General features: G+C 38.3%; 52 protein-coding genes (1 of these 52 running past the window's edge). 18 read left to right on the top strand and 34 right to left on the bottom strand.

Going from position 1 to position 57671, the window contains the following annotated elements; all coding sequences use genetic code 11:
- The 5 genes from ABXG98_RS08970 to ABXG98_RS08950 all read left to right on the top strand — a co-directional run.
- A protein-coding gene (locus tag ABXG98_RS08970) for a DUF2726 domain-containing protein (RefSeq protein ID WP_353538330.1) crosses the window boundary here: on the top strand, positions 1–455 show its 3' portion. It extends 196 nt beyond the left edge of the window; 455 of the gene's 651 nt are visible here — the last part of the coding sequence; its start codon lies beyond the left edge, outside the window; its stop codon occupies positions 453–455.
- Positions 456–627: 172 nt separating this feature from the next.
- Entirely contained in the window at positions 628–1338 is a 711-nt protein-coding gene (gene mtnN / locus ABXG98_RS08965) for a 5'-methylthioadenosine/S-adenosylhomocysteine nucleosidase (protein ID WP_353538329.1), read from the top strand.
- Between the two features lie 34 nt (positions 1339–1372).
- The gene (locus tag ABXG98_RS08960) at positions 1373–2350 is read left to right on the top strand and encodes a cobalamin biosynthesis protein CobD/CbiB (protein WP_353538328.1); all 978 of its coding nucleotides are present in this window, start codon (positions 1373–1375) and stop codon (positions 2348–2350) included.
- Positions 2351–2438: 88 nt separating this feature from the next.
- Positions 2439–2843 carry a rhodanese-like domain-containing protein gene (locus ABXG98_RS08955; RefSeq protein ID WP_353538327.1) on the top strand — a complete coding sequence of 135 codons (405 nt, stop codon included), beginning with the start codon at positions 2439–2441 and terminating at the stop codon, positions 2841–2843.
- A gap of 21 nt (positions 2844–2864) precedes the next feature.
- Positions 2865–3491, top strand: a complete 627-nt coding sequence (locus ABXG98_RS08950) for a trimeric intracellular cation channel family protein (protein ID WP_353538326.1) — start codon at positions 2865–2867, stop codon at positions 3489–3491.
- 24 nt (positions 3492–3515) lie between these two features.
- On the opposite strand, the gene ABXG98_RS08945 is transcribed toward ABXG98_RS08950, so the two are convergent.
- Positions 3516–4058 (bottom strand): helix-turn-helix domain-containing protein, encoded by a 543-nt coding sequence (locus ABXG98_RS08945; RefSeq protein WP_353538325.1) that lies wholly within the window; start codon positions 4056–4058, stop codon positions 3516–3518.
- 209 nt (positions 4059–4267) lie between these two features.
- Here ABXG98_RS08945 and ABXG98_RS08940 point away from each other — a divergent pair, with 209 nt between their 5' ends.
- Both ABXG98_RS08940 and ABXG98_RS08935 read left to right on the top strand, forming a co-directional pair.
- Positions 4268–5032 carry a hypothetical protein gene (locus ABXG98_RS08940; RefSeq protein WP_353538324.1) on the top strand — a complete coding sequence of 255 codons (765 nt, stop codon included), beginning with the start codon at positions 4268–4270 and terminating at the stop codon, positions 5030–5032.
- Positions 5033–5073: 41 nt separating this feature from the next.
- Entirely contained in the window at positions 5074–5919 is an 846-nt protein-coding gene (locus ABXG98_RS08935; RefSeq protein WP_353538323.1) for a tetratricopeptide repeat protein, read from the top strand.
- Between the two features lie 148 nt (positions 5920–6067).
- Here ABXG98_RS08935 and ABXG98_RS08930 read toward each other — a convergent pair whose 3' ends face one another.
- The 10 genes from ABXG98_RS08930 to tyrS form a co-directional block, all read right to left on the bottom strand.
- Positions 6068–6727, bottom strand: a complete 660-nt coding sequence (locus tag ABXG98_RS08930) for a lysophospholipid acyltransferase family protein (protein ID WP_353538322.1) — start codon at positions 6725–6727, stop codon at positions 6068–6070.
- Between the two features lie 30 nt (positions 6728–6757).
- Positions 6758–7081: a ribonuclease E inhibitor RraB gene (locus ABXG98_RS08925; protein ID WP_353538321.1), complete on the bottom strand. Its 324-nt coding sequence runs from the start codon at positions 7079–7081 to the stop codon at positions 6758–6760.
- Positions 7082–7373: 292 nt separating this feature from the next.
- Positions 7374–7940 carry a DUF4136 domain-containing protein gene (locus ABXG98_RS08920; RefSeq protein WP_353538320.1) on the bottom strand — a complete coding sequence of 189 codons (567 nt, stop codon included), beginning with the start codon at positions 7938–7940 and terminating at the stop codon, positions 7374–7376.
- 93 nt (positions 7941–8033) lie between these two features.
- Entirely contained in the window at positions 8034–8543 is a 510-nt protein-coding gene (locus tag ABXG98_RS08915; protein ID WP_353538319.1) for a nitrous oxide reductase accessory protein NosL, read from the bottom strand.
- A 24-nt stretch (positions 8544–8567) separates the two neighbouring features.
- Entirely contained in the window at positions 8568–9386 is an 819-nt protein-coding gene (locus ABXG98_RS08910; protein ID WP_353538318.1) for an ABC transporter permease, read from the bottom strand.
- Positions 9386–10324: an ABC transporter ATP-binding protein gene (locus tag ABXG98_RS08905; RefSeq protein WP_353538317.1), complete on the bottom strand. Its 939-nt coding sequence runs from the start codon at positions 10322–10324 to the stop codon at positions 9386–9388. The genes ABXG98_RS08910 and ABXG98_RS08905 overlap by 1 nt, the downstream gene beginning before the upstream one ends.
- Positions 10321–11703 carry a nitrous oxide reductase family maturation protein NosD gene (locus ABXG98_RS08900; RefSeq protein WP_353538316.1) on the bottom strand — a complete coding sequence of 461 codons (1383 nt, stop codon included), beginning with the start codon at positions 11701–11703 and terminating at the stop codon, positions 10321–10323. Before ABXG98_RS08900 ends, ABXG98_RS08905 begins: the two co-directional genes overlap by 4 nt.
- A gap of 384 nt (positions 11704–12087) precedes the next feature.
- On the bottom strand, positions 12088–13986 hold the full coding sequence (nosZ, locus tag ABXG98_RS08895) for a TAT-dependent nitrous-oxide reductase (protein ID WP_353538315.1): 1899 nt from the start codon (positions 13984–13986) through the stop codon (positions 12088–12090).
- Between the two features lie 78 nt (positions 13987–14064).
- Complete coding sequence (nosR, locus tag ABXG98_RS08890) at positions 14065–16188, bottom strand: transcriptional regulator NosR (RefSeq protein ID WP_353538314.1); 2124 nt, start codon at positions 16186–16188, stop codon at positions 14065–14067.
- 339 nt (positions 16189–16527) lie between these two features.
- Positions 16528–17727 (bottom strand): tyrosine--tRNA ligase, encoded by a 1200-nt coding sequence (gene tyrS / locus ABXG98_RS08885; protein ID WP_353538313.1) that lies wholly within the window; start codon positions 17725–17727, stop codon positions 16528–16530.
- Positions 17728–17938: 211 nt separating this feature from the next.
- Between tyrS and ABXG98_RS08880 the strand changes: the two genes are divergently transcribed.
- The 3 genes from ABXG98_RS08880 to ABXG98_RS08870 all read left to right on the top strand — a co-directional run bounded on the left by ABXG98_RS08880 (position 17939) and on the right by ABXG98_RS08870 (position 21008).
- Complete coding sequence (locus ABXG98_RS08880; protein WP_353538312.1) at positions 17939–19408, top strand: peptidoglycan DD-metalloendopeptidase family protein; 1470 nt, start codon at positions 17939–17941, stop codon at positions 19406–19408.
- Positions 19401–20630 carry an anhydro-N-acetylmuramic acid kinase gene (locus tag ABXG98_RS08875; RefSeq protein ID WP_353538573.1) on the top strand — a complete coding sequence of 410 codons (1230 nt, stop codon included), beginning with the start codon at positions 19401–19403 and terminating at the stop codon, positions 20628–20630. The genes ABXG98_RS08880 and ABXG98_RS08875 overlap by 8 nt, the downstream gene beginning before the upstream one ends.
- Before the next feature lie 186 nt (positions 20631–20816).
- On the top strand, positions 20817–21008 hold the full coding sequence (locus ABXG98_RS08870) for a hypothetical protein (RefSeq protein ID WP_353538311.1): 192 nt from the start codon (positions 20817–20819) through the stop codon (positions 21006–21008).
- Between the two features lie 125 nt (positions 21009–21133).
- On the opposite strand, the gene ABXG98_RS08865 is transcribed toward ABXG98_RS08870, so the two are convergent.
- From ABXG98_RS08865 to ABXG98_RS08835, 7 genes are all read right to left on the bottom strand, one after another.
- On the bottom strand, positions 21134–21532 hold the full coding sequence (locus ABXG98_RS08865) for a DUF1801 domain-containing protein (RefSeq protein ID WP_353538310.1): 399 nt from the start codon (positions 21530–21532) through the stop codon (positions 21134–21136).
- Between the two features lie 90 nt (positions 21533–21622).
- Complete coding sequence (locus ABXG98_RS08860; protein WP_353538309.1) at positions 21623–22162, bottom strand: hydrolase; 540 nt, start codon at positions 22160–22162, stop codon at positions 21623–21625.
- A gap of 70 nt (positions 22163–22232) precedes the next feature.
- Positions 22233–22583, bottom strand: a complete 351-nt coding sequence (locus ABXG98_RS08855; RefSeq protein WP_353538308.1) for a hypothetical protein — start codon at positions 22581–22583, stop codon at positions 22233–22235.
- Positions 22584–22638: 55 nt separating this feature from the next.
- Entirely contained in the window at positions 22639–24498 is a 1860-nt protein-coding gene (locus ABXG98_RS08850) for a glycoside hydrolase family 3 protein (protein ID WP_353538307.1), read from the bottom strand.
- Positions 24499–24635: 137 nt separating this feature from the next.
- Positions 24636–25292 carry an isoprenoid biosynthesis glyoxalase ElbB gene (gene elbB, locus ABXG98_RS08845; RefSeq protein ID WP_353538306.1) on the bottom strand — a complete coding sequence of 219 codons (657 nt, stop codon included), beginning with the start codon at positions 25290–25292 and terminating at the stop codon, positions 24636–24638.
- The gene (locus tag ABXG98_RS08840; protein WP_353538305.1) at positions 25289–26509 is read right to left on the bottom strand and encodes a multidrug effflux MFS transporter; all 1221 of its coding nucleotides are present in this window, start codon (positions 26507–26509) and stop codon (positions 25289–25291) included. Before ABXG98_RS08840 ends, elbB begins: the two co-directional genes overlap by 4 nt.
- A 6-nt stretch (positions 26510–26515) precedes the next feature.
- Positions 26516–27985, bottom strand: coding sequence for an aminotransferase-like domain-containing protein (locus ABXG98_RS08835; protein ID WP_353538304.1), 1470 nt, complete (start codon positions 27983–27985; stop codon positions 26516–26518).
- A 177-nt stretch (positions 27986–28162) separates the two neighbouring features.
- Between ABXG98_RS08835 and ABXG98_RS08830 the strand changes: the two genes are divergently transcribed.
- Entirely contained in the window at positions 28163–29080 is a 918-nt protein-coding gene (locus ABXG98_RS08830; protein WP_353538303.1) for a DMT family transporter, read from the top strand.
- Between the two features lie 110 nt (positions 29081–29190).
- On the opposite strand, the gene ABXG98_RS08825 is transcribed toward ABXG98_RS08830, so the two are convergent.
- Entirely contained in the window at positions 29191–31701 is a 2511-nt protein-coding gene (locus tag ABXG98_RS08825) for a zinc-dependent metalloprotease (protein WP_353538302.1), read from the bottom strand.
- 222 nt (positions 31702–31923) lie between these two features.
- On the opposite strand from ABXG98_RS08825, the gene ABXG98_RS08820 reads away from it, so the two are divergent.
- On the top strand, positions 31924–32892 hold the full coding sequence (locus ABXG98_RS08820; RefSeq protein ID WP_353538301.1) for a class 1 fructose-bisphosphatase: 969 nt from the start codon (positions 31924–31926) through the stop codon (positions 32890–32892).
- Positions 32893–33034: 142 nt separating this feature from the next.
- A complete protein-coding gene (locus ABXG98_RS08815) occupies positions 33035–33955 on the top strand; it encodes a manganese-dependent inorganic pyrophosphatase (protein WP_353538300.1) in 921 nt (306 codons plus the stop codon).
- Between the two features lie 368 nt (positions 33956–34323).
- Here the strand turns inward: ABXG98_RS08815 and fadA are convergent, their stop codons facing one another.
- Positions 34324–35484, bottom strand: a complete 1161-nt coding sequence (gene fadA, locus ABXG98_RS08810; protein ID WP_353538299.1) for an acetyl-CoA C-acyltransferase FadA — start codon at positions 35482–35484, stop codon at positions 34324–34326.
- A 16-nt stretch (positions 35485–35500) separates the two neighbouring features.
- A complete protein-coding gene (fadB, locus tag ABXG98_RS08805; protein ID WP_353538298.1) occupies positions 35501–37669 on the bottom strand; it encodes a fatty acid oxidation complex subunit alpha FadB in 2169 nt (722 codons plus the stop codon).
- A gap of 401 nt (positions 37670–38070) precedes the next feature.
- On the opposite strand from fadB, the gene ABXG98_RS08800 reads away from it, so the two are divergent.
- Positions 38071–39252, top strand: coding sequence for an MFS transporter (locus ABXG98_RS08800; RefSeq protein WP_353538572.1), 1182 nt, complete (start codon positions 38071–38073; stop codon positions 39250–39252).
- A gap of 47 nt (positions 39253–39299) precedes the next feature.
- Here the strand turns inward: ABXG98_RS08800 and ABXG98_RS08795 are convergent, their stop codons facing one another.
- Complete coding sequence (locus ABXG98_RS08795; protein ID WP_353538297.1) at positions 39300–41525, bottom strand: bifunctional diguanylate cyclase/phosphodiesterase; 2226 nt, start codon at positions 41523–41525, stop codon at positions 39300–39302.
- A 253-nt stretch (positions 41526–41778) separates the two neighbouring features.
- Here ABXG98_RS08795 and ABXG98_RS08790 point away from each other — a divergent pair, with 253 nt between their 5' ends.
- Positions 41779–42672 (top strand): TIGR03899 family protein, encoded by an 894-nt coding sequence (locus ABXG98_RS08790; protein ID WP_353538296.1) that lies wholly within the window; start codon positions 41779–41781, stop codon positions 42670–42672.
- Between the two features lie 66 nt (positions 42673–42738).
- On the opposite strand, the gene ABXG98_RS08785 is transcribed toward ABXG98_RS08790, so the two are convergent.
- The 4 genes from ABXG98_RS08785 to ABXG98_RS08770 all read right to left on the bottom strand — a co-directional run bounded on the left by ABXG98_RS08785 (position 42739) and on the right by ABXG98_RS08770 (position 48187).
- Positions 42739–43551, bottom strand: a complete 813-nt coding sequence (locus ABXG98_RS08785) for a phosphoadenylyl-sulfate reductase (RefSeq protein ID WP_502901550.1) — start codon at positions 43549–43551, stop codon at positions 42739–42741.
- Entirely contained in the window at positions 43544–45289 is a 1746-nt protein-coding gene (gene cysI / locus ABXG98_RS08780) for an assimilatory sulfite reductase (NADPH) hemoprotein subunit (protein WP_353538294.1), read from the bottom strand. Before cysI ends, ABXG98_RS08785 begins: the two co-directional genes overlap by 8 nt.
- Positions 45289–47115, bottom strand: a complete 1827-nt coding sequence (locus tag ABXG98_RS08775; protein WP_353538293.1) for an assimilatory sulfite reductase (NADPH) flavoprotein subunit — start codon at positions 47113–47115, stop codon at positions 45289–45291. Before ABXG98_RS08775 ends, cysI begins: the two co-directional genes overlap by 1 nt.
- Positions 47116–47284: 169 nt before the next feature.
- Complete coding sequence (locus ABXG98_RS08770; protein ID WP_353538292.1) at positions 47285–48187, bottom strand: LysR family transcriptional regulator; 903 nt, start codon at positions 48185–48187, stop codon at positions 47285–47287.
- 119 nt (positions 48188–48306) lie between these two features.
- Here ABXG98_RS08770 and ABXG98_RS08765 point away from each other — a divergent pair, with 119 nt between their 5' ends.
- Together ABXG98_RS08765 and ABXG98_RS08760 are read left to right on the top strand one after the other, a co-directional pair.
- Positions 48307–48774: an OsmC family protein gene (locus ABXG98_RS08765; protein WP_353538291.1), complete on the top strand. Its 468-nt coding sequence runs from the start codon at positions 48307–48309 to the stop codon at positions 48772–48774.
- A 318-nt stretch (positions 48775–49092) separates the two neighbouring features.
- Positions 49093–49749, top strand: a complete 657-nt coding sequence (locus ABXG98_RS08760; RefSeq protein WP_353538290.1) for a lytic transglycosylase domain-containing protein — start codon at positions 49093–49095, stop codon at positions 49747–49749.
- A gap of 24 nt (positions 49750–49773) precedes the next feature.
- On the opposite strand, the gene ABXG98_RS08755 is transcribed toward ABXG98_RS08760, so the two are convergent.
- From ABXG98_RS08755 to dusA, 8 genes are all read right to left on the bottom strand, one after another.
- Positions 49774–50523, bottom strand: coding sequence for a TIGR04219 family outer membrane beta-barrel protein (locus ABXG98_RS08755; protein ID WP_353538289.1), 750 nt, complete (start codon positions 50521–50523; stop codon positions 49774–49776).
- 4 nt (positions 50524–50527) lie between these two features.
- Positions 50528–51529 (bottom strand): DUF2333 family protein, encoded by a 1002-nt coding sequence (locus ABXG98_RS08750; RefSeq protein WP_353538288.1) that lies wholly within the window; start codon positions 51527–51529, stop codon positions 50528–50530.
- A 9-nt stretch (positions 51530–51538) separates the two neighbouring features.
- Positions 51539–52045 (bottom strand): copper chaperone PCu(A)C, encoded by a 507-nt coding sequence (locus tag ABXG98_RS08745; RefSeq protein WP_353538287.1) that lies wholly within the window; start codon positions 52043–52045, stop codon positions 51539–51541.
- A gap of 371 nt (positions 52046–52416) precedes the next feature.
- Positions 52417–52782 carry a hypothetical protein gene (locus ABXG98_RS08740; RefSeq protein ID WP_353538286.1) on the bottom strand — a complete coding sequence of 122 codons (366 nt, stop codon included), beginning with the start codon at positions 52780–52782 and terminating at the stop codon, positions 52417–52419.
- 33 nt (positions 52783–52815) lie between these two features.
- Positions 52816–53046, bottom strand: a complete 231-nt coding sequence (locus tag ABXG98_RS08735) for a PspC domain-containing protein (RefSeq protein ID WP_353538285.1) — start codon at positions 53044–53046, stop codon at positions 52816–52818.
- 99 nt (positions 53047–53145) lie between these two features.
- Positions 53146–53820, bottom strand: a complete 675-nt coding sequence (pspA, locus tag ABXG98_RS08730) for a phage shock protein PspA (protein ID WP_353538284.1) — start codon at positions 53818–53820, stop codon at positions 53146–53148.
- A 46-nt stretch (positions 53821–53866) separates the two neighbouring features.
- Positions 53867–54184, bottom strand: a complete 318-nt coding sequence (locus ABXG98_RS08725; protein WP_353538283.1) for a hypothetical protein — start codon at positions 54182–54184, stop codon at positions 53867–53869.
- A 1070-nt stretch (positions 54185–55254) separates the two neighbouring features.
- Entirely contained in the window at positions 55255–56247 is a 993-nt protein-coding gene (dusA, locus tag ABXG98_RS08720; protein WP_353538282.1) for a tRNA dihydrouridine(20/20a) synthase DusA, read from the bottom strand.
- A 207-nt stretch (positions 56248–56454) separates the two neighbouring features.
- On the opposite strand from dusA, the gene ABXG98_RS08715 reads away from it, so the two are divergent.
- Positions 56455–57666, top strand: a complete 1212-nt coding sequence (locus ABXG98_RS08715) for a tyrosine-type recombinase/integrase (protein ID WP_353538281.1) — start codon at positions 56455–56457, stop codon at positions 57664–57666.
- Positions 57667–57671: the final 5 nt, after the last annotated feature.

The following is a 57671-nucleotide window of genomic DNA, read 5'->3' as shown; positions in this document are numbered from 1 at the left end:
CTGATATTGTGACAATTCGTCAGGGAGTTTCTAATAGAGCTAGTCAAAATGCAGCCAATAATGCTGAAGGCAAATATCTAGACTTTGTTATTTGTGAGCGAAGTTCAATGAAACTACTCGGTGCTATTGATCTGGTTGATACTCAAGGTAAAGGCTACAAAATCAAGAAAGATTGGTTTGTCAGTGGCGCGCTTGAAGCCGCTTCAATTCCTCACCTTAGAATTAAAATCAAAGCAAACTATACCCTAGATGAGATAAGAGCCTGCATTAACTCTAGGTTATTAGGTAATAGCTCACCTTTACCTAAAGTCAAAGGAAAAGTTATTCCTGCACCTATGGTTAAAGCTCGTCCAAGAAATACAGGAGTATTAAGTCCAACAGCTGCACAAGCACAACTTTCACCCCAGCTATCTGGACAATTGGCAGGACAAAACACTGCGGCCTTGCCTCATTAATAACATAAAGTAGATTGATATTAATCCGTTAGGTTTTCGCTAAGCTGAACAAAGCATAGAATAACTCGCCATCAATATTAGCCTTTAGCGAGTTGCCCTATGCTTTCCTGCTTTATAATCTAGGCTTACTTGCGTTATAATCGTCCTAATTCAATCTATTAAAGAGAAAGTAATGAAAGCAAGTATTATTGGCGCAATGGAGCCAGAAGTTGCAATTTTAAAAGCTAAACTTACCCATGCTGAAACTAGCACTCATGCTGGTTACACCTTTTATCAAGGACAACTAGAGGGCAATGAGGTGGTTATTGTCCAATCAGGTATTGGTAAAGTTGCCGCGGCTTTAGCAACAGCAATACTTATTGATAAGTTTAAACCTGATTATGTGGTTAACACCGGATCTGCCGGTGGTTTCGACCCAACCTTAAGTGTTGGCGATATTGTGGTGAGTTCAGAAGTTCGTTATCACGATGTAGATGTGACGGCTTTTGGCTATGAAATAGGTCAACTTCCTGCTAATCCAGCAGCTTATATTCCTCACCCAACCTTAGTTTTAGCCGCACAACAAGGTATTGAAACGTTAGCAAACATTAACACCATGGTGGGTTTAATTACCACAGGTGATACTTTTATGACTAAAGCCGATGATATTGCCAAAGCACGTGCAAACTTTCCAACTATGGCTGCGGTAGAGATGGAAGGCGCTGCAATTGCCCATACTTGCCACCAATTTAATATTCCCTTTGTGATTATTCGTTCACTTTCTGATATTGCCGGAGCAGAATCGCCCACATCTTTTGATGAATATTTAGAAACTGCATCTGTTAATTCATCAAAACTCGTTATTAACATGCTAAATGCGCTAAAAGGCAAAAAACTTAGCTAATCCTAACAGTAACAAATCAATAAAATGATAAACAATGACTGACATTAACGCGCTAACTTCTTTTAGTTATCAACTATTAATTCTACTTACCGTCATCGTAAGTAAAGCGGTTGTTAGTCATTTTATCCCACATGAACCTCTGCGGTTTTTTCAATTCTATTGTTTGCAACTAAGCAATAAAGTCAATAAGCAAGGTAATTCGTCAAAACAACAAACCATTGCCGGCTTTGTTGCTATTATTGTGACCTTATTACCAATTGCTATTATTTTATGGTTGTTTGAAGCCTTTGTAGAGGTGGACTTTTTATGGCAAGCACTACTGCTTTATGTTGCCCTTGGCGCTTTTGGCGTAGCACAAGCCAACAAAAGTATTGCCCAAGCTTTAGTTGCCAATCAAAACTACTTAGCGAAACAAACCCTTAATCCTTGGGTATTAAGAGAAACAGAAACTTTGTCTAGCCTAGGCTTAAGTAAAGCTAGCATTGAAATGTACTTATTACGCACCTTGCAGCAAGGTTTTACGGTTGCAGTTATATATATATTCTTCGGGCCATTGTTGGCTATTTGTTACCGTCTACTGTTAGAAATGCATTATTGTTGGAATTGCAAACTGCTCAAATTTAACCACTTCGGGCGTTGTGCTGCTCTCTTAAGCAATATTTTTCAGTGGTTGCCTGTGAGATTATTTACACTATTACTGTTGTTTATCAGCATAGGCAAAAACTTCACACTTTTTTGGCGATTGAGTAAATCACTGTTTTTTCAGCTAAATAATAATATCGCCTTATTGTTATTAGCCTTAAATTTAGAAGTAAAACTCGGAGGTGTTGCGTTATATGATGACAATGACAACCCTAAACAAAAACGCTATAAAACGAGCTTTAATGATTTAGCACGGCAACCTCAGACTACCGATATTATTCATGCCCAGCATAAAGTTAATTTGGTTCTTTACCTTTATGCATTCTTTAGTATTGTATTAGCTGTTATTATTGAGACTATGGTGAGTTAGACCTAGCATCACAAAACTTAGTAAAAAATAGTTATTTATTATAAACTCAATCCTAAATACGCCCTGACCAATTACGCTGGAAGATACCATGATCAAAAATAGAATGATTTTCGCCTTAGCATTTAGCCTGTTTTCTGCACTGGTTTTTGCGGTTGATACACCATCAATTTCTCAACAAGCATTATTAACAGCACTTAAAGCGCCCGAACATAATATTATCATATTAGATGTGCGCTCTGAGGAAGAGTACAACCAAGGTCACATTAATAATGCCATTAATGTTAGCCATGACATGGTTGAAGAAAAGCTGGGTCAACTAGCGCAATATAAAGACAGCACTGTTGTAGTGTATTGTCGTTCTGGCCGTCGTGCTGGCATTGCTGAAGCGGTGCTGAGTAAAAGTGGCTTTAACAATATACGTCACTTAACCGGCGATATGAATGGTTGGCTTGAGGCTAAATTGCCTGTGGTTATTAACAAACGCTCTCACTAACAGCATACCTATTATTAACAAATGCATGAGCTTATACATTACCTCGATATTTTTGGTGTAGTTGTTTTCGCCCTCTCCGGCGCATTAATGGCGGGTAGATATAAGCTCGATCCCTTTGGGGTGGTAGTCCTTGCTTCTGTTACCGCAATAGGCGGTGGCACTATTCGCGACATCATTCTGCAAGTACCGGTTTTTTGGACTGTAGATCCCCAATATCTGTACGTTATTTTAGCTACGGCACTTCTCACCATTATTTTTATTCGTCAACCAAAACGAATTCCAAAACGATTTTTATTGATTTCTGATGCTTTAGGTTTAGCGCTTTTTGCGGTGTTAGGCACACAAAAGTCACTGATGTTGGGTTCTCCTATGCCGGTTGCTATTGTTTTAGGCACAATCACTGGCGTAGCAGGTGGGATGATCCGAGATGTATTATGTAATGTAATTCCTATGATCTTACAAAAAGAAATCTATGCGCTTGCAGCCATGCTAGGTGGTTGTTTATATGCAACGTTTAACATACTTGGCTGGCCTGACAATGAAGCGACTGTCGCTGCTATTTCAGGGGCTTTATTGTTAAGGTTAGCAGCGATATATTGGCAAGTATCACTGCCTGCGTTTAATATTATTGATAAAGAAGAGCAATAGGGTTGGCTAAGGGTATTGTAGGGCTTATTTAGCTTTTACTTTACGTTGGTAGAAAGTCATTGTTACGGGTAAAAAAATCAATAAGCAGCCGCATGCTATCAACCATCTATTCTCAGCTCGGCTAATGTCTCTTTGCGCAACTAAACTATATTCATACTTCACGCCATCAAATGTTTGCCGATATTTTTCACCTTGGTAATGGTCACTTAAATGATAATTAATATGCTGTTTTGATGATAACACATCGACACTTTTTACTTTGTAGGTGTAATAAGTTTGAGGAAATACTAGAGAAAAATGTCCTACTAAAATAAAAATCAAACCAATAGCACTAGAGACAATCCATATATAATCATTATTTTTCTTTTTTTTGGGGGATGGCAATAGTTCTTCAGTTTTAACTTCATAAGCTAAACAGATCTTATTAATAACCTCTTCAGATGGCAGGTATTGACCACTCTCTAATTTGGATAAATAAGATTGTTGTATTGTTATTTTTTTCGCGGCAATTGCTTGTGTCCATCCTAGCCCTTTTCGTAGTTGTACTAATTTTTCTGCTAAATCCATCAACTTACTCTGTGACTTCCAGTTAACTTTATTATCAGGAATATTTAATCTTTTTTAAAGAGCAAATCAAAAATTCATCTGCATGAATATTCATAATAAAAATGAATATTCATGAATATCATAATGTTAACTTGTTTTCATTAACTACTAGTGCGTATTATTATCAGGGTCACCAATTTAAACCAAACAACTTGGAAATATACTAAATTATGAAAATGGTCATATTATTATTGTTCAGCTGTACTTTTACTTTCGCCCTGGAAGCAAAAGATAATGAAGTAATTCTAATCAAAAGCACAATTTACACTATCCCTGCTTCAAAAAATTCATCTAGTATATCGATTCAATCAGAAGAGAAACAATTAGATGAGGCAGCTAATCTAATCGTTTCCCTGGGAGAAGATGCAAGCATAGAAACTGGTGATAAAGAAAGCGGCATAATAAATTTATATTTTAAATTTGATGAGACAGGGGAATATTTTGACATTGATTATCAATTAAAAAGCAACGGTAATCAAAGTATCAGTAAGCTAGAGGGTAACCCCCTAAGCAGCTCATTAGCCATTTCAGTATCCATTGATAACATCACCAAATTAGTAAACATTGAAACTGAGAAATTTGACAATAAAACATTAGCGCTAGCCTCACAAACTATTACAAGAGAAGAGCTAGCCAAAGAAGTTTCTTATTGCTATGCCGCGAGAAAATACATTAGTCCCAAAAGGTGGAAAGTATCAGATACTTATGAATATCATAAATTCCCTTCTAAACTTAGAACCCGCAACAAACACATAAAGTATAGAATCGCTGAATTACAGGCATATATGGTACTTATTGATTACCTAATTGGTAGTGAAAATACCTATAAATATATTAACCAAGCTAATCTTCGACAAGAAGACCGTAACGCGGCCATACAAGCAAAACGTTATTGCTCAAAAATAGATGAAAAACTTACTTTGATAAAAGACTAAAGTGAAAACAACCGTAATTTAGCATAAAAAAGGAAATACTTATGAAAATTAACAACCTACTTTTAACCTTAATTTTGGCCCTATTTTCAATAACCAGTTACTCTGCAGAAATGAGTCAGTGCGACACTGAAGAATGCCGACAATATTTTAAAAAATATAAAAATTACGCCCGCATTGGCTATGCTGATGCTATGTCTGCGCTGGGTGAATTTTATTATCATGGTTATGGTACAGAAAAGAATTTAGATAAAGCATTAAAACAATTTAGAAGAGCAACCAAGTATGGGTCTTATGCTGCCCCTGTAAAAGTCGCTTTACTGAGGTTAACAGAGCCAAATCTAAGAGACACTGAAGAAGCAATAAAGTATTTAAAAAAAGCCGCTAGAATGAAACACCCCGATGCTAATTTTTTACTTGGCATGATATATTACAGCAAAACATTTGGTGAATACGATATTGAGTTATCCGATAAATACTTAACGAAAACATATGTGTTAGGTCATAAATTCATGAACCAATTCCTTGATTACATGCAAAGTGAAAACAGGTTAATACCTGACGACTTCCCCAAATTAACGGCTCGACTAAAAAATGTTGAACCTAAGAACAAACTAAAAACAGTATTACTTAAATCGACTAAGCAGCAAGATAAAAATGCATACCTTAGCCCCAAAAATGCGTTGTCTGATAACATTGAGGTAGTAGAAATTAACGCCCCAACCTTAACAGCTATTTTTGACCAACAATTTGATATTTTTGATAGTAGCATCCCTGATAAAAGCTCAGGCACTGGTACCTTGATAATAGGGCGAACATGCGATCAAATGTTAAGTTGTAAAACAGTGAATAAAGATGACTTTAAGCGAATGGTTGACTATATGAACTAGTACAGTAATTTCAATACATTTTATATTGGGGCGTTTGTTTAAATCATTTTTCAAAGCCTATACTAAAATAGGCTAGCCCCAAACATAATGCTAAGGTATGGAATACTAATATCATAATGACAATTAGAGTGAACCTAGGAGAGCAAGCCTAAGGCTGTTCGAACACGGCTTTCATATCTTGTTGGATTTGTTCATACCAACCCTCGGCGACTGTTATCGCAGGTAATGCTTGTATTTCAATCACGCCGCTTTTTGCGGTTTGTTCATATTCGTTATAAATTGAAAGAATATTTTTAATAACCACTGGCTGTGCTTTGAGGTTTAACTTTTCGACGACCAACTTAGTGCCACCTTCAAACGCTTCTATCTTTCCGGTTTGTGAGCGAGTACCTTCGGGGAATATAACAACTTTTTTACCTTGGCATGAACGGATGTCTTTAAGTAGTTTGATTATCGCTCTTCTGTCTTGTTGGTCAACAGTGATATGACCAACGCGATCCACAACCACCGAAACTGGCCATTTATCCATAATACCTGTTCGGCCAACAAAACGTACATCATTGCCAATGAGTTCTTCTAGTACAAAAATATCTGTCATACTTTGATGATTGACAATTAATATATCGGTATCATCATCAATCACACCCGTCAAATTAACCGTTGCTCCCGCATTTCTCACAATTCTAATACTAAAATAGCGTCGTAACTTATTAAAGAGGTCACCATGGGGTTTACACAAAGAGAGTGCGATTGATTCTGCTGCGATAGTTAAATAAACTTTATACTTTTTGAGGATGAAAAATAACATAAAACTTTGTAATTTAAAGCATAAAAATAATTAAGCTTCTATTCCCCAACCATCGTTGTAACCAGAAAACTTGTTGGCAATCGCCTCAAAATCTGTTTCTTGTTTAAGAATATTGTCATAACTTGGCACTATTTCTATAGTACAATCAAGATCCCAAACATTTGGCGTTTCGTCAGGGTGAATGTCGACAATGACATTAGGCATGTTTTCAGTAATATAGGCTGCCATCGTTTGAGCTTGAGCTTGCTGTTCAAACAAATGAAAAAACACTACTTTGTGAGTAACACTCAGATCTATGCCAGCTTGGTGCATTTCTGCTAACACTTGACCCGTTTCATCTGTAGGAAAATTCATAGTTTATCTGCTTTATTAACGAAGTGATTTGCAAGGGTTTGTATTATAAACAGTGTATAACCGCTTGAATAGTTTTTTGAATGATTTATTAGCTAACGTATTCACTTGTTAAAGCGCATCGCTAAAATTCACAGTAGTTATGGTTTCAGTACGCCAACAAGCTATGTGGTTGGCTATACGCTTGACGACAATAGCCACTAGTTGCTTGCTTACTGTTATTTTTCGAAGTGGCTTTTACAAATATTACGCCATCATTAATATTCAAACCAACAAAACAGGCTAGGATATAGCATTAGTTAATCGCTTTATTGTTGCTCACCTTATGCGGGTATCGCGCTAACATAGAGGTAACTGCATTGTTTATTTTACTGTTGGTTTCTACGCTATTATCTTTTACGTCTAGGTTTAAAGGAAAAACACTGCGCCAAACCGACCGGTTTTGTTTTGGGTCAACTAAATCTAAAACCAAATTACCCCGAGTAACTTGTTTATATTGATTTTTTGTTTGCCATGTATTCGCCCTTAAGCAAGGTTCGCAAAAATTTACCACCTTATTATAATGCGAATATTCGGCTGATGCGCCAGTAAACAGATGATAAGTAACAATAACATCAGCTTGCTCTATAGTCGCATAGCCAAATTTTTTATTTGCCATGGCACGTTCAATGGCGATTTCAATGGCATTTCTGTGAGCACTTAATAAGCTTTGTGTCTCACCAAAAAGTGAATTACGCTGATAGAGGCTGTAGCTTTTAACATGGCTAAAATCGAAATTATCATGAAAAACTACTCCCGCTTGTTTACTAGCACAAGCAATCAGAACAAAGTGTAATAGAACAATTGTGAGTGTTTTAAACATGTTAAGTAACATAAAGTAAGAGCAAAGAACTTTTCAGCCTAACAAGTTCTTTGCTTACTTTAAAGTATTGGTTTTAACTATTAAGGGCTTTTATCACAGCGCATCAAAATTTATATCATTAAAACTCAATACTTTACCGCCAAACTCTATCGCAAAAGCCTTAGCATCTTCTTGTTGACTAAAACTTGCTAGCGTTGCTCCCATTGCACCAGTTTTTTCTGAGCCAACCACATACCAAGCACTTTTAGCATCAATAAAGTATTTATCATCAATACTGTCACTACCCCATGGCATTTTGCTCATATCGTGTACTAACATTTGACTAACATTGCGGGTGTTCTCTGGATCTAAATAATAGCTGAACATGTCACGAGTTGAACAAAACTTGAATACTTTATCGCCTTGTTCTTTACGGAAAACCTCACCTTTAGGGCCATCAAAACGGGTAATGAGCATGCCGCATAAATGACATTCATCAGCCGATTCCATCGCAACGGCTTGATGTAACATTTGTTTTTTCTCTGTGTTATCAGAGCAAGCAATTAATGCGGTACTAAGGAGCACTAGGCTGCAGATCAAGGTTAAAAATTTATAAGGTTTCATGATAAATATTCTCAGTAAAAATGATTAAAGTTTCTTTTTCTTAAAAATGAAAATAGCCAAGGTTAACGGCAAAAACACCCAAGCCAGTAGTGCTGAAAACAACTGTGTTTGTGACAAACTAGCTTTGATAGCTACTGACAAAGCACCGTTAACATCACTGCTTGCTAATCCTGCTAAATTAACCAAACGGAAAATATCAGTAGGATTTAACATCATCAACTGGGTTAACCCTTGCTGTGACACGCCTTCTTCAACGCCAACTAATAATGCAAGCAAGGCTAGGTCAAACGCTAACGCAAACAAGAACCAGGTGATAAGGGCAAAACCAGCGGCTTTGGATTTTTCACTTACCGAAAGGCTGATCAAGTATGAAATAGCAGTAAAGCTTAAACCTAATAGTATTGCGCTAACAATAAATAGTGAGAAAGCCCATAGAATCTCGCTATCACCAAGCTGAACATACAGTAACACTGCAGAGGCTCCAAACCCCAATAAGGTGGCTAACGCTATGATACTGCCCTGCCCGATAAACTTACCTATTAACAATTGGCTTTTGCTTAAAGGGTAAGTTAACAGCAATAATAACGTCCCACTTTCTTGTTCACCAACAAAACTGTCATAGCTAAGTAAAAGTGCAATTAACGGAATAAGAAAAACCGCAAGACTCGCTAAGCTTGCTACTGTAGTCGATAAAGAAGTAACACCAACGGCTCCAGATGCTGCGGCGCCAAAATAGGTCAAGCCAATAGACAACAGCGCAAAGATTAACGTGATAGACACTAACCAGCGGTTACGTAAACCATCATGAAACTCTTTATTAGCCACGGTTAATATTTGTTTCATTAGCTTTGCCCTCGTGCTGTTTCTTTTTTCAACTCACTGCTTTGATGTTGAGTTAAAAAGTGCTGGTATACTTTTTCTAAATTAGCAGACTCAACGTTAATATCATCAAGTTCATTTAAGCTCAACAGTTGTTTTAATACGCTAAGTTTTTCATCTTCAGGTACCATCAGGGTACCTTGACATGCTGTTGTTAAATAACTGCTTAACTTAATATCGTTTGCAACCGCTCCATTTAATCCTGAGGGTTTTATCACTACAGGCAGGGCTGCTTGTTGGCGTAATTCACCCAAGGTGCCCATCGCTAATAATTTTCCAGAAGATAAAATCATCGCACGATCAATATGTTGTTCAACACCAGGCAACACATGAGAACATAAGATAACACTTGAGCCATTGGATTTAAGTTGATCCACTGTTTTATAAAAATCACCTGTAGCAATGGGATCTAAACCAACCGTTGGCTCATCTAGTAATAATAATTTCGGTTCACCAATAAAGGCCTGAGCTAAACCAAGACGTTGGCGCATGCCTTTTGAATAAGTTTTAACTTGGCGTTTCATCGCATGAGTAATGCCCACCTGCTCAAGAAGCTCTACTGCTTGTTTCTTATTAAAGCCTTTTAATTTGGCAAAATAGGTCAACACTTCTAAACCGGTTAGCTGTTCATAAAAGCTCACATTTTCAGGCAAATAACCAACCTTGGTACGACAATGCCACGCTTCTTTTGAGTCAGGCGCCATACCCATTACTTCAACCTTGCCATGGCTAGGTGAAATAACCCCTAGAATAAGCTTCATCATGGTGGTTTTACCCGCACCATTATGACCAAACAATCCTAAAACTTCGCCTTCGTTGAGCGACATTGTCATCGCGCTTAAGGCCGCTAATTGACCATAGGTTTTTCCTGCCTCTGTTAACGAGACTAACGGAGTATTCATAGTTTTTCTTCCTGCAAACGCGTTAACGAAACTTGTTTAACGTTAGTTTGTTGTTTCTCTTGTAAATAAGCTTGAGACAAGTGAGGCGTCATCAGTGGATGACTGTCTTTTACCCCAGGGGGTTTTAGCACTGGAAATTGTTTTTGAACCCAGCGTAAAATTAAAATTGCGGGACTGTCCATAATCATTTTCATCTCGGGATATTGCCACACTAGCTTATCAATACCATCATTGGGTTCAAATACTGCATCACCAATACCATCGTTATCCATATCCCAGCCAAGGTAATTGCTCCAATAATTACCACGCCCATCTTTACTCCATTCTTGTTTAGTATTTGAAACATATTTAACTTGAGTAGGATTATTAATAAAGCTGTTGCCGTAAATCTTTATATTTTTAGAGCCTGCTGTTAAATGAATACCTATTTCTGCGGTATCTACCACATTTCCCTCTAAGGTGTTGAAACCAGAGTTATAAACAAATAAACCTTTGCCGTCTCGACCTAATACTTTATTTTCAGGTTTGGTCCAAACATTTTTGATGTGATTATTAATGAAGTTTGATTGGGTGATAAAGTTCATTAAAAAACCATAATCTTCGCTATCAGTGGTTTTATTGCCTATGATATTCAAACGCCTAGAACTCATTAAGGCATAGCCTGCTCGGGTGCTATAAGCGGTGTTACCTTTTACAGTATTATCGTAAGAGTACATATAATGAATACCATAACGTAAATCATGCATGGTATTATTTTCAATCAGGTTGTTTTGACTAGAAATAACATAAATACCATCTCTCACTTTATACGTTTCATTATTATAAACATGGCTATGAGTAACATTTGCCACTTGTATGCCATTACCTCGATCAGCAGAGCGTAAAGCTAAGTTTCCCTCAACGGTATTATTAAAGATTTTCGCCTCAGTTACATGGTTTAGCCAAATGCCAAAGCCATCACCGGTTAAGGTGTTATTTTTAATAACTAAACCAACCGCTCGTTCATTTTTTACCTTATCATTAGAATAGATACCCGCATTTTGGTCAGTAAGGTCTTTTCCCCAGTTAACAATAACCAGATTATCTATAGTGATATGAGAATTTTTTAAGGTTAGCCCATGACCATAGCCTTGGGAATCAATAAAGCTAGCTTGCTTGCCTCCTTCATTGCTTCCACGTAAGGTAATTTGCTTATTAACCACAAAGTTACCTGCATACCGTCCAGGTTCAAGTAATATCACATCACCATCTTGGCTACTATCAAGTATTTGTTGGAGATTGTCTGCCGTGGTTAACTGGTATTCTTGAGCAAAAGCCAATTGACTACAATTAACAATAAAAACAAATAGAAATAAGCATAACGGCTGGATTTTTTTCATCAAGAGCAACGCATTTTATCGAGAAGTTTTAAAGTAGACACAGCATAACATTTTTAATTATTCGACTGTTGATCTTAATTAAAAAATAAAAGTAAAAAAGCTCAATATCTGCTGATATTGAGCTTTTTTTGTGTTTTTTAGCACACTGAATATTTTCAGTATGCTTAATAGTTGTCTGTTTGAAACTTACGCTTTAACAAACATACGTCCACGCATTTCCATACTTGTGTTGTAAGGCCGCATGACAGAACCAGTTCTGACTCTATCCTCAGCAACGATTAAAGCTTACGCTTTAACAAACATACGTCCACGCATTTCCATACTTGTGTTGTATGGCTGCATGACAGAACCAGTTCTGGCTCTATCCACAGCAACGATTAAAGCTTACGCTTTAACAAACATACGTCCACGCATTTCCATATGTAGCGCATGACAGAACCAGTTACAGTAATACCATTGTACGCCTGGTTTATTAGCTGTAAAAGTAATAGAAGAAGTTTGCTGTGGACTAATTTCCATTTGTACACCATGGTTAGTCATACAAAAACCGTGAGTTACATCTTCTACTTGGTCAAGGTTAGTAACAATAACGGTGACTTCATCACCTAGGTTTACTTCAAATGACTCCATACCATAAGTTGGAGCAACAGATGTCATATACACGCGCACTTTTTTAGGATCATTCTTGTCACGAATCACTTTGTTATCACTCATGGTGTTAACACCGTCTTTTTTCGCAATAGCTAGAGTTTCCGCAAAAATTGAATCATCGCGTGACCAAACTTTGTTTGGTTTCACTTTACTACGGTGAATAATTGTACCGTCATGTGGTTCAGCAAAAGTAGGACCATCATGAACAATTTTCATTTCATCACCTGAAATATCAATTAATTGATCATTTTCTGGTTTCAAAGGACCTACAGGTAAGAATCTATCTTTAGAGAACTTAGATAAAACAACTAACCATTTACCGTCAGCATCACGAGTTTCACCCGATGAAGTAGAGTTATGACCCGGTTGATAATGTACATCAAGTTTTTGACGAAGGTAATTTACTTTTTTACCTTGATACGCTTGAATTGCTTCTTCAATGTTCCATTTAGCCACTTGGCTATCAAGGAATAACGTTGTGAATGCATGACCTTTGTTATCAAAAGCGGTGTGCAATGGCCCCAAACCTAATTCTGGTTCACCAACAACGGTATCACGAGGTTTAATTTTATCGTTAAACAAATCATCTAATTTTTCAATAGAGATAATTGAAACGGTAGGTGAAAGCTTACCATTAGCCATAAAATACTTACCATCAGGTGAAGTATTTAAACCATGAGGAGATTTAGGTACTGGAATATAACGGGTTAAATCAGAGCCTTTACGACCATCTAACACAGGTACATTATTACCATTATACGTTTTGAATTTACCTGCTTTAACTGCAGCTTCACAACGAGCAAGGTTAAATACCACAACATGATCACGCTCTGCACCGATCATTTCACCTAGGTTCATACCCATTTCTGAGTTATAACATGTTGAGGCAAAATACTTACCGTCGTAGTCAGCATCAGTGTTATCTAAGTTACCATCAACCATTACTTGGAAAGCAATTTCCATGGTTTCTGCGTCAATAACATTGTACAACGAACGGTAAGTGCTAACATCTTTCATGCCATCTTTACCGTCATTATTCATTGGGATTTCAAATTCACCATTACATACTACATATTTAGTGTAAGGTACTTTTTGCACACGTAAACCATGTACCGCTTGTATATTTGGCACTGTGATCATTTTGTCACATTTCATCACATCACAACGAATACGCGCTACACGCGAGTTAGCTTTATCGTTGATGAAAACATACTTACCATTGTAACGACCGTCAGTCATACTCATGTGCGGATGATGAGAATCACCCATCATGATATCGGCGCTATCGCCTTTGATACGCTTAGACTCATCTGTTAAGCCCCAGCCTGTCGCTGAATCAGTATTAAAAACAGGAATACGCATTAATTCACGCATTGATGGAATGCCCATAATACGTACTTCACCTGAATGACCGCCTGACCAGAAACCGTAATATTCATCAAGTTCACCTGGGTGAACTACTGGGCTCAAACCACCTTCAGCTGCTTTTGCTTTAGCTGTTGCTGCAAACATAGCGGCTGTCATTGGGGCAGCGGCAACACCAGCACCAATTAGCGCTGTTTTACCGAAAAATTTACGGCGATCAGCATTTTCAATGCTCACCTCATTATTTTTTTGCTCTTCATTACTCATTGGTTTTCTCCGTTTTTAATAATTAGTTATTTAGCTTCATCGACAATGTCTTCCTAGAAAACATCACCTAAAACGACATTAAGCTACTTCTGTTACTTTGATTGCTGCTTCTTTGTACTTAGCTTTCTTACGTGCCAATTTTTTCAGTGGCGGACATTTTTCTTCATTAAAATAGGTTACCTGACAATCAAGACAATAATGACACTCACGCATGTTGATCACCCCATCAGGATTGATTGCTTGAATCTCACATTCTTTAGCACAGGTTTTACAAGGCTGACCACACTCTGGGCGACGACGTAACCAACTAAATAAGCGAATGCTATTACTGGTTGATAACGCGGCCCCTAATGGGCATAAATAGCGACAGAAAAACTTGCGATTAAAAATGTTGATAATTAATAAGGCAGATGCGTACAAAATAAACGGCCATTCACGATCAAACTTCAATAAAAAAGTGGTTTTAAAAGGCTCTACTTCTGCAAATTGCTCGGCTAGTGCTAACGATTCTAAAGATAAGCCAAACAAAGCGAGTAATATTAGATATTTAATCGCCCACAGACGCTCATGTACTGCCCAAGGCAACTCAAATTGAGGGATTTTAATGTAACGGGCAAAAATATTTATCAGCTCTTGTAGTGCACCAAACGGACACAACCAGCCACAATAAACTGCACGTCCCCATAAAATCATGGTTACCGCAGCAGCGCCCCACAAGATGAAGATCACAGGATCAAGCAAAAATAAATCCCAAGAAAAATCAGACATAAAGGCTTGCAAGAAAGTAAAGACGTTGACCACAGAGAGTTGTCCGCCCCATGACCAACCAATAAATACCACGGTAACTACCAAGAACGCGTGACGGAAGTTATGCATAAAGGTAGGATGGCGAACCAATATATCTTGGAAGAATAAACTTAACACCACAATACTGAGTAAGATGATCAAAATAACCACTTCGGTATTTTTTTCTTTCCACACTTGCTGAGTTAATGAGAGCTCTGGCTCAGGCATAATTAAAGCAGGGCGATCAACAAACTTATCCAAAGTATGATAATCGGCTTTAAAGCTGGTAAAAATACTTTCTAATGGTCCAGTTTGACGACGAACTAACAATTCTAGCTGCCAATCAGAAGCAGGGTTAAACTCATGATGTTCACGAATGATAAAAATAGATCTTTCTTTAAACTCAGGCGCACCGTCAATATAAATATCTGGTAAACGGCTGTGATCTAAATCTCTAAAAGCAAAAGCATTGTTATTTTGCAGAATTTGAATTCTATCGAAAATAGCACCACGCACATACCCTGAGCCTTTAAAAGAATACCCTTTCCCCATTAACACTAAAGCATGCTCATTAGGTTTTAATGAAGCCATCAAGTAATTATATTCACTTTCACCTAATAAATTACGTCCAATGGTTGGTATATCTACTTGGGCAAAATATATTTCTGCAAACATATCTTGTTTTTGTTCTGGTGATGCTTCATCAACATGCTCGGCTTCAGTGCCAACAAACGCTTCATCAACGGTTTTTCTATTCAGGTATAATTTACGTATAGCACCATTTCCGGTCAAAGTAGTCCAATCAGCTTTTTCATACACATCTTTATGAATTGTCCCCATGGGCTGAATTGGCTCTGAGCTGGTACTAATAATTCCGAGTGAACTGGCCACTAACTTTGCTGCTTTAACGATAGCAACGTTCATCACCATGACGGTAACTGTCGCACCAGATAGGCCATCAATATGAACTACCCCTTCGGTTTTATTGCCACCGACTTTCAAACGTTCACTGACATGCAAACCATTATATTGATCAGCAAACTTGTGGAGTTTAGACTCAGGAATACCCGCTAGAATAATGGGTTCATGATGTTCTAATACCTTTGCCGCTAAATAACTTCCTTTGGCATCAATTGCCACTAACATATTAACGGGCTCACCAGAGTACGCAGGAATTTTTGCTAAATCGTTGGTTTCAAATGCGTAACCAAGCACTTCATCATTGTTATAAACCGTCCAGATTAATGGATCCCCAGCTTTAGCTGATAGTTTTTCAGAAATTTTGGTTTGTTGTGGAAAGATTTCCTTAATCAACGGCATAGGATCTTTAGGCGGACTCACAAACAACGCCTGGGCTGGAGTACTAAAAACCACAGAAAGAAATAAAATAAAAACTGTAAAAACAGTATGTTGCATGAGAATACTTTTTGAATACCGGAAAAACATAAGAATCCACTTCTTGATAAAAAAACACCAGCAAAAGCAGTATAGGTTAAAATGACACACTGCGACAATATGTCACAGTGTACGCGTTCAAGTTTTTACAGTTATGATGTAGATCAAAAACAGTAATAAAAGAGCGGATAAAAAATGATTAAGAACAGCCAGATATATCCATAATGATTTTATGGTTATATCTGTAGTATTACTCGTGGATAACACATTGATGAGAATAGGTGCGTTAAAACTAAAAGACCAATCGTCAGATTGGCCTTTAAAAAAGTCTATTGGTAGTTATTCCATAAAATCACTGAATTAGTTCACACTTACTTTAGCAAATTTTCTTTTTCCAACCTGATAAACAGCTTGGGTTCCACGTGTTATTACCAAACTTTTGTCGGTAATTTTTTCGCCATCAATTTTAGCTGCGCCTTGCTTGATCATTCGGTATGCATCTGAAGTACTACCGACTAATCCTGCCTCTTTTAATAAGTTAGCAATCGCTATCTCCCCATTTTCTGGAGTGATTTCATGCTCTGGCATTTCATCAGGCATAGCCCCTTTTTGAAAACGGTTGATAAATTCATCGTGTGCTGCTTGAGCAGCAGTCTCATCATGGAAGCGAGCGATAATTTCTTTGGCTAAATCAATTTTCACATCACGAGGATTTTTGCCTTGTTCAATTTCGCCTTTATAACGTTCAACTTCTGCTATCGGTTTAAAACTTAATAATTCATAGTAACGCCACATTAAATCATCAGAAATTGACATGATTTTACCAAACATATCTGATGGGCTATCGGTAATGCCAATATAATTACCAAGGGATTTTGACATTTTTTGTACGCCATCTAAGCCTTCAAGCAGTGGCATCATTAACACGGTTTGTGGACGCTGGCCTTCTGACTTTTGTAGTTCACGCCCCATGAGTAAATTAAACTTTTGATCGGTACCTCCTAGCTCGACATCAGCTTCAAGCGCTACAGAATCCCAACCTTGAACCAAAGGATACATAAATTCATGGATAGCAATAGCTTGGCCATTGGCATACCGCTTTTTAAAGTCATCACGTTCCATCATACGGGCAACCGTTTGACGAGAGGCTAGTGATAACATACCGGCAGCACCTAATTTTTCCATCCAAGTAGAATTAAAAGCTACGGTAGTTTTTTCAGGATCTAGAATTTTAAATACTTGCTCTTTATAAGTTTCAGCGTTGGCTAATACATCTGCTTTGGTTAACGGTTTACGGGTAACATTTTTGCCGGTTGGGTCACCAATCATACCGGTGAAGTCACCAATTAAGAAAATCACTTCGTGACCTTGCTGCTGAAATTGGCGAAGCTTATTAATCAAAACTGTGTGGCCTAAGTGTAAATCAGGTGCTGTTGGATCAAAACCTGCCTTAATTTTTAATGGTTTGCCGGTTTTTAATTTTTCTAATAGTTCATCTTCAACTAAGATCTCTTCCGCACCACGTTTTAATTCTGCAAACGCTTGACTAACATCGGTCATTTTTAGCTCCACTAGCTAGATATAGGTTTATTTCAATGGCCGAATTCTACTCACTTTGGCTTCCACATAAAAGTAGAAAAGTCGATGTTCTACTTTTTTATACAAACTTTTATACAAATTTATATAAAAACTTTCAGAAAAACTTTGGTATAGTGAAATAATAGTTAACGACAGTTATCGTATTTCGGTTACCATTAAATAAAATATCCTTGTGAATAAACAACAAATAATACAGCGTCAGTTAAAAAACCTGCATGAAGTCTATCTGCGTGTATCTGAAATTTTTCAACGACTTCCTAAAAAACATCGCCTCATCATTATTTTCACTAGCCTGCTTGCGCTATTGTTAATACTAATGCCCAGTAGACATGAGCTGAGCCAACAAAACCTCGGTAATGAAAGCTTTGAAATAGGTAAACGTTATCAAGTAGCCATGCCGCAGCAATCCTCCGGCGCCCAGCGGGTTAAAACCATTGACATCCCCTCTATTGACTCGAAAGATAATGACGTAAGTCAACGCACAAACACCATGACAACCAGAGTTAATTCCGAGCAACAACAAGCGGTTACTTGGCAGAGTGTCAAAGTGCGTAGCGGTGACTCATTAGCTAGAATTTTTAAACGTTTAGGTTTTACTGCGCAAGACACTTATGCAGTAAGTACTGCTAAAGGGCAAGACAGTAAATTACTATTGAAAATCAATGTTGGGGATACTCTTCGCATTGCAACGAATGATAAAAAGCAAATTACCGCTCTAGAATACCCTTTATCTAAGACGGATACCCTATTTATTAATTTGGTTGGCGATAGTTTCCAATCTCACAAAGAAAGCAAACCAGTTGAAGTAAGACAAGCGTTTGCCCATGGAACCATCACCTCAAATTTTTGGAATGCAGGAACCGCTGCGGGGCTAACCGACGGGCAAGTGATATCCCTTGCAAATATTTTTGGTTGGGACATAGATTTTGCATTAGATATACGCAAAGGCGATAACTTTCATGTTATTTTTGAACAGCAATTTGTTGAAGGAGAATACATTGGTACTGGAAACATTTTAGCCGCAGAATTTATCAATCAAGACGACCCTTTTAGGGCAGTACGCTTTACCGACGGTGAATATTACACACCTGACGGTAAAAGCATGCGTAAAGCTTTTTTACGCGCACCTGTTAATTTTAAATACATTAGTTCTAGCTTCAAACGTAAACGTTTTCATCCTGTACAAAAACGCTGGAAGGCCCATAGAGGTGTGGACTATGCGGCCAAAACCGGCACTCCTGTTGTCGCCGCCGGTAATGGCAAAGTTATCAGAGCAACCTATGATAAATACAATGGTCATCATGTGTTTATCCAACATGGTAATGGCATAGAAACCAAATACATTCATTTTTCTAAACGGGCGGTAAAAAAAGGTCAGCGAGTTAAACAAGGACAAGTCATCGGTTATGTTGGCTCTACCGGCTTAGCTGCCGGACCGCATTTACATTATGAGTTTTTACTTAACGGGGTACATCGCAACCCAAGAACCGTTAAATTACCTGACGCCAAACCGATAGCTAAAAAGTATAAAGCTGAATTTACTATTCTAGCCGAGCAAAGGTTACAGGAACTCGCCGGTTCAAAAAGTGCTATGCTTTCCATGGAAACAAACAGGGAAAGTAGCCCATTAAGTGATGACTAATACTCCTATGAGCTCGCATAAACAAGCAAACTATTACATTGGTTTAATGTCAGGTACCAGTGCAGATGGCATCGACTTAGCTTTAGTTTCTTTCGATGAGAATCATAAGCTGACACATCATGGCAGTTACTATCAGGCTTATAGCCCTGAAATGACACAAAAGATCACTGCATTGTACTGCGCTCAAAACAATAATTCTGATAATAATGAAATTGATCGTGCTTTTTCATTAGACATTGAGCTAGCCAAACTGTTTGCCAATGCCATTACGGCTTTTTTACTACAGCAACAACTCTGTGCTAATGACATCATAGCTATAGGTAACCACGGACAAACCATTCGTCATAGACCACTCGCTAAACATGCATTTACCTTGCAAATTGGCTGCTGTCAAACGTTAGCTACCTTGACCAATATCAGAGTGGTTGGTCAGTTTAGACGCAAAGACATGGCCCTAGGCGGACAAGGTGCTCCATTGGTTCCCGCTTTTCACCAAACCATTTTTTGTGAAAAATTGCTAAATGATAACACCGCCAAGGCTAACGCAATGATTGATGGCTCTGACGTGTTCGTCATTAATATCGGTGGTATTTCAAATCTTACCTTTCTACCAGCAAGCGATAACTTAGATGTGATTGGCTACGATACAGGTACAGGTAATGCCTTAATGGACGATTGGTTTCAGTTTCACCATCCTAGCGAAAAATCGCTCTATGATAAAAATGGTACTTGGGCTGCAAGTGGTCAGGTAAATGCTGATTTATTAGCACAGTTATTGTCTGATGAGTATTTTCAACTCATTCCACCTAAAAGCACTGGCCGAGAATATTTTAATTTAGCATGGCTTAAGCAACAATTAGCGAAAGTTAAACCGGTAGCAAGCCAAGATGTACAAGCTACCCTAAATAGATTTACCGCTACCACAATTGTCAACGCCATCAAGCAGCACAGTTCAGGTACAAAAAACATCACTAAAGTCTATCTTTGTGGTGGTGGCGTTCATAATAAAACGTTGAAAGATGAGCTAAATCAACAACTAATACCACAAGAAAGAAAGTACGAAATTTTTCTTACTAATCAAAAGGATATTGATGCCGACCAGCTTGAAGCCATCGCATTTGCATGGCTCGCCTTTGCATATGACAAAAAGTTATTAAGCAACATACCAGCAGTCACGGGGGCTAGCAAAAGTTGTACCCTTGGCTGCGCATTTTTTCCTTAAATGGCACTAGTAAAGCTAAATTTTACCTCTATAATGATTTATTCAACGAATAAAAAAACAGCAATGTTTGATGGTTTTCATTTAGTTTTTTGATTGATAGTTTTTTAACAAAAAATATTATTGAACTAATAACTGATTATTTAATCTAACTACTTGCATCTTTATAATTTATTAATAGGAGGCGCTATGGAATTTAATGATATTCATATTGGTATGAAATGTGGCAGCAGAAAAGGTAGTGGTACTGTCACTTGGATTGATGGCTCAACTCGTACAATCTACATGGCCGACACCTGTAACAATAATAATTTTGAAGTAGAATTTGAAGATATCATCGAAGATCATCAAGCCCATAATAGAGAAGATACTTTCTATTAAAATTGCTTGAGTAACGTTGAAAATTGAGTGTTTATAATCCTTAAAAGCCTATCTAAGAAAACCCATAAAATTAAGTTTTATGGGTTTTTCTTTTACTAGCAAGCCATGTTTTTTTATGCTCAGAGTCAGTGGTTGCTACACGGATATTTTTGCTGCATATATTGCACGGATATACTAGCAATATCAGCAAGCACATCCAATTTAATATCAGAGAGTTTATTAATATACAAGCATGACTTACCACATCTATACTTACCTAAGTTGGCTAATTTATCAGTAAACATGGCAAAGCCCGGCATAATATAAACCACTAAGTTTTGTTTTCGTGGGGAAAATGCGATCACAGATGAGTCACCTTCTCTGCCACTTTTGTATTGGTAGTGATATTGTCCATAACCAATGATGCTGCCACTTAAATGGGGTTTATACCCAGAAACCTGTTCTAATAGAGTTAACAACGTAAATGCGTCAGATTGCCTGGTGTTGTTATTCAATGACATTATTAAGTCGTTGATTTCATCCATTTCCTAGCCCTTCATCTGTGAAAAATAATTACCAACGTCAGCACTTGACCGCAAGTAATTGATTTAAAGCAGCTTATCATTTAAGCCCGATTATTTAATCAATGCTAATATTTGTTTGAACTCTGCTTTACCCGCATCTTTTACTAACTCATAAAGGCACATTTCAAGCCCAGTAAGGCTTGCACCTTTAGTTTGGAGTTTGTTTAACGCAAGCTCGACATTTGCTTTCTCACGTGATGAAACACAGTCAGCAACAACCTCAACCTCATAACCCGTTGCAAGCAACCCAGCGACTGTTTGATAGACACAAATATGAGATTCTATGCCACAAACTAGCCACTGTTGCACACTACTTTCAGAGATAGCATCAACAAAACCTTTATTTCTACAAGCATCAAAGGTGGATTTCTCTAGCGGTTGACTTCCATTTAATAACTCACTGAGCTCTGGCACTGTGCGCCCTAAACCTTGAGGGTTTTGCTCTAACCACACGATTGGCAGGTTCAGTATTTGACACCCTTGAACAAGCGTTTGTATATTATTCAATAGCGTCTCGCTCTCATAGACCATACGAGCAAGTTTACCTTGAACATCAACGATGATTAACCCTGTTTTTTCTTGATTTAACATACTCGTGACCCCTGATTTTTTCGCTGTAAATACTCCTTAACACCACTTAAAACAGGCGCCAAACGCACTATTAATGACTATGTTTTGCGACTTTATTTACGGGCAAGAAAGCAACTGCAAAAAACATCAGAAAAACGAACAATGTACCGGTAGTAACTTGTTCATTAGTTAACCAATCAAAGTAAAATAACCCCACTTCCATTAACCCAACACCTAAGCCAATAAAAAATAGAAAATATTTACTCGCACTTCGACCCGCATTCAGCGTTTTTGCAATCATGTACCCCAAAAATGGCACAAAAGACCAAATAACCACCACAATAAAAGAGTAAAAAACCGCCAATAATGAAATATTCAATTGAAATACTTTAACAATTAACGGGTACAGCTGAACTAAAAAATAACCTAGATATAAATACAAGATAGCACCTTTTTCATTAAATAATACGCGGCTCAATTTTTTAATGTAAACTAATTTACTTTAAGCTAATGGGTAACTTACCTAACGCTGCTTGCTTTCCCACCGCAATAGCCATACTGGTATTATAACCAGGACTATAGTCTTGGCCATTGATATCAGACAGGATCCTATCGTCAAAGGTCACTAGAATAGCATCCGTTATATCAGTATAAGGTGTTAATAAATAGGGTGAACCCTTAGCAATTAAGATACTTGCAATGTTTTGCTGTTGCGCATGTTTTAATTGCTCGGTAAGTAAACGTTGATAGCTAACCTTATTTTGCTCAGCATCTGTATAACCCTTAATCTTTTTCGCAACATTCAAGTCTTCCATACCGCCAATATCGACTACACTGGCGATTTTGGTATCTATGGTTGCTATCAGCAAATCCGCTTTTGATAATTTTATTTCACTAGATAAGGGCATTGATTGATCAAATTCGGCCACCACAGTTGCACTCACCTCTGGGATTACTTGACCCGCTTGTTGCCAACGGCTAACAATAGCGCGTTTTAATGCTCGAAATTCTTGCCAATTTAAAACAAATAAATGAATGCGAGCTATCTTTTGTGTTGCAATAGGTAGGGTAGTTAACTTATTTTTCAGTAAGACCACTGCATTATCAGCAAGGCGTTGTTCAAGCGTTAAATGCTCTGTGGTTGCAATAAAGTCTTCAGCAAACTGTGACTTCTTAGCGATAGAATTAGGCGATAATTGACAATACAAGGCTTTATAACCATTGATACGCGCGACTGATTGCTTTAGTTCTTTCATCAGTAACGGGGTTGCATCTATTTTTTGTTGCATCACGCGTGCAACGTCTCTGATATAATGATAAAAGCTATCGATATCTTTATTTGACCTTATTTTAAAGGGCATCACCGCTAAATCAGCCCCAGCAACAAAGGTTTCAACCACAGCCGTTACTTCATCAAAATAATGGGCAATACCTGCCATATCAAGGGCATCAGTAGCAATAATACCCTCATATGCCAGCTTATTTCTTAACAAATCCGTTAGTATTTTTCTCGACATTGTCGCTGGGCGAATAATCAACTCGCCTTCATTGTTTTCAATGGTTGAGTCATCTAATGCAGGATATTGAATATGGGCTGTCATGATCATTGCCGGATCACTATGCTTTATTGCCCACTGAAACGGGGCAAGATCTTGTTTGTTGATAATAGATAAGTCATGCTCAACCATAGGTAAACCTAGGTGACTATCAACATGAGTATCGCCATGCCCTGGAAAATGTTTTAGGGTTGCCATAACGCCTTGTTGTTGAAAACCCTTCACAGCAGCAACCCCTAATTTTGCAACACGTTGAGGATCTTCACCATAAGATCGGGTGTTTATCACCGGATTATCGGCATTGGTGTTGACATCAACCACAGGAGCATAGTTATTATTGATGCCCAATGCTTTTAATTCTTGACCGATCACCTCGCTTGTTGCTTTGGCAAACTTAACCCCATGTGCCGGGTAAGTCGCTCCTATCGCCATATTACCTGCAAAAGCTGTTGCTTTGGCAAAACGCACCACTCGACCACCTTCTTGGTCTACAGAAATAATCAATGGCTGCCCAGCTACCGATTTAATTGCGGCCTGTTGTAGGTCATGAGTTAATTGTATGACTTGATTACTGTCGACTAAATTTTCAGCGAATAAAACCACGCTGCCAATACCCGATTTGGTGACCATCTCCGCTAATGCATCTGGTAACTGAGTAACCGGGTATAAACATAACTGCTCAGGCTTTACTTTATCGCCATGACCATCATCACAAAAGTAGCGAATGTCCACTGCCATTTTGCTTGCTATTATTTTTTCTAAGTCAGTAAATGGTAGTGCTAGGTTGTTACTATTTATCATAAGATTACTTGATGGCTCGATAAGTAAGTTATTGGGCTGCTTATTTGTTTCCCCATAACAGCTACTTACCAAAAACAAGTAAGCGCTGAATAATAAGGTCACATTTAGTAAGGTCTTTTGCCTGAAAATATCTGTGTTCATTCCACTAACGCTAATACGTTTTTAACCAGCTTATTAATACCTGAGGCTGCTTCTGTTAATGAGGTGGCTAACATATAGGCGGGTGTAGAGACGAGTTTATGGGCATGATCTATCACTACCTCATCAACATCACAGTCATTGTGAACCAAACCTTTAGCGGTGATCAACGCAGCAGTATCATTATCTTTGCCGATCGTACCTTGTACACCTTTTGGATAGATAAATGGCAACATTGCTGGCGCTATACACATATAACCTGCGGGTTTATTTGCCTTAGCAAATGCCTGACAAGCGTCTAGTACTTGAGCATTAACTTGATAATTATCACTATCAAGAGCAAAGTTTGATAAGTTTTTCGCTGCGCCAAAACCCCCAGGCACAATCAAGGCATCAAAGTCTTGGGCACGTAATTCACACAAATCTTCAATATCGCCCCTAACTATACGAGCCGACTCCACCAAGATATTACGGCTTTCATTGTCACTGACTTCCCCTGTTAAGTGATTAATCACATGATGTTGATTAAAATTAGGCGCAAAACAACGATAACTAGCACCATTTTGCTCTATAGCCAACAAGGTTAATACCGTTTCATGAATTTCACTCCCATCATAAACACCACAACCACTTAAAACTATTGCCACCTTTTTCATAATAATATCCTTTCTTTATCTAAACGCTTTATATCGAAAATATAAATAATTATTTGACATATTAGCACCACCAGCACAGAAGAAAACATCAGCCCGGCAAAAGCAATCGCGCTACCATCATAAAAGTATGCCAAAATGGGGCCGGCCAATGCGCCAACACCAAACCGTAGAGTCCCAATCACCGCAGTTGCCGTACCAGCCTGTTCAGGAAATTTAGTAAATACCAAGGCATCAGAATTAACAGCAACCATAGAAATACTCCCCATGAGTGGTAAAATTGCTAATACGGTATAAATCAAAGGCAGGGTTAATACATTGACTAATAATAGTGCTGTTGAAGCTAACACCGATAACATAAGCCCATAACGTAACATGGCTCTAGAGCCTTTGCGCGTAACCAAGCGAGTATTAATAAAATGTGCCGTCATTAAGGCCACTACCGTGATAGCAAACAAAATACTAAAACTAAACTCTGATACTTGATACACCGTCAAGTAAACAAAGGGAATAGCCGTAATATAAGCAAAAAACGCTAACGATATCATCATGGAGCTAATGATATCTAGCCTAGCTTCAGAGTTAGAAAAAACAATTTTATAGCGGGTGATAAAGCTCAGTTCTTGCGTATGTTGATGTTTATCTCTTATAGCTTCTGGTAAATATTTCGCAACCAATAAAAGCACAACCATACTGTAGCTAGACAACACATAAAAAATTAACTGCCAACTATGAGCAACTAACAAAACACTACCAATGCTAGGAGCAATCATAGGAGCTAGCATCATGATCATTGACACGTAAGATAAGCCCTTGGCAGTATTTTCTTTATAATACTCACGAATCGTACTAGGAACAACTACCGTTGCGGCACTACTTATAAAGGCTTGGGTAAAGCGTAATGATAAGAATTGTTCAATGTTGCTGACAAAAGGTAGTAACAGGCTTGCCAGTAAAAAACCGCCAATACCAAACAACACCATTTTTCGCCGTGAATATTTATCTGCCATAGGACCGAATAACACTAGCCCCAGAGCATAACCAAGTAAATAGATACTTAAACTGTTTTGCACCATCGGCATATTAGTTCCTAAGTGCTCTGCCAAAACTGGCATCGCAGGCAGGTACATATCTATGGCTAACGGTGACAATGCCATAATTGATGCTAACAAAGGTAGCAACAACTTAATGGAGAGTTGAGAGGAGTTATTTGACTGCATACTTAGCTACGCTCTTGTTGAAGGCTGGCATTGCCTGTAGGAATAGTCATACACTAATTTTCCCAGTGTTTTTACCGCCGTTTCTATTTGTTCGTTCCATTGCACACCATAGCTTATACGCATGTAGTTGTTGTATTTACCTGACGGTGAAAAGATATTGCCCGGCGCAAAGCTAACACCAAGTAAAATAGCTTCTTGAAAGAAATCACTGGTATTTACATGTGATTGACACCTAACCCAGAGCACACTGCCTCCTTGTGGTTTCGACACACAGACTTCATCAGGAAAATATGTTGAAATTAATGCTCGCATCCGTTCGCAGTTATAAATTAACTTTTTACGCATTACACAAAGGTGGCGATCGTAGTCACCACCTTGGATATATTCATTTAACGTCCATTGCTGCAGCATAGGTGAAGAACATGATTGAGCGCGCTTAATACGCTTGGCTTGCTCTTCAAATTTTCCAGGTAATAACCAACCTGTACGATACCCCGGAGCAGCCGTTTTTGAGAAAGAAGAGCATGTCATCACTAAACCTTTCTCAGAATATAACTGTGCTGGCTTAGGTTTTTGCTCACTAAAATATAATTCGCTATAAACATCATCTTCGATTAACGGGATGTTATGTTGTTCAAGTAACGACACCATTTCTTGCCGTTGTTGATCCGTTTTCATTGAGCCTAGTGGATTATTTATTGCGCTTGAAAACAAGCAGGCTTTGATCGGGTGTTGCTCAATTGCTGAGACTAATTCATTCAGGCAAACACCATCTTCGGTGCAGGTATACACCTCTAACGCCTGCATTCCTAGCGTTTCAATCAGCTCAATCATGCCAAAAAAGCATGGTGATTCAATGGCGATAATATCCCCTTGCTGTGCAACACATTGCAATGCAATAGATAGCGCTTCTTGCGCACCATTGGTAATTAAAATATCGTTTGGGTTTACGGCAACCCCTTGTTCTTGATAGCGAAAGGCTAACTGCATTCGCAATTTAGCATCACCAGTAGGCGGGCCGTAGCTTACCGCTTTTTCAGCATATTTAGAAATCACTGACCGCATTAGTCTGGCTAACGCTTTATCAGGTGGGTTAACTTGCACCGGATTAGAAATACCTAAAGCTACGGTATTTGGTAAATGAACAGCCTCATGCACTTGCTCTATCATACTACGGCACTGCACGGTAGTAGGCTCACAATGTGACCACAAAGCGGGTCGTGGTTTTAGTGTTCTTGCTTGCTGTGCCGTGAGATAATAACCTGATTGTGGTCTTGCACAAACTCGACCTTGGCGTTCTAACTCAATGTAAGCTTGTTTTATGGTCGGCACACTGATTTCAAATTGTGCGCTCAGCTTACGTAAGCTAGGCAGTTTATCGCCTGGAGATAACGCCCCTATTTTTTGCTGATGTTCAATGAAATCAATAACCTGCTGATATAAAAACGACGGAGAGGCTCTATCAAGTAATCGCATGCTGTAGTTCAATCTCCTGTAATATATTGCTCAACACTTTCTCACAACAACTGAGTAAGCAAAACTGTATAGGTTGCATTTTCATAATTTTGTATATGTTATTAAAACAAATTAACTTTACACTGTCACTAGCTATCTTTAATCGTGAACTAAGTGTTAAATGAAAAGGGTAAATCAATGAGCAATAGTTTTTTATATCTGGTTACCGTTATTATCTGGGGCTCTACTTGGATTGCCATTAACTACCAGTTAGGTGATGTAGCACCTGAAGCTTCGGTGTCATATCGCTTTTTTCTTGCTGCTTTTATTTTGTTTGTTTTTGCCAAAGCCAAGCAACTTCCATTGAGCTTTTCACTTAAGCAACATGGCTTATTTGCTGCTTTTGGTATTTGCTTATTTGGCATGAATTATTTACTGCTTTATACCGCACAACAACACATAAACTCTGCCCTAACCTGCATTGCCTTTTCTTCTTTGATGTTAATGAATATTGTTAATACCAAGGTTTTTTATCACACTATAATCACAAAACAAGTCTATATTGGTGGTTGTTTCGGCTTGATCGGGATAGTTACACTGTTCTGGCCGCAACTGACGGATATTGAATTAGGCGCTGCAACATTTTTTGGACTTGGCCTTTGCTTGCTTGGCACTTTTTCAGCCTCAGTTGGTAATATGTTATCAATCAAAAATCAAAAAAATAATGTACCGATTGTGCAAGCGAATGCATGGGGCATGTTATATGGGGCAATTTTCACAAGCCTTGCTGTAGTTATTCAAGGTAAAGCCTTTAGCTTTTCATTTGAACCGGCTTATATCAGCTCCTTAATTTATTTGTCGCTGTTTGGCTCAGTAATCGCCTTTGGTTGTTATTTGTCATTGATGACGCGAATTGGCGCTCATAAAACCTCATACGCCAATATTATATTTCCGGCCATAGCCGTATTGATTTCTACCTTTGTAGAAGGTTTTGTGTGGAGTGAATATACTATTTTTGGCTTAAGCTTCGTCTTATTGGGTAACTTGATTGTGTTAACCAAAACAACCACATTGAAACGTTTATTTACGCCAAAATTGCAGACAGAAAAAGTTTAATGCCATAGGCATACGACATAACAGTTGCTTGTTATTTTTCCTTGCTGTTATGTCGTTTTTTAATGTTACTACCTTTGGGCAATAACCTTGAGAAATGCACCTTGTCTGTTTTAACTGCCAATGGGTGAGCCCGGCGGCATCTTAATAGGTGTTGGAGACAGTACAGACTTTCCTTGAGTCAGGCTAAATTTTATTTGTTGCTCCAGTAGGAAAAAATGTGCTGATAATGACTTATAACGTCGACTATCGTTGTGATCAGCTAACCATAATATCAACTTGTTTAAGCTGGCTAACACTTCACTTCGTACTTCGGTCACCAAATTATTTGAATGCCACAAGTGCAGCAGTTGCTCCACCACTTGTTGATTCACCCGCTGTTGCACTAACAGTTTCAACCCTTTTTTCGGCCTTTGCTTAATTGTTTTTTCTATCAATTGAGCCATTAACTCATCAACACTAAACAGTGCTTCAGGGTGATGGCCTTTGTTAGTAGCAACTTGTGTCCGGAGTGCTTGCTGCTGCAAGCGTGCTAGCCTTGCCTCGTTTAATAATAGTTTTAGCGTGTGACGTGCACTGGCTTGTGCCGCAGTTACGGGATCAAAAGTATGTCCTGTTTGTGAATTAAAGCTCTCTCTGGTGCGGCTATAACCGTAGGCTTTTGGTGGGATCAAAGCGATAATTTGCTCTGAAAGCGTCAAAAAATCGGAATCAAGTGTTGATAATAATGCTGTAAACGCTTGCTGTTGCATCACTGCTGATACTGATTGTACGTCATATGGTTTAGCCGTGTGTGTAACCAAACCTTTTACATCATAACCATAGTTTACACCGGCGATTAGCTTAGCCGCAGCTTCCACTTGATAGCGATGGAAATTATAGATGGGTACTAGCGCTTGTTCTAATTCTGACAAGGGTGTACCAGCAGCAATAGAGTTTAAGCCAAAATCTGCCAATGCTTTTTTACGAACTTGCATCACACGGGTTAACTCAACTGCCGCATTGTCACCATTATCCCATAAATGACCCGTACTATGCGCACTTGAAGTTGACCGCGCATCGGGATCTGAAGCATACATTAACCCTTGAGCTTGGGTTGCCGCTACTAATTCAGTGAGCTGCTGCGGTTCATTTTGTTGGTCGTAGTCACCATAGCCATAAGCAATCACGTATTTGTCCCACCTGCCGATATTTTCTTTGTAGGCATTGGCTAAATCAATTTCGCCATCAGCATCTAAAGTAATATAAGGATGTGGATAGTCCATCACTGAAGCGCGATCATTAACACTGGCAGCAAAATTATGAGCTATGCCTAAAGTGTGACCTACCTCGTGTGCAGATAATTGGCGAATACGCGCTAATGCCATGGCTTTCATCGCACTGGTATCCACCGCATTTACCTGATGAGTCGTCTTGTCCTTATGACTACCTTCTCGCTTAAATGGTGAAGTTAAACCCAAGGCAATTAAATAATCTTGCCTCACACGCAAAGAGCCCAAAGTTACGTGCCCCTTGATAATTTCACCTGTGCGTGGGTCAATTACCGATGAACCATATGACCAACCGCGAGTTGCTCTATGCACCCATTGAATAACGTTGTATCGCACATCCATTGGGTCGGCATCTTCTGGCAACAGTTTTACTTGAAACGCATCTGCATAGCCGATGTCATCAAAGGCTTGTTGCCACCACATGGCTCCTTCAATTAGTGCGCTACGAATTGGCTCGGGAACACCAGCATCAAGATAATAGACAATAGGCTCAACCACTTTACCTTGTCGCTTTTGCAAACGGTGACGTGGGATTAACCGTTTGATTAACGGCTCATCTATAGCACTCGCATAATCTGCATATTCTATAGACCAGTAACCACTATACGGGTGAAATGCTCGGGTATGATAGTTGTTGTCGGGCAGCTTAATTAATGAATGATGTAAATGCACCGTTACTGCGCTCGCATCAGGCGCAACTGACTTTAAATAATTTCCCGCATCCCTGCCTTTAAAGGTAACCATTGCTTCTAATTCAGTATTATCAGGAAAAGCCTTAGTGCGTTTAGGAAAGAGAGCACTTCGGCTGGCATCCAGTTTAAAACTGCCCTGCTTAGTTGACTTAAGTGTTTCGCTAACACTATGAATGTCAGACAACAAAAACGGAGTGTAATCTATCAACACTTTATTAGCGAGTTCATTGCTACTGACAGATTCAGCCGCAACAGTAAACCCCCAAATAATTGAACTAGCAAAGGCCTCATCTATGGCTTGTTGTTCTTGTTGGTTACTAGAATTGGCACGATAATAGCTATTTAGTTGCTTGAGAAAAACCTTATTACCTACTCGTTCAAACTGTACCAGCCTAGTATCACCGAGCTGTCCACGATCTAAACCAATATCATTGGAGCCAACGCCTTGAGGTAAGCTTGACTGAAACAAAAATGCTTGCTCAAATTGTTCTATTTGCAAATACACCTTGCCTTGGCTTTCATCATGATAAAAAGAAAAATAACCCCGCTGAAACACTTTATCTTTAATAAAGTCGGCAAAACTCGGTGGTGTACTCTGCGCAAAGGCCATCACTGAATTTATACACAGTAACACCAGCAGTAAACGGTAAACAAAATTCATCTGTATTCCTTGTAGATTAGGCCAGATCCCAATTTATATGAAAAATCAGCCAAAAAATGCACAATTAATCTGAGTTAGGACTTTAGAAAGCAAAGTTAAACTTGTTATAATTGCACAGTACATAAACATAGATAATGACAGTATGCTTTCATTATTTATATAACAACACTCATTACTACGTATATTATAAAGTATACAATTTTAACGCTATTAGGTAACCCAATGCAACGACTCTCACCTGCGCTACGCCAAGACAATGTTCCTCTAGACCTTATTGCACTAATAAAAACAATTTTAGCCGCGACCAAAGAAATTTCATTCCGTGTGAGCCAAGGACATTTGGGTGGGTTATTAGGCTCCACCCTCGATGAAAATATTCAAGGTGAAGTGCAAAAGAAACTAGATGTTGTTGCTAACGAACTATTCAAAGATATTCTACTTGAGTCAGGTTTTGTTAAGGCTATTTCTTCTGAGGAAGAAGATACCTCAGTTGCAGGTGAAGAATACGGCAAATACATTGTCTCGTTTGACCCCTTAGACGGTAGTTCTAACATCGATATCAACTCACTTATTGGTACTATTTTCTCTATCCATAAAGCCCCTGAAGGTATGGATGCAAGTGACCCTGATATGTTTAAACAATCTGGCAATAAACAAGTGTGTGCGGGTTATGTGTTGTATGGCCCTTCAACTATGTTAGTAATGACTACAGGTAGTGGTACTCATTTTTATGTGCTAGATAGAACTCACGGCGGTTATCTTTTAGTTCAGCGTAATGTTCAAATTCCAGCCGATACACAAGAGTTTGCCATTAACATGTCAAACCAACGCTTTTGGCAACGCCCTATGCAAAACTATATAAACGATTTAATTGCTGGCGACACTGGCCCGCGTGGTAAAAACTTTAATATGCGCTGGATTGCCGCCATGGTGGGTGATATTCATCGTGTTTTATGCCGCGGAGGTATTTTTACTTACCCTGCTGATAGCAAAAAAGCCGAACAGCCTTATAAACTGCGTTTAATGTATGAAGCTAACCCAATGTCATTCTTAATTGAACAAGCCGGAGGCACTGCCGTAACTAGCGAAGGCCGTATTATGGATATTGAACCCACTAGTATTCACCAACGTGTTGAAGTCATTATGGGCTCTAAAAACGAAGTTGAAAAATGCCTGAGTTATTATAAATAATTCCATGGCGTTTGTCAGAGGTAGGTAATAAATACAAAAACATCACGTTATTATGATCAATAGACAAAAGTGGTGTTTTTTTTGTGATTTATTTATTGCTAAAATAACAAAATTCTAATTTTAATAACCCGAGAGTATACTCATGCCAAATTACGTAGTTGGTCACAAAATTCCTGACTCAGACTCTATCTGTTCAGCGATTGCATTATCGTATTTAAAAACCACTTTAGGTGAAGAAACCGTTCCTGCTCGTTTAGGTGAACTTAGTCCAGAAACTTTATTTATATTAGATAAATTTGGTTTTGAACAACCTGAGTTAAAAACTAGCTATGCAGGGGAAAGCTTATATATTGTTGATCATTCAGAGCGTACTCAAGGGCCTGATGATTTAGATGAAGCGACTCTACTTGGTATCGTAGATCATCATAAATTAGGTGATATTACTAACTCAACACCACTAGAAATTTGGGTACGCCCTGTGGGTTGCACCAACACCATCATTAAAATGATGTACGATTTTCACAATGTAGCCATTCCTAAAAATATCGCAGGTGCGATGATGTGCGCCATTTTAAGTGATACCGTTATCTTTAAATCACCTACTTGCACAACAGCCGATATCAAATGTGTTGAAGCTTTAGCAGAAATTGCAGGCATTGATAACCCAACAGATTTAGGTATGGAAATGTTCAAAGTAAAATCTGCCGTTGAAGGAACGCCTATTCGCGACTTAGTCATGCGAGATTTCAAAGATTTTGATATGAATGGCAACCTTGTTGGCATAGGACAGCTAGAAGTGATTGACTTAGCAATTTTTGATGACATGAAAGCTGATTTAGCTGCAGATATTGCAAAACTTAAAGCTGAAGGTAACCGTCATAGCGTATTGTTATTATTAACTGACATCATGAAAGAAGGCTCTGAACTGTTAGTGGTTAGCGATAATGATAACTTAGCACAAGCGGCATTTGGTAAAGCAACAACAGATGGCAAAGTATGGCTAGACGGCGTCCTTAGCCGTAAAAAACAAGTGGTTCCGCCATTACAAGGCGTTTTTGCTTAAACGCTCCCTTCTCTTATTGAAGTTACAAAAAAACCAGCTATTGCTGGTTTTTTATATGCTAACTATTAGAAAGTATTAATCGTTATTATCGAAGGTAATAGGTATTTAGACAAGGCGAAAGCACGGAGTTGACGCTAGTCATTACTCCGTACATCCTGTACTTCGCCTTTCAGGCCATCCTTCGGATGTTCAAATTATTTCCCGAAGAATTTGTGAGTACTTTCAACGATGTTAATAAAGAATTTCAGCAAAAAGATAAAGCGCTCTAATATTGCAGATGAAAACTTTAGTAACAAGGCGAAAGCACGGAGTTGACGTTAGTCAATGAGTACTTTCAACGATGTTAATAAAGAATTTCAGCAAAAAGATTAAACGCGTTCGAATACCGTTGCAATACCTTGCCCTAACCCTATACACATAGTTGCTAAACCAATAGAAGCATCTTGACCTTCCATTAAGTTAATTAAAGTACCTGAAATACGTGTACCTGAACAACCTAGTGGATGACCTAAAGCAATTGCTCCACCATTGAGGTTGATTCGATCCATTTTATCTTCCACTTTTAATGCGCGTACACATGACAATGCTTGCGCTGCAAAAGCTTCGTTAAATTCAAATAATTCAATATCTTCAATCGCTAAGCCAGCACGTTTCAATGCTTTATTCGTTGCAGGCACAGGTCCATAACCCATAGTCGCCGGATCGCAACCAGCAAATGCCATACCACGAATTTTAACACGTGGCGTTAAGCCTAGCTCTTTGGCTTTGTCAGCAGACATTACTAACATCGCTGAGGCGCCATCAGATAACGCAGAAGAAGTACCTGCGGTAACAGTACCATTAACCGGATCAAATACTGGGCGTAGTGAAGATAAACTTTCAGCTGTAGTATCAGGTCGAATAACTTCATCATGCTCAACTAGTGTTAAGGCACCATTAGCATCATGGCCTAATGTAGGAACAATTTCATTTTGCCAACGACCTTCAACTGTTGCTTGATGAGCAAGTTGATGAGAACGAGCACCGAAAGCATCTTGCATTTCACGAGTAATACCGTGTTGCTTACCCAGTAATTCAGCAGTTAAGCCCATATTACCAGAAGCACGTGCAATGTGTTTACTTAACGCTGGGTCAAAATCAATATCATACATCATAGGAACATGACCCATATGTTCAACACCACCAACAAGGAACACATCACCTTGATCGGCGATAATGCTTGTGGCTGCATCATGTAATGCTTGCATCGATGAACCACACAAACGGTTAACCGTTAAACCACCAATCGATTTAGGTAAGCCTGCAAGTAATGAAGCATTACGCGCAATATTAAAGCCTTGCTCTTTGGTTTGTTTAACACAACCCCAAATAACATCTTCAATATCAGTTGGATCAAGTGCTGGGTTACGTTTTAAAATTTGCTCCATTAAATGAGCTGATAAGGTCTCTGCACGAACGTTTCTAAAAACACCCGCTTTTGAACGTCCCATAGGAGTTCGAATACAATCAATAATAACGACTTCTTTCATAATAATTCTCCTGTGGTTATGCTGTTTTAACATTGGTTGTGAAATAAGACTGACCTGATTTAGCCATTTCGCGTAGACCATCAGTAACGTGATAAATTTCACCTAAATGCGCGTATTTGTCAGCCATGGCGATAAAGTTATCTAAACCTAATGTTTCTAAATAACGGATCGCACCTCCTCTAAATGGCGGGAAGCCAATACCATAAATTAAGCCCATATCAGCTTCAGCTGCGGTATCAACAACACCTTCTTCTAAACAGCGTATAACTTCATTCACCATTGGAATCATTAAACGAGCAATAATTTCTTCACTTGAAACGTCTTTTTTCTCACCACAGTTTGCGCTAAATAACTCATAAGCTGTTTGCGCGGCAACTTTCATCGGGCGACCACGTTTATCTTTCATATGGTCGTAAAAGCCTTTACCATTTTTCTGACCGAAACGCTCATTAGCATATAAGGTGCTAACGGGATCATTTTCTAGTTTCTTCATACGGGTTGGGAAGCCAGCAGACATAACACCAGTACAATGATCTGCAGTATCAACACCCACAACATCTAGCAAGTAAGCTGGACCCATTGGCCAACCAAATTGTTTTTCCATTACCTTATCGATGGCGACAAAGTCTGCACCTTCGAGTACTAATTGGCTAAAGCCGGCAAAGTATGGAAATAATACACGGTTAACATAGAAACCAGGACAGTCATTAACGACAATCGGTGACTTACCCATTTTAGCTGCATAAGCAACAACGGCGGCAACAGTTTCATCAGAGGTGTCTTTGCCGCGAATAACTTCTACTAATGGCATTTTATGCACAGGATTAAAAAAGTGCATACCACAGAAGTTTTGTGGACGTTTAACGCTTTGTGCCAGCAAATCAATAGAGATAGTTGAGGTATTAGAAGTTAAAATAGCATCGTCGCTAATAATTCCTTCAACTTCAGCTAACACCATTCCTTTCACTTTTGGATTTTCAACGACTGCTTCAACCACAATATCAACATCTTTGACACTGTCGTAGCTTAAGCTTGGAGTAATATTATTTAACACGCCAGCCATTTTTTTAGCATTCATACGGCCACGTTCAACTTGTTTCGTTAAAATGCCCGCTGCGGTTGTTAAACCCAAATCAAGTGCTTGATCGTTTATATCTTTCATCACGATTGGCGTGCCTTTATAAGCCGACTGGTATGCAATACCACCACCCATAATACCCGCGCCTAAAACTGCCGCTTTATTTATCGCTGTAGTTGTTTGTTTCGCTGCTTTTTTCGCTTTGCCTTTGATCACTTGATCTGCCATAAACAAACCAATTTGAGCCGTTGCTGCATCGGTTTTTGCTAATTTAGCAAAACCGGCGTTTTCGATGGCCATTGCACCGGCTCTATCAAGGGTTGACGCAGCTTCAATCGTGCTAACCATAACCATAGGTGCTGGGTAATGTTTACCGGCTTTAGCTGCAATCATGCCTTTGCATGTATTGAAGGTCATCACACTTTCAATTTTACTTAAATTAAGTGGCGCTAATTTAGGTTGACGTTTCGCTTGCCAGTCAAGTTTTCCCGCGATAGCAAGTTTTAACATATCAATTGCTGATTCACGTAAATGCTCAGGCGCTACAACGGCATCAAGCAAACCTGCTGCTAAGGCTTGTTGTGGTTTATAAGCTTTACCTGTGCTCATCCATTCAACCGCATTATCCGCGCCAATAACGCGAGGTAGACGAACGGTGCCACCAAAACCTGGCATCAAGCCTAATTTAACTTCTGGCAAACCAATGGAGGTATTAGTATCGGCAATACGGTAATCACATACCAAGGTCATTTCACAACCACCACCTAGCGCAATACCATTAATGGCGGCAATAGTAGGTAATTTAATGTCTTCGAATGCATCAAAAATATCTGTTGCATTTTTAACCCAAGGAACTAACGCGTCCTCAGGCTGTTTGAATGTTTCTAAGAATTCAGTGATATCGGCACCAACAATAAATGTTGATTTACCTGAGGTAACCATAACCCCTTTTGCTTCACTGCAATTGTTGATCGCCTTAACTACCGCGTCATATTCTACAAATGTTGCTTGGTCAAACTTATTTACTGAGCCTTGTGCGTCGAACTTAAGTTCGACAATACCGTCGTCAAGTAATTGGGCACTAAGGCTTTTGCCTTGATATATCATTCGTTGTCTCCTTCACCTAAAAGTGGTGTTGATGTATTGATGATTTTCTTTGGGTTAATCTATTTTCTAAATAAATTTTAGCTTCAAAAGTTATAGCTACTTAATAATAGACGATAGAGTGTGCCTTGAAAGGAAATGAATTGCAATATTTTTTAAACACTTGTTTTAATCGTGTGTTTGATGAGCATTATTAATAAGGTAAGCTTTTTGATCGCGGCGTTAGGAATCTAGAATAGTTATTATATTTAAACTCCTCGCAACAAAGATCAACAGACCCTTACCTACCACGAAAACATGCTGACAAAACAAACCCGTGCTTAGCATCTTAAATTATATAAAATTGGCCAGAAACAGCGTAAACTATCGCGATTAAACGAGATTAAAATTAAACAAAACAAATGATAAAATCAATCAAAGCATTCAACCAACCAGAGCACTTACTTCTCGCCATGGCTTTTACTATGCCGCTGGTTTTTTCAGTATGGATGGTATTGCTTAACAATTTTGTGATTGAAAAAGCTCATTTTACTGGTGTTGAAATTGGTATATTACAAAGCCTGAGGGAAGTCCCTGGCTTTTTAGCCTTTACTGTAATTTACGTACTCATTTTTATCAAAGAGCAACGTCTTGCGCTACTTTCTCTAGGTATCACTAGTGTTGGTGTTTTTATCACCGGTTATTTTCCAAGTGTGATCGGTTTATATCTGACCACAGTGCTAATGTCGGTCGGATTCCATTACTATGAAACCGTGAGTCAATCATTAACCCTACAATGGATAGCTAAAGATAAAACAGCCCACTTTATGGGGCGAGTTTTATCGGTAAAAGCCATTGCTTCGTTGTTGGCATTTTCGAGTATCTGGTTATTGATGGAACAGTTTTCATGGGGCTACCAAACAACTTATGCCCTATTTGGTGCCATAGGTTTAGTCATGACACTATTGCTAACCTTGTCATTTGTGCACTTTCCTGAAAAAACACCGCAAACTAAGCAGCTTATATTAAAAAAACGTTACTGGCTGTTTTACGCTTTAACCTTCTTTAGTGGCGCACGTCGACAGATTTTTGTGGTTTTTGCCGGTTTTCTCATGGTTGAGAAGTTTCATTACAGTGTTGCCGATATCAGTGCGCTTTTTTTGATTAACTATGTATTTAATTGGCTATTTGCAGCAAAAATTGGCAAATTTATTGGCAAAGTAGGTGAGCGAGCGACATTACGTTTTGAATATATCGGCTTAATTATTGTATTTATCAGTTATGGTTTAGTGGAAAATGCCGAGTTAGCTGCGGTGCTATATGTAGTAGACCACCTATTTTTTGCCTTAGCAATTGCTATCAAAACCTACTTTCAAAAAATTGCACAACCTGAAGATATTGCAGCTAGCGCAGGTGTTAGCTTTTCTATTAATCATATTGCCGCAGTTGTGATACCTGCACTATTAGGGATGTTATGGATTATTCAACCTGATTGGGTTTTTTATATTGGCGCTGGCTTTGCTTTTTGTTCATTATGCTTAGCGATGTTGATCCCAAATCATCCCAGCCAGGGCATGGAAACACGTCTAATGGCTGACAACAAGTAAATAGCGAATAATGGTTAATTCAGCGCAAGAAACTTTGAATAACTAAATTAGTTGTTGCTTCTAAGAAAGTCTAAAAATTCATCCTGTGGCATAGGTTTAGCATAATAAAAACCTTGAACTTCATCACAACCAAGTTCACGTAATCGCGTTTGTTGTTCAAGCTCTTCAACACCTTCTGCAATCACTTTTAGATTCATTTTTTGCCCTAAATCAATAATAGTTTCTGCAAGTACAGACTGGTTTTCTTTGGCAATATCGGTAATAAATGCACGATCGACTTTCAAACGATCCAATGGCAATTTTTGTAAATAACTCATGGATGAAAACCCCGTGCCAAAATCATCTAATGCGATACTGATATTATGTTCTTTTAACCTCACCAACGCATCGATAACCACTTGCGGATCATCCATCAAGATGTTTTCAGTAATTTCTAATTCCAGTTTTTCCGCTGGTACTTTATGACTGTTAATCGCGGTTAACACCGTATCAACAAAGTTACCAAGCCTAAACTGAGGTATTGAGACATTGACCGAAATAGTGATGTTATCAAATGAATGTTGCTCTAGTACTTTAATCTGTGAACAGGCTTGATTAATAACCCAATCACCTATTTCAATGATTAACCCCGAATATTCTGCCAACGGAATAAAGACAGAAGGTGAAATAAAACCACCATCAGCCGTGCGCCATCGCAGCAGTGCTTCGGCCCCGATCACCTTGCCGGAAACTAAGGATAATTGTGGTTGATACCATAACTCAAGGCGATCATCTGCAAAATCACTGCGCAGTGCTCGGATCATATTCAATCGCCACTGGGTTTCATCTTCCATTTCAGAGTTATAATAAGCAAAGTGCTCAATGCGTTTTTTCTTGGCAAGGTTTAATGCAATATTTATTTGATTTAACACTTTTACGCCACTGGTATTGGCATGTTCTTTACGACAAAAACCAAAACAGGCGTTAATGAGTAGTTTCTGCTCTCCTGCAGTAAAAGGTAGCTCGAAAAAAGTCATTAGTGTCTCAGGGGTTACGCAGGATTCAGCACCGATAATACCAAAAACATCTGCGCCTACACGGGCCACTTTACAATGACAACTCAAGCTTTGCAGGCGTTTAGCAACGGCTGCAAGTAATTTATTACCCACATCTTGCCCTAAGGCATCATTAACATCACTAAAATGGTTCAAATCAATTAAGGCTGCGACTTCACTTTCGTTATCACTTTTGACAAAGTTGTCGAGCAGTCTCACAAAAGCGAGCCTGTTGGGTAAGTTAGTTAACCAGTCTTTATAAGCCGCATTATTGAGCTTTTGAAATAGGTGAACATTTTCATAGCCTATAGCAATACCTGTTAAAAAAACTTCCAGTAATTGCTTTTGAATATCACTCAGTGCTTCAGATAAGTTTAGGTATACTACGGCCCTGTATCCACCACGCGCTAGATACAAATAAAGTGAATCATCAAAATATTGGTGCGTTTTTTGGGTAAAGCATGCTTTTACCTGTTTACTGATTTCTTCATTTTGTAAGGTGTCGAGTTTTTGATTAACTAACTGCGATGACATAGCCTGTTGGGCAATAATATAAAAACTTAAATCATCAGCATCTTCTATGATGCCTTGTCCCCTAGCACAAAATAAACCACCAATATCCTGGGCAAGCAGCTGAACTAATTGTTTGAGCGTACCTTGACTATATTGTGCAATAGAATGCAACTCTAATAGTGTGGATGAGCCTGAAACGATTTTTTCTAAGCCTTGGCGGCTTTCACTCACTGAAGAAATTTGTTGATATGCACGAATTGCAGCATAAACGGTCGTCACGAGCTTTCGACGTGTCAGCTCTGTTTTAGTTTTGTAATCATTAATGTCATATTCTTTAATAACACTTTCTTCAGGCGCATAACCGGGTTGGCCTGTTCTAAGCACAATACGGATATCTTGTCGGTTTAGAGCTTCACGGATATATTTTACCACCGTTAACCCTGCATCATCGGTTTCCATGACGACATCAAGCAAGACTAGGACAATATCAGGATTTTCAACAATGAGTTTACATGCGTCTTGTCCTGAATAGGCATGCACGTATTCTAACTTTCGCCCGAGTACCACTAAATCAGATAATGCTAGTTGCGTAACAGAATGAATTTCAGGATCGTCATCAACGATTAGCACTTGCCAAGTGTCGCCACTTCCGCCTTCTAAAATTTCATCTTCATCGCTATCATCGATAAATAGAAAATCATCGTGTGAATTTTCTGACGCGTGCATACTATCCTCAAGAAATAGGCTTTTTAAGCTACTATAGATAACTATAACTTAACTATGCCGTTTTGCTACTTTTTAACTGCTTTCTTTTACACAACTGAAAGTACCATGATGACATATTAAAAGCAGTTTTGAAAAGTGCTTTTGACAATATTCAATAAATCCATACAATTAGGATAGTTAGATATTAGCAGAAAATAACATGATAAGCTTATCTGTTGATATTATTACATAATTAAATGTAGGGAGATTCAAGGTGAACAAAGACAAAGCGCCCGCTGTTATTATAGAACAGGCTGACAGCACTGAAGAAAACCTTCCTATTAATGACGAACAGCCAAGTAAAAAAAAGGCCGATTCACCAAACAATCATGAATTTTTTAAAATTACCAAGCATTTTGGTGTTGAAGCGCCTTTGCTTCCCATTGAAAAACAAATGCCTATTGAGGATCGTTGCCACAAACGCGCCAGATTAGCAGTGTTGCGTAAACAACAAAATATAGAAGCGATTATGGAAAAAGCGTTTGCTTTTTGTAGCAAGGCATCTCTGGATAAAAGACCAGATTTAGATTGGTTTAGCCGCTATATCACTTTGGCTGAAGATGTCAGCAATAAAACGATGCAAGATTTATGGGCGAAAATATTAGCAGGTGAATTATCACGGCCCAACTCTTTTTCACTCAAAGCGTTAAAAATATTTCGTGAAATGAGTATTATCGACGCTAAGTTACTGGCAAAAGCTTGTTCGTTAGCGGTAAAAGATCAAAGCAAGAAAAATATTCGTATTGTTTCAGGCTCTTACCAACAGCCGGGGCTACTCAATTTTTTTGCTAAAGATAGACAAGTTCATGTAGATTTAAGCCACTTTGGGCTTAACTATGCTGATATATTATCATTAGCAGATAACAATTTAATTTATCAGCAAGAAAGCGAATCAAGTATGATGATGATAGGCGAAAAGCTTAATTTCAATTACCACGGTTCACCTTTACAACTTAGTTGTAAAAAACCTAATATTGTGGTTCAGTTTTATAAGTTTACCCCCATAGGCAGCGAGCTGGCAAACTTGATTAGCGACAAGCCAAATGATGACTTTTTAACAGAATTAAAACAACAATTAAGTCATCATTTCACATTAACAAGTAGCTAGAGACGAAAAAGCAAAACTTAACCGTATTATCGCTTTTACGTCAGTTCACCCTAGTATTAATTACACTTATATTCCATCGCCATCAGTGTGCAAACCACATTCTCTTTGTCCTGGACCAAAACGTGTTTCGCTTTCATCCATTCCCAAGGTTAATGGTTTAGTACTATGCACATCACCCACTGAGACATAACCTTCATCCCATAATGGATGATAAGGCAGGTTATGCTTAGTTAAGTACTGATGGACGTCCTTATTACTCCAATCAATAATGGGGTGTACTTTAAAACGACCCCGTAAAATACTGACAACGGGTAATCCTTGCCTATGTGCTGTTTGTTGGCGGCGTACACCTGAAAACCAAGTGCCACAGTTAAGCTCAGATAAACCACGCTCTAGAGGCTCAACTTTATTTTTACGGTTATATTCCTTTAATGCAGCCTCATCTTGCGCCCATTGTTCGCCATATTTCGCCAACTGCCAAGCCGCACTTTCAACTGCACTATACACATGTAAATTCAAATTTAAACGTTCGGTAAGTGTTTCAATAAAACGATAAGTTTCAGGGAATAAATGCCCAGTATCTGTCACTAATACCGGAATATTGCCATAAACTTGAGTCATCATATGCAGCATTACCGCTGATTGAATGCCAAAACTAGAAGATAATACAAATTGGCTTGGCAAGTTTTCCATCGTCCACTCTATCCGAGCAAGGGGTGACTTTTGCTCTAAATCTTCATTCCACTGCTCTAACCAAGGTTTTGGCAGTGAGGCTGGGAAACGATTATTAATAGGCGCTTGCTCTACTGTGTCTAATGCGTTAGTTTGGCTAACCGTAGCAAGTGCTCTTGATTGACCTGGCGTTAAGGAATTAGACATCATAAAAATCTCTTACACTTATTTTAACTTCTTTGATAATACCCGCGCGGATAGTAAAATCACCAAAGGCTTCACCTGGGGTTCTTTCAGCAGCCCATCGAGCAGATAAACGATCAATTTCATTTAGAATATCTTGTTCATTCAGATTTTCTTTATACATTTTAGGAATGCGTGTACCGGCAATATTGCCACCTAAATGCATATTGTATTTGCCTGGGCCTTTACCTACTAGGCCAAGCTCTGCCAACATGGCACGACCACAACCATTAGGACAGCCTGTCACACGTAATATAATCGACTCATCCGCCAAACCATGTTTGGCTAAAATAGCTTCAACATCTGTCACCAAGGAAGGTAAATAGCGCTCAGACTCTGCCATTGCTAATGGGCACGTTGGAAAGGCAACACAAGCCATGGAATTTTTGCGTTGTTCACTGACCGTCGCATCCATCAAACCATGTTTCACCGCAATGGCTTCAATTTCACTTTTTTGCTCAGTAGCAACACCAGCAACAATTAGGTTTTGGTTAGCGGTTATCCGAAAATCACCTTGATGGATTTTAGCTATCTCTGCCATACCTGTTTTTAACGGTTTATTAGGGAAATCTAAAATACGACCATTTTCAATGAACAATGCTAAATAGTGTTTGCCATCAAAACCTTCAGACCAACCAATGCGATCTCCACGCTGAGTAAATTCATACGGACGAGTCTGCTCAAACTTACTGCCAGCGCGTCGTTCAACTTCGGCTTTAAATACGTCAACACCGACACGATCTATAGTGTATTTTGTTTTCGCATTTTTTCGTTCAACACGGTTACCCCAGTCTCTTTGAGTGGTCACCACAGCTTCAGCAAAAGCGATAGTGTTCGCTACCGGAATAAAACCAAAATCGTCCGCCTTGCGAGGGTAAGTTGCTTTGTCACCATGGGTCATTGCTAACCCACCGCCAACTAATACATTGAACCCAATCAGTTTGCCATCTTCTTCAATAGCAACAAAATTTAAGTCATTACCATGAATATCAACGTCATTAAGAGGTGGTATAGCCACGGTAGTTTTAAACTTACGAGGTAAGTAAGTGCTACCTAATATCGGCTCTTCTTGTTTCACCGTAGAGTCAATTTTTTCTTCATCCAACCAAACTTCAGCGTAACCATTGGTATGAGGAAGGAAGTGCTCACTAATTTTCTTGGCCCATTCATAGGCATCATGATGCACTTGGGATTGATAAGGGTTTGCCGTACACAACACATTACGGTTCATGTCTGATGCCGTACCTATGGTATCAATACCAATACTATTTAATGCTTTATGCACCGTTTTAATATTAGGCTTTAATATGCCATGGTATTGAAAAGTTTGACGAGTTGTTAAACGGACACTGCCATACATAGTGTGCTCTGTTGCCCATTTATCAACGCCTAACCATTGTGTTGGTGTAATAATGCCGCCAGGTAAACGGGCACGAAGCATTAAACTATGTAACGGCTCTAGTTTTTGTTTTGCACGCTCAGCACGAATATCTCTGTCGTCTTGTTGATACATACCATGAAAACGAATCAGCTGAAAATTATCACCCGTCATCCCCCCAGTAGTTCGATCTTGTAGATCGTCAGCCATAGTGCCACGTAAGAAGCCACTTTCTTTTTTTAAGCGTTCATTATCAGACAGTTTACCTTCAACAATTAAAGGCCCTGACGGCGCTACTTTTTCAGAATTATTACTTGTGCTCATTAATAAACATCCTTCTGATAACGCTTAGCGTTACGTAAATCTTTTAAATACTGTTCAGCTTGTTGCTCTGACAACTTACCTTCGGTGGCAATAATATCTAATAATGTTGCCTCGACATCTTTAGCCATGCGGCTCATATCACCACAAATATAAACATGAGCACCGCGTTCTAACCATTGGAAAACCGCTGGTGAATTTTCTTTAAGACGGTCTTGCACATATATTTTTTCCGCTTGGTCTCTTGAAAAGGCAAGATCTAAACGTGTTAACAAACCAGACTTTAAGTAGTTCTTCCATTCAACCTGGTACAAAAAATCTTGAGTGAATGTTTGATCACCGAAGAACATCCAGTTGTCGCCCTGAGCGCCTTGTGCTTCACGTTGTTGCATAAACGCTCTAAATGGCGCAACCCCTGTACCTGGACCTATCATGATCACCGGAGTGTTAGTATCACTAGGCAAACGGAAGTTATCATTGTGTTCAACAAAAACACGAATAGGTTGACCTTCTTCAATGCGATTAGCTAAAAAGTGTGAAGCTCCGCCAAAACGTTGTTTGCCATCATTTTCATAGTTGACTAAGCCAACGGTTAGATGAACCTCTTCTTCGACCTCAGCCTGTGCTGAAGCAATAGAGTACAAACGCGGAGTGATTTTACGTAGCGAATCCGCCAAGGTTTGTGGCTCTACAGTTGCAGATGCTAAGTTAATTACATCGATAATTTGATGCTTGGCAGAAAATTCTCTTGCGCTGTTTTTATCAGCAGCGATAGCTAATAACGCTTCATCGCCACTTTGATTAGCCCAAAACTCAATAAAAGCTGGAGCAGTTTGAGTGATTTCTAATTCTGTGGTTAGCGCGTCTTTAACGGTTAGCGTTTGCTGTTCACCATTAATTTTTAGCGTAACCTGCTCGTCACCGGTAAAATTAAGTGCTGTTAAAAGTTCAGCAACTAACGCTTGGTCATTATCAAAATAAACCCCAAGGGCATCACCTGCTTGATAGGTTAACCCAGAATCACCTAAGTCAATTTCAATATGACGAACATCTTTAGCTGAATCTCGGCCAGTAATTTTTTGGCTCAACAAAAATTCCGCCGTTAGCGGATTTTGCTTGCTGTACTGACTTGCATTGGCAACAGGTAAGTCTATCACTGGCGCTAATGCAGCTTCGGTTTGTGTTAGCTCTTCTTTTAAATTTTCAACAATGCTCAATGTCCAGCTTTCACTATCACTGTCATAATCAACATCGCAATCTATACGAGGTAAAACTTGCTGAGCGCCTAAAGCTTGCAATCGTTCATCAAAATCTTTACCTGTTTGACAGAAAAATTCATAACTACTATCACCTAAGGCAAGTACGCTATAGCGTAGGTTAGGTAATTTAGGGGCTTTTTTGCCTAATAAAAACTCATGAAACTCAAGGGCATCATCTGGCGGCTCACCCTCACCATTGGTACTTGCAATAATAACAACATGGCTTTCATTCTTTAAAGCCTTCGCTTTATAGTCACACACGTTGATTAATTTAGTGGTAATACCTGCGGCACTGGCACTTTGTGCAACTTGACTAGCGACCCCTTTTGCATTACCTGTTTGTGAAGCATATAAAATAGTTAATGTTTTTGCTTCAGCAAGTGCTGGCGCTGGTGATAACTGTACATCTTGCCCTGTTTCACTTTTTGCCGCGAGGTAACCACTTGCCCAAGCAAGTTGTAACGATGAGTAACCTGATGTAGCTTGTTGAAGCAAAGCAAGTTGCTCTGCGCCAAGTGAACTTGGTGTTGTATTTGTAATTTGCTGTGTTGATAGCTGCTCTTGTGGCATAAGAATTTTCACTCATAACAATGTATGTACAAATGATAAACAAGAACGAATAAAACCAAAAAGAATAGATAGGAGCTTGTTATTCCAAAATAGAATATAAAAACAATGTCTGTGCAAAAAAATTGATAATAGTTTTTATTCCTGAAATAAATCAAACTGAGTTTATTTGTCAAAAAGACATTTTCTCTTCTAACCATAAAGAAAAATGGCTAAAGGATTTATTTTTCCAAGACCTACTGGGGGCAACAAGGTAGTAATTAAAACTTGTACTAATCTCGCTATCTGTCAATCTGCATAACTGTTCGTTGGATATATCGTCAATTACCATTTGATGCCAGCCCAAAGCTATTCCTTGCTTTAGTTTTGCGGCAAATAGCGCCATTGAAACATGACTAAACCACATTTGATTTAACTCTGAGGGCTTTTCTATAGAAAAATTCCGCAACCAGGCCCCCCAAGAAACCCCTCCTGGTTCATCTTCAATCCCGCCTTTATAAATTAACAGTTGATGCTCTTTTATTAAGCCTTCCAGTGAGCTATCACTAACCCCTTTAACTAGATCTGGATGGCAAACAGGGTAGACTTTTTCATTACGTAAAAACTTAGCTTCGCAACCTTTATAATCTCCAGAACCAAAATGGATATGTCCATCATATTGCCCAGTAGTGAAGTCTACCAATTGATCAACAGCAGCGAGTTCAAGTTCTATTTGTGGAAATTTATGACAAAAATCCACCAGACGCGGCATTAACCAAAGCTGACAAAGAGAAGGTATCACGGCAATAACCAGTTTTTCTTTTTGGCTTGCGAATTGACTTTGCAAAATACCATGCTGAATATTTTTCACGCCAGAGGTTGCATGTCGTTGTAATGCTTCACCTGCTAACGATAAACGTACCCCCTTTGATTGACGATGAAACAAGGTGACACCCATTTGTTTTTCCAACAATTTCATTTGGTGACTCACCGCGCTAGGAGTGATGTGGAGTATTTCAGCTGTTCGAGTAAAACTAAGTTCTTTAGCAACTACGGTAAACGTATGTATGGCGGAAAATGAAATATTGCTACTCATAGTGATATGAATAATCCTCAAGTCATGATGAAATATTATCGCTTCTATTCAGCTAATAAATCAAGCGATAATGAACATTCACTTAACAGTTATCAATACACAAATAAAAAGGGGAAATGATGTCAGAATATACGGCCAAAATATTATGGCAAAGAGATAGTAAAGAAGAGTTTATCGACAATAAATATAGTAGAGCGCATCAATGGAATTTTGATGGCGGAGCCATCGTTGCAGCTTCTCCATCACCACATATAGTACCTCTGCCATATTCAGTTGAGGAGAATGTCGATCCTGAAGAAGCCTTCATTGCATCTATTTCAAGTTGCCATATGTTGTTCTTCTTACAAATAGCAGCTAAACGGAAATTCATCATTGATGAATACGTTGATCACGCTATTGGCGTTATGGATAAAGACATCCATGGTAAAATTAGCATGACTAAAGTGACTCTCCGCCCGTATGTTAAATTCTCTGGAGAAAAACTACCAACCCTGACACAACTGGAAAAGATGCACCATCAATCCCATGAGCAATGCTTTATTGCAAATTCAGTTAAAACAGAAATAGTTACCGATATCATTACTTAAGGTTAAAATTATTAAACCTTAAGTAATGATGCCAATACGACTTCATGACTAGCGACTTTGGTGGCTAACTCGCCTGTCGAGAGGATAGTAAATTGATTTGAGATGCTTATATAGGTTAGGCTAAACCTTCATCAAAATTTAAAATGTGATTTAGCTTTAATAAAGATACGTTTAGCGACATACAAAAATATTGGAGAGATTTCTTCAATACATGCAGAGAGTTGGAAAATTGGTTATGAGAATGTACTAATCAAATCAGTACTTAATACTTATCAATAGATTTAGTACTATAATAATATCCACAGATTAAGTGTATGAGTGCAATTTAACCCCATTATGATACTACAAACGTTTCGCATAACGCCTTTTTTATTGATTGTGTCTATTCTCTCGTACCTTATTTATAGCAGTGACAGCATAGCTAATAGCGCGCGAATATTTAAGTATAAATCGGCTAGCGGCACCCCGACGTTTTCTGACATTGAACCTATAGGTCTTCATTTTCAAGAAATCAAAGTAGATTGTTATGCTTGTCAGCGAGATTCATTAATTAACTGGCATAAAGCAAAACTATATTTAACAGAATATAGTTTCACCATTGAACAAGCTGCAAAAACCAACGAGATTGATCCCGCCTTAGTGAGAGCTATTATTCATGCTGAATCTCACTTTAATAAACATGCTCTTTCCAAACAAGGTGCACAGGGCTTGATGCAATTAATGCCAAAGACGGCAAAGTATTTAGGTGTTAAGAATGCATTTGTGGCGAAACAGAATATCGAGGGTGGCACTAAACATTTAGCATATTTACTGAAAAAATATCACGGCAATATTAAACTCGCTTCCGCTGCTTATAATGCGGGTGAAAGTGCAGTAGCAAGATTTGCCGGTATTCCCCCATTTACAGAAACTCGAGTGTATGTGGAGCGAGTTGAGATTTTACACAAACGTTATCAACTCGCTAATAAAACCTAGCGCTAAAGCTCAGATGAATACATTTTAAAAATGAATAACTGCGCCGACAAAAACGCCTTTGAAGGTTAAATCTGAATAGATGCCATCAAGATCATTCAGTTCTAATTTCACCGCACGATAGCCCAGAGTGACATCAACATCGATAACAAAGTTGTTTTGTACCTCGTAACTAACACCCACCTGATAGTCATAAATGTCATAATCACTTCGTGATAAAAAATCAGCTTGAGCAAAAACATTATAACCAGTAAACGGTAGACCAATAATAGCGTTTGCATATAATAATGGCAGTATTTTATCACTAGAAAGATCGCTGCTATTATCAGCCACGGTAATTTGACTATCGATTGATAAATCTCGCGCAGTTAACCCAAAATCAAAGGTTAATAAATCATTATCAAATACTTCATAGTATAAAGTGTAATCGATATAACTAGCATCAAAAGTGGCTTCTGCTAATACACTAGCTGTGGTCGTTACGCCTTCAATAGTGGTGCTAACATCAATGGTGGTATCTCCTACCGTATCATATTTTGTTGACACTATTTTCGCATTAGGAATTAAGGGAATGGGGTGCTCAAGTGCAACAAAGTAGCTCCCTGAGCGCTCACTATCAAAATCAAACGTGGTTTGACTGCTTTCTTCTTTGCCAAGTGAGCCTTTTGCTTGATTTGCCCACACTTGACCGCCAACATAGAGCCCTAATAACGTATCCGCTTGTGCGCTGGTACAAAGTACGGTTGCCAAGCTTGCTGCTATGATTGCTTTTTTCATTATTCTATCCCTTTCTAAGTAATTCATTTAAATCAATTAATGCCGCATTTGCCCTTGAAATATAATTAGCCATCACTAAAGAATGATTGGCTAACATGCCAAAACCATCACCATTTAATACCATGGGACTCCACAGTGTTTGTTGGCTAGCCTCTAATTCACGAATAATTTGTTGTAAACTGATAGTGGCATTTTTATTTTTTAATACACTGTCAAAATCAATTTCTATCGCTTTTAAAAAATGTAATAACGCCCATGCGGCACCACGTGATTCATAAAAAACATTATCGAGTTGAAACCAACTGGTTCTTAATTGAGAATGAGAGCCTTCAAAAGTAGACTGGCGAGCCACACTGTCCCCTGCTAAATCAGTATTAATTTTATCTTTACCAACACTGGCACTAAGGCGTTGTGAGTAACTTCCCAATCGTTTTTGTATTTCATCCAAGTATGAGGTTAAATTATCTGCCCGTGCATAAAACTGAGCATGATCGTCCTTAATGGTACTAATACCAACTAATGCATTTCTATACTTGTACAAGTGATCGATGGCTTTTCTATATTCCGACTCAGCACTGGGCATGGCCCAACTTTTATTATCAATATTAAATTTAGGTTGGGCTTTTTTAATATGAGTATTTTCAAGCGATTGAGATTGAGAACGACTAAAGTCTTTACGTAACACTAATGCCATATCACGCACCATTTCTAGTACACCAAATTCCCACGATGGCATATTATCTAAAAACACACCTGGTGGTAATGCATCATTAGAAAGGTAGCCCCCTGGCTTATCTAATATGCTACTAGCGACCTTGATCAAGGTGGTTGTAGTGGTGTAGCCAATCACTGGTGCAACATTATCAGCCGTAGCTGCAGAAGTTACTTCATGTTGAATATCAATGGGCTCTACTGCAAAACTCCAATAGACACCAACGAAATAGAAGAGCAAAAACACACTTGCGATAGAGACGCCTATGGTTTTGGCTGAAAAATTTATGTTCATTTTTTACTCCTAGTGATGATGCTCATGCATTGTCGATGAGGCTTGATTTGCTGCTTTTTCTTCAGCAGGACTGTAAATAGGTACATTGACAGTTACCAATTGATTTGTTGAGAAGTTTAACATCAGTTCTACTTTAGCGGGAGAAACTAACGGCGTTTTAATATCAAATAACATTAAATGTAAACCTGAGGGTTGTAGTTTAATACGCCCTTTTGACTTAATATCAATTGAATTGACTTTGCGCATACGCATCATGCCATCAACCATAGTGTGTTGATGCAGTTCAACTCGCGGTGAAATATTACTGCTAGCGCTAAGCAAAGTCACTGTTTTATCGCTGTTGTTCACTATTTCCATATATGATGACGCTATAGATGTTCCTGGAATGGTGGCGCGTACGTATGGTTTTTCAATCACTATCATTGAATTTTTTTGGCTTGATAACGGCTGCGCTGTTGCAGCAAAACACAGTAACTGACACAGCACCACTAAAGACAATAAATAACATTTACTCATCTAACACTATCCTAATATGAAATCCCTTAAAAATTAATTTTATCACTGTTAGCGAGGTAACAAAATGATAGTATTGAGTATTAATAAAAAAACTTGCTTAATCTTTATGCTAGCAACTTTGGTTAAGTTGAATTAGCCTTTTCAAGAACCAGAACTTGAATGTGGCTAGGGTTCAAATCTAGCGTAAATTCCCATGCTGTAAATGCATCAAAGGTATAACCTTATTTTGAAAACAGACTCAGTGTTGCGCCATAATAATAGCGCTGTGGCCAAAACAATTGAACACCCTAGTATTATGTTGCTGGCCTACCCTTAACTGTTCAGGTAATGCATTGTAAGCTTGGTAGTTATCTTCTGTAATGGATATATGGCTATACAGACTCAGAATGTCTTGCTTGAGCGTATTGTGTTTCTGGTTTATTTCTAGTCACTAGCCAAATAATGACTGCAATTAGCAATACAGGCCAGAATACTCCTACGGCTACCATAGCTAATGCACCTGCGATTAATAAACCAATAAAAACAATCGTGCCAAAAACACTTAAAACAATCGCCAGTGCAATTAACACTAACACTACGCATGCCACGGCTGATGCGCCTATTGCTTTTAACGGTTCAATTAATTCACCGCCCATGTATACATCAACATCAAGCAGCTCTAACAAGCTAATTCCTAAAGTATAGGTTAAGAACAAAGTTGCAAATATCGCTAATAATAAAGATTTAAAAAATGTCATGCTGTTTCTCCGATAATAGACTGTGCTAATGTTTTATTTATAACGACTTGTAGGTAACAACAAACTGGTAACGATATAAGCAACACCTGTTGCTACCGGCAACATGATTAAAGCACCAATGGCAGCAAGCCGCACTGCAATCCGTGGCAGTGCATAAAATTTTGCAATGCCCGCACACACGCCGGATAATTTTTTATGTTGATTATCTTTTTCTAACCTTTTTTCCACTCTATAACTCGCTGAGTACTCTCTGTTGTATTTCATCATTTTGTCCTTATACTTTTGCTTTTACTGAGTAATATTTCCGTTTAACTTACACGTATTACTCAGCAAGCATCGCTAAATTGAGTTGTGCTGTGCTAATTATGTCGCTGAAACTTTCTTTTTCATTTCAGCAAGAGCTTGCTCAATAGTTTCATCTTGTTCTAGCTCAGCAAATTGAGCATTAAGATCTCCGGTTGAGCTATTGGTTTGCATTAAGTCATAGGCTTCAACTTGAGCTTCAACTCGGTCTATTTTTTGCTGATACCGTTCAAACTTACTCATTGCTTCTTCAATATTGTATACCGCCGCTTGCTCTCTAACTTTTAGCCTGACTTGTGCCGACTCTTGACGTAAGGTATATGCTTCTTGACGACGTCTGGCTTCAGACAATTTTTCTTGTAAACGTGCCGCATCATCTTGTACTTGAGCAAGACATTGAGCAATAGCATCTTGTTCTTGCTCTAGTAAATCTAACTCTCCTTGATATTTATGCTTTTGTGTCAGTGCTGATTTTGCTAAGTCTTCTCGACCTTTGGTTAGCGCAAGTTCCGCTTTGTTGTGCCATTGCTCCATGCTATCTTTGGCTGACTTTACTTGTCGAGCATGTGTTTTTTGCTCTGCTATATTTTTTGCTGCCGCTGCACGAACTTCAACTAAGGTTTCTTCCATTTCTTGTATGATCAAACGGATCATTTTTTCTGGTTGTTCTGCTTTATCAAGCATGCTGTTTAAATTAGCGTTAACGATATCGGTAAAACGTGTAAATAATCCCATGGTTTTCTCCTGCTATGATAATAATTATGTTTTGGGTAATTAGTCTTTAATTACTGTGCTTGCTATTTTCTTGGTTAGAGTGTTCAGCAACGGATGTTGCTTGTTCGTCATTTAGCCAAGCTAAAGAATCTGAAATTGATTCATTAAAAGAAAAATCTATGCTAAAGCTATTTATTTCTTGAGTAATTGACTGTTGTAACTCTGCTTTTAGGTCAACCATGACTTGTTGGCCCTGGGCAACGATCATCTCACTTAGTGAGTTTTCAAGGTTACTGGTTTCAGCTGCATTTGCGTTTACGCTAAAAATAGCACCTAAAGTAATTAATAAAGCAACGCTGATATTTTTACGATTTAATGTGTTCATTTTGACATTCCTTTTTATAAACTAAATAACTGATTAAAATAAAATTGGTTTAAATTATTAACAACAGCTGTGTTGTTATCATTTGTACAAGTACTATTACAAGTGCCGTGCCAACAACTAAATATTTTTTATCATCTTGTTTTTAAAGGATTATTATAAATATCAATATATCACCTTCAACGCAAGACATAATATGTCACGCGACAAATTGGTTAAATTAACCACTACATTAGTCAAATAAACCAAATCAAGAAAAGCCGATTTTTTCTTCAGAGTTCGGGCGAAATTTAATCACCACAACAGATTCAGATTTTGTGAACCAACGGCATATTGCTCAGCACATCAACTTTTTAGTAACTGTGGATATTTTTATGCTGAGTAAACGAAAGAAGTGAAACCAGAACGATTAAGTTCAAAGGGAATAGTGGGAGATGGACTATTTTATATCTATCGCCAAACTTCATGCTTGAGACTGAAAAGAACACCTTGAGACGGCTTGGGTTTAGTTATTATTGCGCAATAGATTGGGGTAATGAGGGCAGGCTAATATCGGAGGAAAATTAGTCCGCTAAATAAATAGTGAGGTTAAGCATTTAGCGTCTCTGGGAAAACACGACAAAATGTCCTTAGCTTGTTTTATTTTCAAAAAAACCGACCAATAAAGATAAGCTAAGTACAGATATTGCAGGGGCAATCATTAATATAAATAAAGAAGCTGAAGTTAACACAGTATATTCCTTGTCGTAGTAATTAAAAATATTAGGCAGTAACGTACGGCCAAAAAAATACTTATTTCATAAGTATTAATAATAAGTTGCATTAACTATTACAAAGGTTGTGCCAAAGTTAAAAAATTAAATAAATCATTGATATCATTAGCTTTAATCTCATCTACCACAGGCAGCTTGTTTAATAAACATTTATACTATTTGTATTTTTTGGCCTAAATCACCACTTTTTGGTAAAGTTTGTTACAAAATAGTTTTCTAATAGTAGGGTCTTATATGGACTCCCCGTTAATGTCAAAAAGAAAAGGTTTAAAATAAACTAGATGCTAGCTTATATAAATACTAGCAATTACGTTGTTGAACTTTAGCAAAAGCCTGCTTTAAGGTATCACCGTTAGCGTTTTCATTGCCAGCACAGTCACTTAATTCACGACGAAACTGGCGAGCACCGGCTAAGCCATTACAAAGCCCTAACATGTGCCGTAGTACATGCCACGCCCTATGACTACCACGCTCAGGTATTGTGCTGACATAAGTATCAATATAGTCCGCCATTAAATTTATCACTTGCTCACGGGTAATCACATCTTGGTTCAAAGCGTAAATTTGTTGATCAACATTCGCCAACAAATAGGGGCTATTATAGATCTCACGACCAATCATCACGCCATCAATATGTTGCAAATGTTCATTTGCTTCCGATAAGGTTTTAATGCCTCCATTGATAGAAATTTGTAACTGCTGAAAATCTTGCTTTATTTGGTAAACTCGACTGTAGTCAAGTGGAGGTATATCACGATTTTGTTTAGGGCTTAAACCACTGAGCCAAGCTTTTCTCGCATGAATAATAAAATGCTGACACCCAGCTTGGGCCACTTGTTCAATAAAGGTGTGTAAAAATTCATACGAATCTAAATCGTCAATACCAATGCGTGATTTCACTGTAACAGGCAGATTGGTAGCGGCTTGCATTTCACTTACGCAATCGGCTACCAATTGCGGCTCAGCCATTAAACAAGCACCAAAGCGACCATTTTGCACACGATCTGATGGACAACCAACATTAATGTTGATTTCATCATAACCGTGTTGCTCTGCAATTTTGGCACACTCAGTCATGTCATTGACATTACTTCCACCCAATTGCAGTACTAACGGATGTTCGGCATGATTATAAGAAAGGTAATCACCTTTTCCATGTATAATTGCCCCTGTCGTCACCATTTCGGTATATAAAACCGTTTGGCTTGACATTAATCGGTAAAAATAGCGGCAATGGCGATCCGTCCAATCAAGCATCGGTGCAACGGAAAGTTTATGGTCTATTGTTTCCATTGACAAACCACGCCACATATGGCTTTTAATATATAATGCTGCAAATCCATTACTCTCACGTTATTGATTATTATAGTACGTTTTGACATATTTTTAATATCATTGTACCCACGGGCACAACAAAAGGGTACAAAATAGAGTGTTTTCATTTAGAATACTCATAATAAAATTTTCATTATTATATTATACATAAAAAAGGAATTGAATATGGCTACGATTTCCATAACAAAACGAAGTACTAAAACAAAAGGAACTAGGTATCGTGCTAGAGTTAGAATTACTAAAAAAGGAGAAATAATTGAAAAAGAAGAAAACACCCTTTCAAGTAGAGAAGCAGCAAAAGCTTGGTCAAAAAAAGTAGCTAAGAGATTAGAACAAAAATATGATGAAATAGCTGAAGGTACGTACTATTCACATGACGAAGGCGAAAAACTTTGTGAATTATCAGTACATGATTTAATTCAACAATATATAGACCACCCAACTACAGCAAAAAGCATTGGGAGAACTAAAGGTTTTGTTTTAAGAGCTTTACAAAAGTACGACATAGCCCTAAAACTCGCCAGCAATTTAACCGCAGATGATCTTATTAAACACTGCGAAACTCGTCTGAATGATCCAACAAAACCAACCCCTCAAACGATATACCATGATGTTACGTATTTACACTCTGTAATGCAGCTTGCTAAAACTTTTTTTAAAGTAAATGCTAATTTAACTTATCACATCGAAGCTATACCTACCTTAGTAAAGTTAGGCTTAATTGGTAGAAGTGGAGAACGAGATAAAAGACCGACAAAAGAAGAGTTAATATTATTAGAAGAAGGATTAAGAGAAAGAGAAAAACATAAATCTGCAAAAATACCATTTTCAGATATTTTACAATTTTCAATTTATACAGCCATGCGTATTGGTGAAGTTACCGATCTATATTGGGAAGATATTGATCATGAAAATAAAACGATCATAGTCAGAGATAGAAAAAATCCCAAGAAAATTCAAAACAAATTTAAAACTGACAAAGATGATGATGAAAATATAGAAAAAGAAAAGTATATAAAAAAAGAAAGGACAAAATTTGATAGCTTAGTTCCACTACTAGGTGAGGCTTATCCAATTATTATGAGACAAAAAGAAAAAATAGATCCAGAAAAGCCTGATTGGATTTTTCCATATAATTCACGAAGTATTAGCGCAGGTTGGCAACGCGTTAGAGACAATCTAGGTATAAAAGATTTACGCTATCATGATTTGAGAAGAGAAGCTGCTTCTAGGCTTATTGAAGAGGGTTACGACATTACGACTGTTGCAAAAATAACAGGGCATAAAAATATAAATGTTTTATATAATATTTATACTAATATTGAAATGAAAAAGTTAGCAAAAAATGAGTTTGATAAAAAAACAATATTAAAATAACTGAT

This window comes from Colwellia sp. KU-HH00111 (assembly GCF_040362745.1).
In the GTDB taxonomy this organism is placed as follows: Bacteria; Pseudomonadota; Gammaproteobacteria; order Enterobacterales; family Alteromonadaceae; genus Colwellia.
The sequence above is the reverse complement of the archived record's forward strand: the minus strand, read 5'-3'. Positions and strand labels throughout refer to the sequence as shown.

What these genes read in the sequence shown, in the direction of transcription:
- mtnN (WP_353538329.1), top strand. Translation starts at nt 628, where the DNA reads ATGAAAGCAAGTATTATTGGCGCAATGGAGCCAGAAGTTGCAATTTTA.
- ABXG98_RS08825 (WP_353538302.1), bottom strand. Translation starts at nt 31,701, where the DNA reads ATGAATTTTGTTTACCGTTTACTGCTGGTGTTACTGTGTATAAATTCA.
- ABXG98_RS08930 (WP_353538322.1), bottom strand. Translation starts at nt 6,727, where the DNA reads ATGTTATTTTTCATCCTCAAAAAGTATAAAGTTTATTTAACTATCGCA.
- ABXG98_RS08850 (WP_353538307.1), bottom strand. Translation starts at nt 24,498, where the DNA reads ATGATAAATAGTAACAACCTAGCACTACCATTTACTGACTTAGAAAAA.
- tyrS (WP_353538313.1), bottom strand. Translation starts at nt 17,727, where the DNA reads ATGACCGATGTTAGTCAAGCGTTTGCAGAATTAAAACGTGGTGCGGAA.
- ABXG98_RS08865 (WP_353538310.1), bottom strand. Translation starts at nt 21,532, where the DNA reads ATGGATGAAATCAACGACTTAATAATGTCATTGAATAACAACACCAGG.
- ABXG98_RS08925 (WP_353538321.1), bottom strand. Translation starts at nt 7,081, where the DNA reads ATGAATTTTCCTACAGATGAAACGGGTCAAGTGTTAGCAGAAATGCAC.
- ABXG98_RS08735 (WP_353538285.1), bottom strand. Translation starts at nt 53,046, where the DNA reads ATGAAATACAACAGAGAGTACTCAGCGAGTTATAGAGTGGAAAAAAGG.
- dusA (WP_353538282.1), bottom strand. Translation starts at nt 56,247, where the DNA reads ATGGAAACAATAGACCATAAACTTTCCGTTGCACCGATGCTTGATTGG.
- ABXG98_RS08755 (WP_353538289.1), bottom strand. Translation starts at nt 50,523, where the DNA reads ATGAAAAAAGCAATCATAGCAGCAAGCTTGGCAACCGTACTTTGTACC.
- ABXG98_RS08840 (WP_353538305.1), bottom strand. Translation starts at nt 26,509, where the DNA reads ATGCAGTCAAATAACTCCTCTCAACTCTCCATTAAGTTGTTGCTACCT.
- elbB (WP_353538306.1), bottom strand. Translation starts at nt 25,292, where the DNA reads ATGAAAAAGGTGGCAATAGTTTTAAGTGGTTGTGGTGTTTATGATGGG.
- cysI (WP_353538294.1), bottom strand. Translation starts at nt 45,289, where the DNA reads ATGAGCACAAGTAATAATTCTGAAAAAGTAGCGCCGTCAGGGCCTTTA.
- ABXG98_RS08765 (WP_353538291.1), top strand. Translation starts at nt 48,307, where the DNA reads ATGTCAGAATATACGGCCAAAATATTATGGCAAAGAGATAGTAAAGAA.
- ABXG98_RS08750 (WP_353538288.1), bottom strand. Translation starts at nt 51,529, where the DNA reads ATGAACATAAATTTTTCAGCCAAAACCATAGGCGTCTCTATCGCAAGT.
- ABXG98_RS08820 (WP_353538301.1), top strand. Translation starts at nt 31,924, where the DNA reads ATGCAACGACTCTCACCTGCGCTACGCCAAGACAATGTTCCTCTAGAC.
- ABXG98_RS08740 (WP_353538286.1), bottom strand. Translation starts at nt 52,782, where the DNA reads ATGACATTTTTTAAATCTTTATTATTAGCGATATTTGCAACTTTGTTC.
- nosZ (WP_353538315.1), bottom strand. Translation starts at nt 13,986, where the DNA reads ATGAGTAATGAAGAGCAAAAAAATAATGAGGTGAGCATTGAAAATGCT.
- ABXG98_RS08785 (WP_502901550.1), bottom strand. Translation starts at nt 43,551, where the DNA reads ATGTCTAATTCCTTAACGCCAGGTCAATCAAGAGCACTTGCTACGGTT.
- ABXG98_RS08725 (WP_353538283.1), bottom strand. Translation starts at nt 54,184, where the DNA reads ATGAACACATTAAATCGTAAAAATATCAGCGTTGCTTTATTAATTACT.
- ABXG98_RS08950 (WP_353538326.1), top strand. Translation starts at nt 2,865, where the DNA reads ATGCATGAGCTTATACATTACCTCGATATTTTTGGTGTAGTTGTTTTC.
- ABXG98_RS08870 (WP_353538311.1), top strand. Translation starts at nt 20,817, where the DNA reads ATGGAATTTAATGATATTCATATTGGTATGAAATGTGGCAGCAGAAAA.
- pspA (WP_353538284.1), bottom strand. Translation starts at nt 53,820, where the DNA reads ATGGGATTATTTACACGTTTTACCGATATCGTTAACGCTAATTTAAAC.
- fadB (WP_353538298.1), bottom strand. Translation starts at nt 37,669, where the DNA reads ATGATATATCAAGGCAAAAGCCTTAGTGCCCAATTACTTGACGACGGT.
- fadA (WP_353538299.1), bottom strand. Translation starts at nt 35,484, where the DNA reads ATGAAAGAAGTCGTTATTATTGATTGTATTCGAACTCCTATGGGACGT.
- ABXG98_RS08955 (WP_353538327.1), top strand. Translation starts at nt 2,439, where the DNA reads ATGATCAAAAATAGAATGATTTTCGCCTTAGCATTTAGCCTGTTTTCT.
- ABXG98_RS08945 (WP_353538325.1), bottom strand. Translation starts at nt 4,058, where the DNA reads ATGGATTTAGCAGAAAAATTAGTACAACTACGAAAAGGGCTAGGATGG.
- ABXG98_RS08770 (WP_353538292.1), bottom strand. Translation starts at nt 48,187, where the DNA reads ATGAGTAGCAATATTTCATTTTCCGCCATACATACGTTTACCGTAGTT.
- ABXG98_RS08875 (WP_353538573.1), top strand. Translation starts at nt 19,401, where the DNA reads ATGACTAATACTCCTATGAGCTCGCATAAACAAGCAAACTATTACATT.
- nosR (WP_353538314.1), bottom strand. Translation starts at nt 16,188, where the DNA reads ATGCAACATACTGTTTTTACAGTTTTTATTTTATTTCTTTCTGTGGTT.
- ABXG98_RS08775 (WP_353538293.1), bottom strand. Translation starts at nt 47,115, where the DNA reads ATGCCACAAGAGCAGCTATCAACACAGCAAATTACAAATACAACACCA.
- ABXG98_RS08900 (WP_353538316.1), bottom strand. Translation starts at nt 11,703, where the DNA reads ATGAAAAAAATCCAGCCGTTATGCTTATTTCTATTTGTTTTTATTGTT.
- ABXG98_RS08835 (WP_353538304.1), bottom strand. Translation starts at nt 27,985, where the DNA reads ATGCGATTACTTGATAGAGCCTCTCCGTCGTTTTTATATCAGCAGGTT.
- ABXG98_RS08935 (WP_353538323.1), top strand. Translation starts at nt 5,074, where the DNA reads ATGAAAATTAACAACCTACTTTTAACCTTAATTTTGGCCCTATTTTCA.
- ABXG98_RS08960 (WP_353538328.1), top strand. Translation starts at nt 1,373, where the DNA reads ATGACTGACATTAACGCGCTAACTTCTTTTAGTTATCAACTATTAATT.
- ABXG98_RS08920 (WP_353538320.1), bottom strand. Translation starts at nt 7,940, where the DNA reads ATGTTTAAAACACTCACAATTGTTCTATTACACTTTGTTCTGATTGCT.
- ABXG98_RS08860 (WP_353538309.1), bottom strand. Translation starts at nt 22,162, where the DNA reads ATGTTAAATCAAGAAAAAACAGGGTTAATCATCGTTGATGTTCAAGGT.
- ABXG98_RS08830 (WP_353538303.1), top strand. Translation starts at nt 28,163, where the DNA reads ATGAGCAATAGTTTTTTATATCTGGTTACCGTTATTATCTGGGGCTCT.
- ABXG98_RS08910 (WP_353538318.1), bottom strand. Translation starts at nt 9,386, where the DNA reads ATGAAACAAATATTAACCGTGGCTAATAAAGAGTTTCATGATGGTTTA.
- ABXG98_RS08940 (WP_353538324.1), top strand. Translation starts at nt 4,268, where the DNA reads ATGAAAATGGTCATATTATTATTGTTCAGCTGTACTTTTACTTTCGCC.
- ABXG98_RS08815 (WP_353538300.1), top strand. Translation starts at nt 33,035, where the DNA reads ATGCCAAATTACGTAGTTGGTCACAAAATTCCTGACTCAGACTCTATC.
- ABXG98_RS08745 (WP_353538287.1), bottom strand. Translation starts at nt 52,045, where the DNA reads ATGAGTAAATGTTATTTATTGTCTTTAGTGGTGCTGTGTCAGTTACTG.
- ABXG98_RS08715 (WP_353538281.1), top strand. Translation starts at nt 56,455, where the DNA reads ATGGCTACGATTTCCATAACAAAACGAAGTACTAAAACAAAAGGAACT.
- ABXG98_RS08905 (WP_353538317.1), bottom strand. Translation starts at nt 10,324, where the DNA reads ATGAATACTCCGTTAGTCTCGTTAACAGAGGCAGGAAAAACCTATGGT.
- ABXG98_RS08915 (WP_353538319.1), bottom strand. Translation starts at nt 8,543, where the DNA reads ATGAAACCTTATAAATTTTTAACCTTGATCTGCAGCCTAGTGCTCCTT.
- ABXG98_RS08795 (WP_353538297.1), bottom strand. Translation starts at nt 41,525, where the DNA reads ATGCACGCGTCAGAAAATTCACACGATGATTTTCTATTTATCGATGAT.